The organism is Bacteroides sp. AM37-9 (assembly GCF_003603455.1).
Lineage (GTDB): Bacteria > Bacteroidota > Bacteroidia > Bacteroidales > Bacteroidaceae > Bacteroides > Bacteroides xylanisolvens.
On record NZ_QTNF01000038.1, the window covers coordinates 1 to 56,473 of the forward strand.

The window sequence follows — 56,473 nt, forward strand, 5'->3', positions numbered from 1 at the left end:
CATAATCTTTGGATAACATGATTATATTGCCACGGACTTATGCAACTGTGCCACTTTCCAGTCATATATGGAATTGGCCGGGCAGCATTCCGGTTTGGGAAAGCTTTTTGTAGACCATCAAAAACTTATTCTGGAAATCTTCAAAAAACATATCCGCCTTTATGACAAAGGAGCCGGACTGCTTTTCCCGGAGGACGTGAAACGGTATTTTTCAAATTATATCGCGGCCGGTTCCGTTACTTGCCGCACGTTGAGGGAAACCTTGCTGAAAGAGCTTGAGAATACGGTCGACAAGGATGTGAACCGCTTTGAAAGCGTCGTCGACGGGCGGCGAACGTATCTGGGACATCTTATTCCGGTTGATGCGCCGCCACGTCCCGATGCATCAGCTGTGTGGGATGATGTGAAGAAAAGATGGGCGCATTAATCCGGCAGATGACTGGCTTCGTCCGGCAGGTTGCCGATGTTCGTCCGGTAGGTAACGGAAGTTCGTCCGGTAGGTGGCAGACACTCGTCCGGCAGGTAAGTCCTCTGCGTGTGAATGATTATTTTAAACTATTTTTTAATTAGAAAAAAGGAAAAAAATATGAGAAATTTTGCCAACTATGATGTCGACATCCACGGTAAATCGAGTGGAGTCCTCAAGACGATTTGTAAAAAATGTCTTCCTACCCGCAAGAATAAGCGCGACCGTTCGCTACGTGTCAACGTCGACACGGGCCACTGTCACTGTTATCATTGTGGCGCTGATTTCTACGTCCCCGATGATGTGGAAGAGCGCAAGAATGCCGAACATGTGGCAGCCCGCAAGCGTCGTGCGGCAGCCATTCCGCAGCATTTTCAGCGTCCTGTGTTTGATGCCTCGAAAACCACACTTTCCGAAGACACGGAGCGTTGGCTGGTGGAGACGCGTTGCATCCCGCAGTCCGTCATAGCCGCCCTACGCATCACCGAACAGGAAGAATTTATGCCGCAATCCGGCAAAAAGGAACGTTGCATCTGCTTCAACTATTTTGAAGGGGAACAACTGATAAACACCAAATTTCGCGCTCTCCCGAAACTTTTCAAAATGGTGCAGGGTGCCGAACTGATTCCCTACAACATCGACTCCATCCTGGGGCAAACCTCCTGCATCATCCACGAGGGGGAACTGGATGCTGCTTCTTCCATCGCCGCCGGATTCAAAAGCGCCATCTCCGTGCCGGCCGGAGCCAATTCGAACCTCTCCTGGCTCGACCGTTTTATGGAGACGCACTTCGAGGACCTGGAAGAAATCATCATTGCCGTTGATGCTGATTCTGCCGGAATCCGGTTGCGCAATGAACTCATCAACCGGCTGGGAGCTGAACGCTGCCGGGTGGTGACTTACGGTCCGGAGTGTAAAGATGCCAACGAGCATCTCTGCAAATATGGTATCGCCAGTCTCCGTATCGCCATCGAACAGGCAGCAGAAGTTCCGCTCGAAGGTATCTTCACCGCTGCCGACTTGCATGACGATCTGCGGGCTCTTTTCGACAACGGCTTCGGTCCCGGAGCGGAAACGGGATGGGAGGAGATGGATAAGATCTGCACGTATGAACGTGGGCGAAGTGTCTACGTCACCGGAGTTCCCGGTGCAGGAAAATCCGAGTGGGTGGACGAATTGGTGTTGCGTCTCTGCCTGCGGCATCAATGGAAAATAGGTTTTTTTAGCCCGGAAAATACCCCTATCGTCTATCATCTCCGCAAACTGATTGAGAAACTCACCGGACACCGTTTTCAAAACGGCTGTGGCATGACGGAGGGACTCCTTGCGAACTCGGAAGATTTTCTGACTGAAAACGTCTCTCATATCTCTCTGAAAGGTAATGTTTCTCCGGATCGTGTACTGGCCAAGGCTCATGAACTCGTTGTCTGCCGTGGCTGCCGCATCATTGTCTTCGACCCGCTCAACCGTTTCGACCATAACCCGCAGCCTGGACAGACGGAAACGCAATATATTTCGAACCTGTTGAATAAATTTACAGAATTTGCCGTGCAACATAATTGCCTGCTCGTGGTCGTAGTCCATCCTCGTAAAATGAACCGTAATCCTGTCACGGGCATTACCCCTCGTGTGGAAATGTACGACATCAACGGCTCTGCCGATTTCTATAACAAAGCGGATTACGGTATCATTGTGGAACGTGACAAGGAGGTTGGTGTCACACGCGTATACGTGGACAAGGTGAAATTCAAGCATCTTGGTGTCGGTGGAATGGCATCCTTTGTCTACGATCCCGTAAGCGGACGATACCTGCCCTGTGAAGAATCTCACGACCCTTCTCTCTCCGCTGACCAGCGTGTCCGAAATACAATGTTCGACAATTCCTGCTGGCTACCTGAAAAAGAGCTGTTTTAAAGTATTAGGTATTAAGTATCAAGTATTATGATGTTATCCATTGTTGCGATGCGTTTACCATACTTAATACCTAATACTTAATACTTCAATTAGGGTTCTTGGAGTACTTCGACGATGAGCCTTACTTGTGCGGGAGTGTAGTATCTGCTGCGTGGATTCATGCCGGTGGCCAGGAGCCGTTCTTTTAGTCCGGGTGCAGCTTCAATCCATTCGTTGAATCGGTCTACTGCGCTTTGTTGCAGGATATTGGGGAGGTACAACAAGGCAAGTTCGCCTTTCCCATAGGTGCGGTATTGGAATGTTTTTTCCTCTTCTTTTTCGGGGAGAATCTTGTTTTTTGTTTTCATTTATAGTTGTGCTTTTAGGTTGCTGTATTTGAAGTAAAGTTACTCATTTTTAGTGGAATAGGCAAGTTTTGAGAACGGATGTTCGGGTGTATTCATAAAAGAATTGATACTAATAGAATACCGATTCTTGAAATTTATCGTATCTTTGTTTACGTTTCACGTTAAAAGCATAGAAAAAGGATGGAAGGAATATTCAGGCGTTATCCGATAGGGATACAGAGTTTCGAAGATTTACGCAATAATAATTGTGTGTATATTGATAAGACAGAGTTGATTTATCGTTTGACTAATTCGGCTAAGACTTGTTTTCTTAGTCGCCCTCGACGCTTTGGAAAGAGTCTGTTAGTTTCCACTCTTGAAGCCTATTTCTCTGGTAAAAAAGACCTGTTCAAGGGGCTGATGATGGAACAGTTGGAGAAAGACTGGACGGTTTATCCCGTGTTGCATATTGATTTCAGCATCAGTAAGTATATGGATGCGGGAATGTTGCGCTCTGCTATCAACAATCGCTTGGTGGAATGGGAACGAATTTACGGATGTGATACGAGCGAAGACACTTTCAGTCTCCGTCTGAAAGGTATTATCAAACGTGCTTACGAGCAGAGCGGACGTCAGGTTGTGTTACTTGTAGACGAATATGATTCTCCTATGTTGGATAGCAACAACAATGAGGAGTTGCAAGCTGAAATACGTGGCATCATGCGCGATTTTTTCAGTCCGTTGAAAGCGCAGGGAGAATATCTTCGTTTTCTTTTTCTGACCGGTATCAGTAAATTTAGTCAGATGAGCATCTTTAGTGAATTGAACAATCTTCAGAACATAAGTATGCAAGATGCTTATAGTGGCATTTGCGGTATAACGGAAAATGAATTGCGTACACAGTTGGAAGAAGATATAAGAAGGATGGCCGAGGCGAATGGTGAAACGTATGATGAAGCGTGTATGCATCTGAAGCAACAGTATGATGGGTATCATTTCAGTAAGAAATGTGAGGATGTGTACAATCCGTTTAGCTTATTTAATGCATTTGCGCAGAAAAGTTATGAGAATTTCTGGTTTTCTACCGGCACTCCTACTTTCTTGATAGACATCTTGCAGCAAAGCGATTTCGATATTCGTCAACTGGATGGCGTTTCGGCTACTGCCGAGCAGTTTGATGCACCTACCAATGTCATTACAGACCCGCTTCCGGTACTTTACCAAAGCGGTTATCTCACTATCAAAGAGTATGACCGGGATTTTCAGATCTATACGTTGGCTTATCCTAACAAAGAAGTTCGGAAAGGCTTTATCGAATCATTAATGCCGGCTTATGTGCATTTGCCTGCTCGCGAGAATACATTTTATGTAGTATCGTTTATCAAAGACTTACGGGTCGGCAATCTGGATCAATGTATGGAGCGGATCAAATCATTTTTCGCCTCTATCCCCAATGATATGAATAATAAGGAGGAGAAACACTATCAGACCATCTTCTACCTCCTGTTCCGGTTGATGGGGCAATATGTGGATGCAGAAGTAAAGAGCGCTGTTGGCAGGGCTGATGTTGTGATAAAGATGCAGGAGGCTATCTATGTATTCGAATTCAAAGTAGACGGTACTCCTGAAGAAGCGTTGGCACAGATCAATAGTAAGCAGTATGCGATTCCTTATCAGGCAGATCATCGGAAAGTTATCAAAGTGGGAGTTAATTTCGACAGTAGTACGCGAACTATTGGAGAATGGATCATTGAAAACTAGGGAATAATCTTACATATTCCTACATATTTCCACATATTTCGGTATAATTCGGTGTAATCCGTTTTAATCCGGCATAATCCGGTGTAGTCCGGTGTAGTCCGGTGCAATCCGGTAAGTCGTCAATGTGTTGTCGTATCTTTGTTTCATCAACAGAAAGGGAGAATGTACTTCTTTTCGTAGAAACAATTTTTAAATATGGCAACAGTTACAGTTGTGCGCTACAAGCGCAGAAAACGGCTCGGTGATGATAAATCACCGATGATGTATCTTCTCAAGCCCAAGGCTGGGGAGTCGAAAATCTATTCAATTGATTCACTGGCACAGGAAATCGAGTCTATCGGGTCGCTTTCGGTGGAAGACGTGTCGCATGTGATGAAATCCTTTGTCCGTGCGATGAAAAAAGTGCTTGTGGCAGGGAATAAGGTGAAAGTGGATGGACTGGGTATTTTTTATACCACGCTGACCTGTCCGGGTGTGGAACAGGAAAAGGATTGTACGGTGAAAAATATCACTCGCATCAATCTCCGTTTCAAAGTCGACAACTCATTGCGTCTTGCCAATGACAGCACGGCAACTACTCGTGGCGGGGATAATAACATGATGTTTGAATTGTATGCGGAGAAGAAGTCCGCTGCCGGAGGAAACGGCGGTGACGGCTCCGATGATGATGGTAAAGGCGATGGGGGAGAACCCGGTGGTGGTAGCGGTGGAGGAGAAGCTCCGGATCCGGCAGCATAAACCGCTTTGATTGACTCTGTTCTCAATTTATTAATTTATCATCTCAATCTATTAAAATGTTAGATAAAATTATCGAAATCATCATGACGATTCTGCCTTTTCTTGGCAATAGTCGTAAGAAGCGCCAGATGATGGCGCAAGAAGTGAAAGAGTTCAGCGAACTAGTGAAAGATCAATATACTTTTCTGATGCAGCAGTTGGAGAAAGTGTTGAAGGATTATTTCGACCTTAGCTCGAAAGTGAAAGAGATGCACGCGGAGATTTTCTCGTTGAGAGGACAGTTGACGCAGGCTGCGGCTCTGCAGTGTAGCAGCAAGGAATGTGTGCAACGAGTACAGATGGTCGCTGAAACGGAGGGATGAATTTATGCGAACCATCAATTTGATTGTGATCCACTGTTCCGCCTCAAGGGTAGATAGGAATTTTACGGAAGATGATTTGGAAGTGTGCCACCGTCGGCGTGGTTTCAACGGGACGGGGTATCATTTTTATATCCGCAAAAATGGAGATATAAAGACCACCCGTGAGATTGAACGAATCGGTGCGCACGCAAAAGGACACAACCAGAACAGTATTGGCATTTGTTATGAGGGCGGACTTGACTGCCACGGTCATCCCGCCGATACCCGTACCGAATGGCAAGTTCATTCAATGCACGTACTGATTCTTACGCTCTTACGCGATTATCCCGGCTGCCGGGTGTGCGGACATCGGGATTTGAGCCCCGATCTGAATGGAAACGGAGAGATTGAACCCGAAGAGTGGATTAAAGCGTGTCCGTGCTTCGAAGTGAAAAAAGAATGGAACTGATCACTGAAGAATGTCATAATAGACTTCTGTGACTTGCTGTGATACGCGTCGGCTGTCGAAACGTTCCTGAATGACAGCCATAGCTGCGTTTCCATAACTTTCTATCCATTCCGGATAATGGAGATATGTCAAATAACATTCCGCCAACTCCTCCGGTTGACCGAAATCTGCAATCAATCCGCTTTCCTGATGTGTGATTACTTCTCTGGTACCGTCTGTAGGGGTCACTACCAATGCTTTTTTCATAGCCATCGCTTCGAGCAACGCAATGGAAAGCCCTTCCCATAAACTTGGTAGACAGAAAACATTGATAGCGTGCAATACATCCGGCACATCATTACGAAATGGTGAGGTCCGGATGTATTCTTCTATTCCGTTTTGCCGGATTGCTTCCTTGGTCTCTTCTTCCATATCGCCTTCTCCTACCAGCAGTGCTTTGATTCTGGCATCTTTCTGGTGAGCGATAGCAATACTTTTTACGAAATCCAACGGAGCTTTCTGGAGAGTGATCCTGCTGACGAAGCCTATCACGAAATCATCTTCTGTAAATCCGAATTCCTTACGCAGGTCTTTGCGGTTTCCATCCGGATTGAATCGTTTCAGGTTGATACCATTTTCTATCACGAGTGCATTCTTCAGTCCGAAAGTTTCTTGGCCGGTAATCCAGTTGCTTTCGGATACACAGATGACTTTTCGGCTTAATTTACAGATAATTTTCTCACTCCATGCCCGGAGACTTTTGATTAGAAACGACTGGTCTTGATGAAAGCTCCATCCATGCACGGTGTATACCATCGGAATATGTAGCTTCCGGGCAATGAACGCTACATTGGAGGCCGCACGACTTCCGTGGGCGTGAATGAGTTGTATGTTTTCATCAAGTATCAACTTCTTGATTTGTTTTGTGATACGTATGTCAAAAGGATGCGCAGTGTTAATGACGTAACATCTGACACCTCTTCGGGTGAGCTCGTCAATCATTTGTCCGCCTGTGAACGCTAGTACGATGGGATTGACGCGTTCGTCAAACCCTGCTATGAGGTCGAGCAGATGAGATTCTCCGCCACCCACTTGGCCTTGTCTGATTACTTCCAATACATTAATGGTCATGTTCGGTATGTATAAATTGTTTGTTGACTCCTTTCAGTTTAAACAGATTACTCACAATGCCTGCCAGCAATGAGGGCAATTGAAGGATGCCTTGTAGCAGTCGCTTATTGAGCATACGCTTTGGAATTGCCGTAAATAATGCCAGAAAGAGGGAAAAGGACAATATCCACCATTTGATACTCATGTGCGGATGGACAATTGTGAATATGATTGTGAAGAAAAATGTGCAGAAAATCAGTACGATACGTGGTAGGAGTGTCCATTGGAATACCTTGTCACAGTAGTTGATATTACCGCGAAGCAGTTCTCCGGGAAAAGAGGGGAGTGCCCGGCTCAACGAATCGAACTGGGCAGCGATCCAACGTTTGCGCTGGTTTTTGATCACTTCTTTCTTTTGCGTTTTTTCATCTTTCACGTGGACGTGTTCCAGATATTCGATATGGATGCGCTGTTTAAGTAGCAGCGATTCCAGTTCTTTGTCTTCTCCTGCTGTCTCTAGTTGGGGAACATGCTGACGGAACCACTGTGCTTCCAATGCCATGCCGGAGCCAATAAGGGCGGAAGAAAATCCGAGAGCAATATGCCCGCTACGAAATATTGAGTTGTTGATTTCTTCGCTGGCGGCATCAAGAACGGCGACATCTGTATTCATATTTTTGGCGGTGCGATGTGCCTGAATAGCTTTTTCGCCTGCTTGAAAGGCACGATTGATTTCAGACAAAAAATCTGGGTCTGTTGTGTTGTCGGCATCCATGATGACGATCATGTCATAAGGAGTGTCAGCTGTAGCTTTCATGGCGAGATTCATGGCTTTTGCCTTGGAGCTGTCAGTATAGTCGGCTGTCAGCAGGCGGATCGGAAGTTGGCGTAAGGCTTCATTGGTGCTTTCTTGCATCTGGTCTGAAATCACGATGATGTCGTAGAATTCTGCCGGATAATCTTGCTGTAAAAAAGATTGGATAGTCGGCAGAATGACTTTATCTTCTTTATAAGCTGGGAATAGTACGGCGAATTTATTGTGTTTGGGAGTATTGGGATAGTTATGACGACGGTAGAATTTGGATGCCAAGGCAAACAAAAGCAAATAACCTATATTGATAGCCAATATTGTGTATAGTATAATTTCTGCGATGTACAGTATAGTTGTCATATTTGTTCTTTTTTATGGGGAATACGAATAAATGCTGATATGCCTTTCAGTGTGGCGGTTAGAAGTTCAGGATGACCTTTTAACAGAAAGCTTATTCCATTTTTTCCGGCTGCCACAGTCATTTGATAGGCTATAGAGAGAAAGCGTCTGCTTCCGTCAAGGTTTCGCCATGCATAGAGCAAACGGTTGCGTGTCAGGTAGTAGGTGCGGAGCGCACTCAATTGCCCTGTGCTCTGGCTTTCTTTGTGAAAAACCGTGCAACGGGGTTCATACCATAACTCGTAGCCGACACGTGTTATGTGAGTGCACCAGTCGAGCTCTTCATAATATAGAAAGAATATCTCCGGCATCATTCCGGCTTTCTCTATCACTTCACGCTTCACCATCATAGCTGCTCCATGCAAATAGGGAGTAGTATGCGGGGTGTCGAATCTTCCGTCGTCCGGACATCCGAATCCAATTCCTTCATTACGAAGAGTAATAGAGCTAAGCGGAGTATATCCTGCGAATTGTATGTTTTGGGGTGGAAAGGCAAAGCGTATTTTCGGCGATACGCCTCCGATTTCCGGACGGCTTTCCAGTCGCTCTATCAGGCAAGTGATGTTGTCTGATTCAATATAGGTGTCATTGTTTATCAAGAAAAAATATTTGCCTTTTGCTACACGGAGTCCGATATTGTTTCCGCCCGAAAAACCTTTGTTTACATCGCTGCGAATGGTGATTACCGTAGGGTATAACGCACGTATCTTCTCTGCTTCGTTTTCGCGTGAAGCATTGTCTACCACTATGATTTCATAACTTATGGAATGAATCTTGTCCAGAAGTGACTCGATTAGCTTACAGGTGTCTTTAAAACCGTTGTAGCAAATGGTGATGAATGAAATTGTAGGGCTTTCCATATCTTTTACTGTCCTAATAAAGTTGCTATTGTTTTTCCATAACGTTTGTTGTTCTTTATGTATATGATACCTTTATATATATAGAAAGGTATATATATTTGAAAAACAGTACTGATAATAGCCCATAATTTCCAGTCCAATGCATATTTTTTCATCAGAAATGATTGGATAATAACTAACGGATACCATGAAAATAAGTAAATAGCGTATGAACTGTTGGAAAGATGGTCAAGAAACTTCAGATTGTATTTTATGTATAGTGAACTTAGTGAGAAACTGAACGCTATTCCGATAAAAGCATATACTATTCCTATGAATGGTGTATCCCAGACTATGAAATAGATTAATGCAGAGTAGATTATTAAAAGTCCGCTTGCTGTGTATATATTTGCGAGTTTTGCTTTGTCGCTAATCATTGAATTATATTGGGCATATATACATCCGGTGATGAAAAATATCAAATAGCTAGCCACTCCACCTAGATTTAAAAATTCAATATGTTTGAGAGGGTTGAATTCGTATAATAAAATGAGCAGAGGAAGGCAGACTAAAAAGGTATATTTAAACTTTAGTTTCTTGTTTGCTTTGTATAGTATTATTGTGATGATACTAACAATAAATAAAGTAGGGAGAAACCAGAAGAATTTGATAACGTTGTCCATAGGATACAATAGCATGTGAATGTATGAATGGATGGAGAAATCTATAGGGCGTAGAGCGTGTGCACTTAATAGTACTTTGGGGATATAAGTAATGGAACTAATAATGAAATAGGGAACAAGGAGCCGGATCGCTCTTTTGACTATGTATCCTTGTTTGCCCAATAAACTTATATCTGATATTTCTTGCTGTTTATGCATAGTTGCATAATTTAATAAATAGCCTGATATGAACATGAATAATGGCATGTGAAAACTATATATCCATTTATGACCATAATAGGACTCTACGGCTGTAAAAGAATGTCCTATACATACCATGATGATAGCAAAAGTATTTAAGACTAATATCTGTTGGTTCTTTTTCATAACTTCTTGTTTTCTAGTACCATTCTTTTTTCTATATGCGGAGCTGCAAGACAGAGTGCAAATCCTATATAAATGGGGAGTTGGTTAGGGTATTGCATGACATCACTTACGTAAGCGGCAATGAAGAACCCGGCATTCATACACACCCAGGCTGCTACTAATCCCCGCAGACTCTTGTCGCGTATTTTAAACATCAATATCCACGAACACCAGACAAAAAGAATTCCATGAATGGCAAGGTAAAGAAGCAGCCCGACAATTCCTGTCTCTACCCACACGCTGACCAACCATGAGTCGGGAGGGTAGGGCATCTGTTCTTTTGAATTGAAATTACCCGCTTTTGACAGTCCGATTCCATAACCAAACGGCTTTTTCGACATCAGTTCTTTTATTAATATCCGGTTTTCCACACGCACCATATAGGATGCATCTTCAGTGGGATGGAAAGAGGAACGCATTTTACGGATATACTGATTCCCATTTCCGGCATTTGTATAATAAAAGAAACAGAAAATGGCTATTGATGCAATAACACCTGCCAGTAATGCTTTCCAGTTTTTAGCGATGATAGTTACCATCAACAAACCGCCCATGATGACTCCCATTGCTGTTCTTGTTCCGGATATTCCCATCCCATAAAGCGCGCAGATAGCGATGAAGAAAAAATAAACGCGTTTCCATTTCGATCCTGCATAAAAAGAGGAGATGGCAAATACGACTGCCGACAGCGCAGCATGCACCCCGTAATTAGCGGCATCGGAGAAACATGAGAAATAACGTATGCCGGACCAGATGAGATGCGTACGCCATCCTCCCAATGCATACAGAAAGTGAAGGTCTTTTTCGCTGAAACCGTGGTTTTTTTGCCAATAACCTTTTATGGTAAATATGAGAACAAATATGGACCATACTATTAATAATAACTCAATATCTTTTTTCGTACGGATGACAATAGGAACAATAAAAGCACATATCAAAGGAATCAGCGCATAAGGAGTGAGGCCAATGTTCCATGCTTCCATTACATTATTAGGATTCAAGATTTCGAAGAAATAATAGACTAGCCAGACTGTGCACATATAGGTCATTATGTTTTGTCCGGGTTTCCAGTTTGTTTGCTTGTCATTGGCCAATTGTATCAAACAGATGGTTGTAAACATCAATATGAGTGCCATAGAGGCTAAACCAGTCTTGGTGTTTACAAACATTCCTGATATAATCACCACAAATTGAGCGGCAAATAACAAGTGGAAAGTTATTATTCTATTCGTCATCATCCTCCTCTTCTGCTGATCCTTCTTTGGTTTTCTTTGTTAGGTTGAACCTTATTTTTTCTGTGAGCGACAGTTGGCTAAGACGATAACCGATATTCCGCAGTATGGTGTATGGTGGAAGTTGCCCGGTGAAATCTTCAATTGCTGCCCGGGAAGCATTTGTCAGGCATATACGGAATGGAACGTTTGTTTTATCCAATTGCAGCATGAGCTGTTCGCAAAGTTGCTTGTCAATCGTTTTCCACCCACGGTTTGCGGGAGCTACCAAGATGTTTGCGTTTGCATCATGTAACAAAGCACTGGGGATGTTGCTTTGCGCTAAAGGTGGATAGGCGACGATCAGCACATCTTCTCCCTGCAGGGTATAAAAGTCTGTGATGTTTTTGGCAAGTAAATATTGAGTGGAATCTGTGTTGAAATCCACCCCATAGGTGATAAACCTTGCATTTAACATACGGCTTTGCATATATCCGCAAATCAGATTTCCGACTTCTACTTCTCCGGAATCTTCACAAGTGCTAAATAGGTTGATTATATATACTCCGGGAGATTTTCGCTCGGTGAGGAAACGGAGCAATGAGTTAGTCAACTCTTTCACGGATGACTGGACGTAGGTTTTCGTCATTCCGCCATAGCGGGAGGAAAACATACTGGGAATAGCACCTATCACGTTGAAATCTGTCACACGTTTAGTACGAGCTGCGTCACGCAATGTTTTGTCGAACATTTCTACTAACAGCAAAAAAACAATAATAAGTATGAAACTACCTGCACAGGCAGCCATTATGATTTGCTTTCTGTTTGTTGCTCCCGGAGAAATAGGATAGGTTGGCTCATTCAGAACTTTCAGTGTGGCGGAAGTCATCTCCAGATTTTTCCTTCGTAATAATGCTTCATTATAACTTTGCAGAACGGTCAGGTAGTTACGTTCCGTGAAATTGATGGTTCGCTCTTTTTGTTTGATGGTGGTACCCACGGGGGCATAAAACATATAGCGTTCACTGAGTTCACGGCGTGCATTTTGTACGACCAGCAGTTCGGCTTTCGCTTTTTCATTGGCCAATGTCTGTTCCAGCCATTGTTCTATGATATTCGTTCGCGAAGTTCCTTCTTTCGTATATTTATGTCCTACGTATGAATCCGTTAAATGATTCAAATCTTTTTGTAGCTCGTGCAGTTGCTTCTTTTGACTTTCCAGATTGTCGGTATCTTGTTTCTTGGAGTCGGACATGGCTTCTATTTCAGCAATCTTTCCGGTGACATTGGATACTTGACGTAACTTGTCAATAAATTCCAGATTCTTTAATACTTGTTTGGCATTGCTGTCCATGTGTTTTTCTAATTCCGCAAGCATGGCACTGCTGCTATTGAATGCAAAAAGGGCATCTTGTTCTCTTAATTCAAACTCTTTATTAATAGCTGCTATTTCTTTGGTTTCGTCAAGATAGTTGATTACGCGTTTCTGAACATTGTATTTGGTAAGGTCTTCTTCTTCGTTGCGAAGTTTACCACCGATTCTTCTCAATTCTTCTTCAAAGTATTTGATTACTTTGTCTGTCTCTCCATAACGGATACGGCGATATTCATCAACGAACTCATCCATCAAAATGCTTACGGTATTGTATGCGATACCCGGATCGCTGGAAGCATAGCTAATATCCAGCAAGTCACTTGTCAGACGGCGTTGTACTTTGATGTTTTTCAAAGTGTTGTAACTGTAAAAATGGGGATTGTAGTAAAATAGCCCGTAGACGTAATTGTCTTTGTGAGGGCGCATATACTTTTCCAGATTAGACACTGTCTTATCTTCACTTGTTTTGTCGATCAGTGCCAGTATTTCTTTTCCATGCGGACTGTTCTTTAAGTGATTGTAAGTGTAATTGTAACTGGAAGGGGTGATTCCGTCAACTTCTTTGTTCGGATCTCCTTTGATAAGAACTCTGGCATATAATCTCATGGATACTCTCTTGAGGGTACTCTCGGCCTGCATTATGCTTATCAGGTTATCCATAGAATTTTGTACCATAGCCCAATCTGTGCGCTTGTCACTCTCCAAATTGTATCCCGATGCTACTCCTGTATATAAAGTGGCTTTTACTTCGTATCCTCCAACCATGTGGCGGGTGTAATAAATAACAAATAGTGTGAAAAGTGCGGTACCTACTAGTATCATCCAGAGGTGGCGGAGTAAGGTCCGTATGGTAGAAATGATAAAATCCATATTTTGTGCGTTATTATTTTTGTATAAGGGGGGTACGTGAAATCACTTCGAGTATCATCAGACTCTTTGTCAATTCGAATTTACTTTTTTCGTATGCTTCGCGAGCTTGAGATTGACGTTCCTTGTCTACTGATAGTTCTGACGAATCAATGGTGCCATTGGCAAAATTCTTTTCAGATATTTCATATTGTACGTTGGCAAGTACCCAACCCTCACTTCTCATCTGGAGAACTTTAATTTGTGAAGTAGCCATTGCATACAACTCAATAATATTCTTTTTGATTTCGTCATACTTCACTTCCCGTTCCAGTTCTGCACTTCGCAGCGTGAGTCTTTGCCGACTGACGCGTCCTTTGAGATCGAACAGATCATCTAAGGGGATGCTTAAACCCGCGCCTATCGTGTAACCGTTCTGTGCCTGGGTGGAGTAGGTAAGGTATGGGGCGACTGCCACGTCCGTATAGGTGGACTCATTGCCGAACATTCCGTATTGATAGCTCCCTCGTAAACTGAAGAAACCTAGAAATGCCCATTTTTCTTTTTTGAGTAATTTGCGTTCTATTATCGCCTTCACGTCCGCTACCTCATAGGCGGGACTGTTCTTGGCGTTCTCGAATAAAGCGGATAGTGGGGGGAGAACTATTTTACTATAATCTTCATCACTTAGTTGAGAATAGTCAGACACTTCTTGTGCAACTACACGGGTTGTAGAGACGAATAGAAGTAATAACCCCGAAAAAAAACATATAAATTGCTTCATAAAAAAATCCTATTATTTGCTCTTGCTGTGTTATAGCTTGCGCAAATATAAGGATTAATTTCATTTATGTGCAGTCTTTTATTATCTATTTTACAATCTTTCTTGTAAATTGTGCACAATTTGTCGCGTAAATGGCGTCAAAAGGCTTCTGTCATGTTGAAGTAGAACAAATTCTGCTTGTTCACCATGTCTCTGCCGAAATCAAGGCGTACATTCATACGGGGTTGCACTTCGATACGTAATCCCAATCCGAGGTTGGGAAGCACACCTTCTATTTTGCCCGGAGTGGGTCCCATGAATCCGCATCCTCCCCAGGCTACATATCCTATATGACTTAACATCTTTTTTACCCAAGTGCTTTTGTCCGTATTTATCATCTGGCGGTATTCGGCCATCATGACATGCGAGGACTTGTCGCGAAACTGTCCCATGTAGTAACCGCGAAGATCGAAGGGGGTTCCACTAAGTACATATTTTGTTAGGGGTACATCTCCGAATGCGTTTTTGCTTTGCACTGTCCAGGCTATCACTTTGCGGCGTCCTACTGTTTTGTATTGGCGGTAATCGATTTCCAAACGGTAAAAGTTATTATCACTGCCGAACGTTTTATTGTACATCATTCCCCGGAAGTCAAGGTAAGTTCCGCTATAAGCATTGGCGGGAATATCGCGTGTGTCATACGTCAACAGGAAGCCGAGTCCCGAACTGAAATTTTTGTATCCGTGCTCCGTACCTCCTGCCGCTATGTACGAGGGCTCATTAACCATCCCGGCAGCCGGTTTAGTTATCTTGTCATAGTTCAAATCGACTTGAGGGCCTGCAAAGAAATTACTTTCTCCCAGACGGAACAAGAACCAGGGGTTTACTTGAATGCCGCTATAACGGTACTCGCTGGTATCTTCTCCACGTTCATAATCTTTATTAGTGGAATATCCGATGCCATAAAAATTCTCGATTGTATTTTTATAAGAGAAGGTTCCGAAGATACGGAAACGGTCGCCTTTAAAGAAGAGTTGTGGTTTCGTCATCAGATTCAAGCCGCCCTTGAACATCAAGGCGATGGCCATTGGCACTACTGAACGCCGTTGAGTGGTATCACTCGGATTCATCCGAAACGTCATCAGTGCGCTACCGCCTACTAATAAACCGAAGTCCGGCGTATAACTGGGACCACCTAATATGTTATAGTGCAAATTCCGGTTTGCCACGCGCTGGCGACGCAACTCGCGCTTGGAAAGGGCAGGAATGGTGTCTGACGGGGTGCCTTCAATATCTGTAGGAGTAGTATCACTGATAGAAGTTGTAGACATTTGCAGTTCATCGCTTTTTACTGCCGTACTATCAGCCGTAGCTGACATCATATTGATGGATGGAAGCATCACCAATATTCCTATTATATATTTCTTCATATTTCTCTTTGAGGAATTCGACTGCAAAGAAAACTATTTTATTCCGATTAGTTTTGATGTTCTTAGATAATAAATCTAAAAAAGAATCGTATTTTTGCAGAATAAGATGTTTTTCGATATGCTGGTAAATAAAATTGCATGATTTAATCCCATACACTAAAACAATATTTGTTAGCATATCATGATTCGTCAGCCTATTAATTAATTATTTATATCAAATGAATAAACAGATTTTATCAATTTTTGTTTTCTGTGCTTTTTCTTATTCTACACAAGCGCAAGAAGTGAAAGGAGGCATCAGCGACTCCATGATGCAACAAATCAAGCAGAGTTATGCAAACACTCCCACCGACAAGGCTATTCGCAACGCCATCGGCAACAACGACATCCGTAAACTGGCTCTCAACCAGGATAACCTGAAAGGCATGGATACGCATTTTTCTATCAAAGTGTCTTCTAAAGGTATCACCGACCAAAAATCTTCTGGTCGTTGCTGGCTTTTTACAGGTTTGAATGTGATGCGTGCCAAAGCGATCGCCAAGCATAACCTCGGTTCCTTCGAATTCTCGCAAACTTATCCTTTCTTCTTCGACCAACTGGAGAAAGCCAACCTCTTTCTGCAAGGTATTATCGATACCAGCAGTAAGCCGATGGATGATAAAATGGTGGAATGGCTCTTCCGTAATCCTTTGAGTGACGGTGGAACATTCACCGGTGTAGCCGATATTGTCAGTAAATACGGGCTTGTTCCCAAAGATGTGATGCCGGAAACCAACAGTAGTGAAAATACCTCCCGTATGGCAGGTCTGATTGCCCTGAAACTTCGTGAACAGGGGCTTCAACTCCGTGATCTCGCTGCGCAAGGTGTCAAGCCTGCTGCCCTTGAGAAAACAAAAACAGAGATGTTGAGCACCATCTACCGCATGTTAGTGTTGAATCTCGGTGTTCCTCCTACTGAATTTACCTGGACTGAATATAACGCTAAGGGTGAGCCTGTGTCTACCGAAACTTACACTCCGCTTTCTTTCCTGAAAAAGTATGGTGACGAAAAACTGATTGATAATTATGTCATGTTAATGAACGATCCGAGCCGTGAATATTATAAGTGTTATGAGATAGACTACGACCGCCACCGTTACGATGGCAAAAACTGGACGTATGTCAATCTTCCCATCGAGGATATCAAAGAAATGGCTATTTCTTCTCTCAAGGATAGCACGATGATGTATTTTTCTTGCGATGTAGGTAAGTTCCTAAACTCTGACCGTGGTCTGCTGGATGTCAAAAACTACGACTACGAATCTCTTATGGGTACTTCTTTTGGCATGAACAAGAAGCAACGTATCCAAAGTTTTGCCAGTGGCTCCAGTCACGCCATGACTCTTATGGCCGTCGATCTTGACAAAAATGGAAAACCGACGAAATGGATGGTTGAAAATAGTTGGGGACCCTCCGCCGGTTATCAGGGTTATCTCATTATGACAGATGATTGGTTTAACGAATATATGTTCCGTCTAGTAGTAGAAACGAAATATGCATCGAAAAAAGTGCTGGATGTATTGAAGCAGAAACCAATCCGTCTTCCTGCTTGGGATCCTATGTTTGCTGAATAGTTCTTTTTCTTTCGTATCAAGACGAAAGAAAAAGAACCAAAAAGAAAGAATCAAGGCTGCGTTTTTCCGGCTACTCCGGTGCTTCCTCCGGCTAAAGGGCAGAAACTCGCTACGCTCAAACAGTCTGCCCTTCTTAACGCCGAAGGAAACACCTGCGCTTGACGCCGGAAAAACGAGGCCGGGGAACCCATGCGGCGTGGCGGCCTTTGGTATACGGAAGATTGCATTGTTTTAAAGGACGTATAGCATAGAAAACGTTGCTAAATAAAAGTTTTTGGGTTTTCAGTGTGAAAGGATTTATAGCGTAGAATACTTTTCTAAATAAGAGATTTTGTAGCATGAAGAACTTCCAGCATAAAAAGCACATTATCTAAAGAACTTTGCATATTACAAATGCTACTAATAAAAATGCTTTGCTATAAAAAGCCGCAGACGTTATACGACTGAATATAGCAAAGCTGAACAATATATAATAGAGATATAGAATACGATATAATAGAGATAGTAGAGATAGAAAAATAGAAAGATACAGAGAGTTCCTTTCCTAATACCCCTCACGAACATTATACAGCGGACCAGCCGGCGGCTTTCCCCGGCCTACTTTTTTCTCCGTCAAGCGAGCGCCCGTAACGTAGCGTTAAGAAGGGCAGACTGTTTGAGCGTAGCGAGTTTCTGCCCTTTAGCGAAGTGAAGGAAGCGAGTAGGAGAAAAAAGTCAGCCTTGAATTTTTCTTTGCTTCTTTCTTTTGTTTCAAGACAAAAGAAAGATGATTACGAGAAAGATGATTTACGTGTACGAACACGAAAGGAATTACGGAAATATATCCGTAATTCCTTTCTTTTTTCCTACCGAATCCCAATCTTATTTATTACTTTTGCGGCAAATTTATGAAACCATTATTTTATATAGCATGGCAAATGTAATAAAGTTACGTAAAGGCCTTGACATAAACCTGAAAGGAAAAGCTGCTGAAACGTACGCAACAGTAAAAGAACCGGGATTCTACGCACTTGTACCCGATGACTTTCCTGGAGTGACGCCTAAGGTAGTTGTGAAAGAGCAGGAATATGTAATGGCTGGTGGACCCTTGTTTATCGACAAGTATCATCCTGAAGTGAAATTTGTTTCGCCGGTGAGCGGCGTGGTGACGAGTGTAGAACGTGGTGCTCGTCGTAAGGTATTGAACATCGTAGTAGAAGCTGCTGCAGAGCAGGACTATGAAGATTTTGGGAAAAAGAATGTTGCTTCGATGGATGCTGAAGCTGTGAAATCCGCTCTGTTAGAAGCCGGACTTTTCGCGTTTATCAAACAGCGTCCTTATGACATCATTGCAGATCCGACGGTAACCCCGAAAGGAATCTTCATCTCCGCATTCGATACCAATCCATTGGCTCCGGATTTCGAGTTCGCCCTCAAAGGCGAAGAAGCAAACTTCCAGACAGGGCTTGATGCTCTTGCCAAACTGGCAAAAACCTACCTGAACATCAGTGTGAAACAGAACGCTGCTGCACTGACACAGGCTAAGAACGTTACAATCACCGCATTCGACGGACCGAACCCTGCAGGTAATGTAGGCGTTCAGATCAACCACCTCGACCCCGTATCCAAGGGCGAAACGGTATGGACTATTGATCCGCAAGCCGTAATCTTCATCGGTCGCCTCTTCAATACAGGCCATGTAGATTTCACCCGTACAGTAGCTGTGACAGGTTCCGAAGTGTTGAAACCTGCATACTGCAAACTACAGGTAGGCGCATTGCTCACCAACGTGTTTGCCGGCAATGTAACAAAAGACAAAGATTTACGCTACATCAGCGGTAACGTGCTGACAGGAAAGCAAGTATCCCCGAACGGATTCTTGGGCGCATTCCATAGCCAACTGACTGTTATCCCCGAAGGTGACGACATTCACGAAATGCTTGGATGGATCATGCCGCGTTTCAACCAGTTCAGTGCCAATCGTTCTTATTTCAGCTGGTTGATGGGTAAGAAGGAATATACGTTGGATGCCCGTATCAAAGGTGGCGAACGTCACATGATTATGTCGGGTGAATACGATAGAGTATTCCCAATGGACATTCTACCCGAATATCTGATTAAAGCAATTATCGCCGGTGACATCGACCGTATGGAAGCACTCGGCATCTATGAAGTAGCTCCCGAAGACTTCGCCCTTTGCGAATTCGTCTGCTCTTCAAAGATGGAACTGCAACGCATCGTTCGTGTCGGACTCGATATGCTCCGTTCAGAAATGGCGTAATCGAATAAGAGATTAAATAATAAAAATTAAAATAAGCGATAGTTGAAATCTTGCGAAACGGCTCTCTGTGGATACAGCATAAACCCAGCACAGCCAATTTTCAACTCTCAACTTTCAATTTTCAATTAAATAAATGAAAGCGTTAAGAAATTATCTCGATAAGATAAAGCCGAACTTTGAGGAGGGCGGCAAATTCCACGCATTCCAGTCGGTATTTGACGGCTTCGAAACATTCCTGTTCGTGCCTAGCAAGACTGCGAAAACGGGAACGCACATACATGACGCAATCGATAGCAAGCGCATCATGTCGATTGTGGTTATTTCGTTAATACCAGCTTTGCTGTTCGGTATGTACAACGTAGGTTACCAGCATTTCACTCATACAGGTGCTACTGGCAGCTTCATCGAAATGTTTATCTACGGATTCCTGGCAGTACTGCCTAAAATAATCGTATCATACGTAGTAGGTCTTGGCATTGAGTTCGTCGTAGCTCAATGGAAGAAAGAAGAAATCCAGGAAGGATTCCTTGTTTCCGGTATCCTGATCCCGATGATCGTTCCGGTAGACTGTCCGCTGTGGATTCTTGCCGTAGCTACTGCATTCTCTGTTATCTTCGCAAAAGAAGTATTCGGTGGTACAGGTATGAACGTATTCAACGTTGCGTTGATTACTCGTGCATTCCTGTTCTTCGCATACCCGACCAAGATGTCCGGTGATGCTGTTTGGGTGTCAGGAGACAGCATCTTCGGTTTAGGACAAAGCGTAGACGGACTCACCGTTGCCACTCCACTGGGACAGGCTGCTACAACAGGTAGTGTTCCTGCGTTCAACATGGATATGATTACAGGTCTGATTCCGGGTTCTATTGGTGAAACCAGCGTAATCGCTATCCTGATTGGTGCCGTTATCCTGCTTTGGACAGGTGTTGCAAGCTGGAAGACAATGATTTCCGTATTCGTCGGTGGCGCATTCATGGCATGGGTATTCAACTCAATCGGCATGGAAAACAACACAATGGCTCAAATGCCTTGGTACGAACACCTCGTTCTCGGTGGTTTCTGTTTCGGTGCCGTATTTATGGCTACTGACCCTGTGACTTCCGCACGTACAGAAAGAGGTAAATATATCTTTGGATTCCTGATCGGTGTGATGGCTATCGTTATCCGCGTACTGAATCCGGGTTATCCGGAAGGTATGATGCTTGCCATCCTGCTGATGAACATCTTCGCTCCGCTGATTGACTACTGTGTAGTACAAAGCAATATCAGCCGTCGCGAGAAACGCACTATCAAGTCTAACCAATAAATACCGAAAGAAAATGAATACGAATAGTAATAGTTATACTATCATTTATGCTTCGGTAATGGTTATTATCGTAGCATTCCTGCTGGCATTCGTTAGTTCTTCACTGAAATCTACACAAGACAAGAATGTGCAGTTGGACACTAAGAAACAAATCCTCGCTGCATTGAACATTAAGAATGTGGAAGATGCGGATGCTGAATATCAGAAATATGTGAAAGGGGATATGCTGATGAACGTAGACGGTACGCTGACCGAAAATACGGGCGAATTTGCTACCAACTACGAGAAAGAAGCAAAAGAACAACAACGTCTGCACGTGTTTGTATGCGAAGTGGACGGTCAGACTAAATATGTAGTTCCTGTTTACGGTGCCGGTCTTTGGGGCGCTATCTGGGGATATGTTGCACTGAACGAAGATAAAGATACCGTTTACGGTACTTACTTCTCACACGCTAGTGAAACTCCGGGGCTGGGTGCTGAAATTGCAACCGACCATTTCCAAAATGAATTTGTAGGTAAGAAGACTTTGGAAAATGGAGCTATCACTTTGGGAGTCGTAAAAAATGGCAAGGTAGAGAAACCTGATTACCAAGTGGATGGTATCTCCGGTGGTACAATCACTTCAGTAGGTGTAGATGCCATGTTGAAGTCTTGCCTGAATAGTTACTTGAGTTTTTTAACTAAATAATAAGGAGGAGAAAGATAGAATATGGGACAACTGTTTTCAAAGAAAAATAAAGAAGTATTCTCTGCTCCGCTGGGAATTGATAATCCGGTAACCGTACAGGTGCTCGGTATCTGTTCTGCACTTGCTGTTACTGCAAAGCTGGAGCCTGCCATCGTGATGGGACTTTCAGTAACGGTGATTACTGCATTTGCCAACGTTGTTATTTCACTGTTGCGTAAGACGATTCCTAACCGCATCCGCATCATCGTTCAGTTGGTTGTGGTAGCTGCTTTGGTAACTATCGTAAGTGAAATCCTGAAAGCGTTTGCTTACGACGTAAGCGTACAGCTCTCTGTTTATGTAGGTTTGATTATCACCAACTGTATCTTGATGGGACGTCTGGAAGCATTTGCCATGCAGAACGGTCCTTGGGAGTCTTTCTTGGATGGTGTAGGTAATGGTTTAGGCTATGCCAAGATTCTGATTATCGTTGCTTTCTTCCGCGAACTGTTTGGCTCGGGAACATTGCTTGGTTTCAATATCCTGAATTATGAACCGATTCAAAATATCGGATACGTAAACAACGGCTTGATGTTGATGCCGCCGATGGCATTGATTATCGTAGCATGCATTATCTGGTATCAACGTGCACGTCATAAAGAATTGCAAGAACAAAGTAATTAATTATTTCTGATTTCTGAATTATGATTTATGTCTAGCTTTATAGTCATAGTCGCATGATAAGTCTGCTGAATCATAAATTATAAATCATAAATCATAAATCAAAAAGAATTATGGAACATTTATTAAGTTTATTCGTCCGCTCTATCTTTGTGGACAACATGATATTCGCATTCTTCTTGGGTATGTGTTCATACTTGGCTGTTTCGAAGAATGTGAAGACTGCCGTAGGACTGGGTATCGCCGTGACTTTCGTGTTGCTGGTGACGCTTCCGGTCAACTACCTGTTGCAAACTAAGGTGCTGGCTGCCAATGCTATCATTGAAGGTGTCGACCTTAGCTTCTTGAGTTTTATTCTTTTCATTGCCGTAATTGCCGGTATCGTGCAATTGGTGGAGATGGTGGTAGAACGCTTCACTCCGTCACTGTACGCTTCGCTGGGTATCTTCCTGCCGTTGATTGCTGTTAACTGTGCGATCATGGGTGCCTCTCTGTTTATGCAACAACGTATCAATCTGGGTCCGAGTGATCCGAAATACATTGGTGATATTTGGGATGCCCTTTCTTATGCATTAGGCTCTGGTATCGGTTGGTTGCTGGCTATCGTAGGTCTGGCTGCTATCCGCGAGAAAATGGCTTACTCTGACGTACCTGCTCCATTGAAGGGCTTGGGTATCACATTTATCACAGTAGGTCTGATGGCAATCGCATTTATGTGTTTCTCTGGTTTGAACATCTAAAAAGAAAGGAATAAGACAATGGATATGAATTTAATATTAGCGAGCATTGGGGTATTCCTTGTGGTTATTCTGTTGCTTGTTGTAATCTTGTTGGTTGCTAAGAATTTCCTGGTACCATCAGGAAACGTAAAACTGACAATCAACGGCGAAAAGGAATTGGAAGTGGCTTCCGGTTCTACTTTGTTGAATACGCTGTCTGTAAATGGGATATTCCTGTCATCTGCTTGTGGTGGTAAGGGATCTTGCGGACAGTGCAAATGCCAAGTACTCGAAGGAGGCGGCGAAATCCTACCTTCTGAGGTTCCTCACTTCAGTCGCAAACAGCAGCAAGACCACTGGCGTCTGGGCTGTCAGGTGAAAGTGAAAGGCGATATGTCAATCAAGATTGACGAATCTGTACTTGGCGTGAAAGAGTGGGAGTGCGAAGTAATCTCCAACAAGAACGTGGCTACATTTATCAAAGAGTTCATCGTTGCTCTGCCTAAAGGCGAACACATGGACTTTATCCCGGGTTCTTACGCACAGATTAAGATTCCTAAATTCTCAATGGACTATGACAAGGACATTGACAAGAGCTTGATTGGTGATGAATATCTTCCTGCATGGGAGAAATTCGGTTTGCTGGGTTTGAAGTGTAAGAACGACGAGGAGACAATCCGTGCTTACTCTATGGCCAACTATCCTGCCGAAGGTGACCGTATCATGTTGACAGTACGTATCGCTACTCCGCCGTTCAAACCGAAAGAACAAGGTCCTGGATTTATGGACGTAATGCCGGGTATCGCTTCTTCTTATATCTTTACTCTTAAACCGGGTGACAAGGTAATAATGAGCGGTCCTTACGGAGACTTCCACCCAATCTTCGATTCTAAGAAGGAAATGATGTGGATTGGTGGTGGTGCCGGTATGGCTCCATTACGTGCGCAAATCATGCACTTGACCAAGACATTGCATACTACTGACCGTAAGATGTCTTACTTCTACGGTGCCCGTGCGCTGAACGAAGTGTTCTATCTGGAAGATTTCCTGCAAATTGAAAAGGACTTCCCGAATTTCACTTTCCATTTGGCTCTCGACCGTCCGGACCCTGCTGCTGATGCTGCAGGCGTGAAGTACACTCCGGGATTTGTTCACAACGTAATTTACGAAACTTACCTGAAGAATCACGAAGCTCCTGAAGATATTGAATACTACATGTGTGGTCCTGGTCCGATGTCGAAAGCTGTTGAGAAGATGCTCGACGATCTTGGCGTTCCGGCACAGAACCTGATGTTCGACAACTTCGGAGGATAATTCGCAGAAGAGAACAAACCGGTCGGAACAATGACCGGAAAGGTTACATAAACACAGAGCGGGAAATCTGAAAAGCAGTAATGCTTCTTCGATTTCCCGCTTTTTTTTACTATTATCTCATAATGTCTTTCCGTTATGGTTTGTATCTATTTTATGTCTGTTTTAAAGATAGTTCTCCTTTTTTATCCGTACTTATCTATTATATTCGTATATTTGGCTACACAATAGAATTATTAAAGTACAATAGGTTATGGAATATCATCGTATATCTTTTATTCACAATGATACAGAGTATTCATTTGTCAAAGCTATGAGTTCAAGTTTAACGGGATATGCCTTGGTGACAGCTTGTAGGGCAGAAGTAACCATTTACATGAAAGAGAATAATCTGAAAGGTTATTATATATTGACCGGCATGGCTAAAGTTTGATTGCATTTTTATCTCCGTACTCTTTCCTTTTTGTATCTTTGCCCCCATGTTAGAGAAAAATGAAATTATACAGTCGGCTCTCCGCAATTTGAAGATTGAGGAGCTGAATCCGATGCAGGAAGCATCACTTGAACAAGCTACCGGAAGAAAAGACGTTATACTGTTGTCACCGACAGGATCGGGCAAGACGCTGGCCTATCTGTTACCTTTACTCCTTACTCTAAAACCGAACGATGACAGCGTGCAGGTTTTGATTCTCGTTCCTTCGCGTGAGCTGGCCTTACAGATAGATTCTGTATTCAAAGCAATGGGGACTTCCTGGAAAACCTGCTGTTGTTACGGTGGGCATCCTATCGCCGAAGAAAAGAAAAGTATATTGGGCAATCATCCTGCTATCATCATTGGTACTCCGGGACGTATCACCGACCATCTGTCTAAAGGAAATTTCAATCCCGAAACCATTGAAACTTTAATTATCGACGAGTTCGACAAATCGTTGGAGTTTGGTTTCCACGATGAAATGGCAGAGATTATCACCCAGCTTCCGGGATTAAAAAAACGTATGTTGCTTTCAGCTACCGATGCCGAAGAGATTCCCGAATTTACAGGATTGAACCGCACAGTTAAGTTGAACTTCCTTTCGGACGATTCTGAAGAACAAGAGTCGCGCTTGAAATTGATGAAGGTGCTTTCGCCTTCCAAAGATAAGATTGATACTTTATATAACCTGCTTTGTACATTGGGGAGCAGTTCGAGCATCGTGTTTTGTAATCATCGGGATGCGGTGGACCGTGTACATCAGTTATTGGCAGATAAAAAACTACTCGCAGAACGTTTTCATGGTGGTATGGAACAGCCGGACCGTGAACGTGCGCTTTACAAGTTCCGTAATGGCAGTTGTCATGTCTTGATTTCTACCGATCTGGCAGCCCGTGGACTGGATATTCCGGAAGTCGGACATATCATCCATTATCATTTGCCGGTCAATGAAGAAGCCTTTACGCACCGCAACGGACGTACAGCGCGTTGGGATGCGACCGGAACGTCTTATCTGATTCTTCATGCCGAAGAGAAACTTCCTTCTTATATCCCGGAAGAAATGGAAACAGTGGCGTTGCCTGAAAACCCTCCCCGGCCTCCGAAATCGCTCTGGGCTACTATATATATAGGTAAAGGAAAGAAGGAGAAACTTAGTCGGATCGATATTGCCGGATTCTTATATAAAAAAGGAAATCTGACTCGCGAAGATGTCGGAGCGATTGATGTCAAAGAACATTATGCTTTCGTTGCCGTTCGCCGGGCTAAGGTGAAGCAACTCCTGAATCTGATTCAAGGAGAGAAAATAAAAGGAATGAAGACTATTATTGAGGAAGCGAAGTAAAACTCTTTTTTTTTGTAATATAGAACTCTTAAAGTCCTCTTTTATTATGTACAATCGTCCCTATGTTCACTAGTCATTGAGCATAGGGATGATTACTTTATTTCCAAAGATATTTTACTTTCCACTTTATTTCCCTGTTAATCTAAGCTGAATTCACTGTTGCAGTTTATAAATATTCATTTTTATTGCATTAATCTTTTGTTTTATCATCAATATCTCCGGTTCTATTTCAATCTCGACTTTTATCCCATACTTGACATCTATAGATAACAATATGGTGTATATATCCTGTATAAACCAATAAAAAGAAAGGAAAATCTGCTTTAAAACAGTATTTTTATAAGGAAAGATTTGTGCGATGGGAATAAATTCGTAAATTCGCAAGGTCAAAAGACAAAAGTAACGAAATTGTTAAACCAAAAACAAACTTCAAATGAAAAAGCATAATTTCAATGCAGGACCTTCCATTCTTCCGCGTGAGGTGATAGAGGATACAGCGAAGGCTATTTTAGATTTCAACGGCTCTGGTCTCTCTTTGATGGAAATCAGCCACCGTGCCAAAGACTTCCAACCTGTGGTTGACGAAGCAGAGGCATTATTCAAGGAATTACTCAATATCCCCGAAGGCTATTCGGTACTGTTCCTGGGTGGAGGTGCTAGTATGGAGTTCTGCATGGTTCCTTATAACTTCCTGGAAAAAAAAGCTGCTTACCTGAACACTGGTGTGTGGGCTAAGAAAGCAATGAAAGAAGCTAAAGGGTTTGGTGAAGTTGTAGAAGTTGCTTCCTCTGCTGAAGCTACATATACTTATATCCCAAAAGATTACACAATCCCGACAGACGCAGATTATTTCCACATCACTACTAACAACACGATTTACGGTACAGAATTGAAGAAAGACCTCGATTCTCCGGTTCCGATGGTTGCCGATATGTCTTCTGATATTTTCTCACGTCCGATTGACGTTTCTAAATATATCTGTATTTATGGTGGTGCACAAAAGAATCTGGCTCCTGCAGGTGTTACATTCGTTATTGTTAAGAATGATGCTGTAGGTAAGGTTTCTCGTTACATTCCGTCAATGCTGAATTATCAGACACACATTGATAATGGTTCTATGTTCAATACTCCTCCGGTAGTGCCCATCTATGCTGCATTGCTGAACCTTCGTTGGATCAAAGCACAAGGTGGTGTGAAAGAAATGGAACGTCGTGCCATTGAAAAAGCGGATATGTTGTATGCTGAAATCGACCGCAACAAAATGTTCGTGGGTACTGCTGCCAAAGAAGACCGTTCACGCATGAACATCTGTTTCGTGATGGCTCCCGAATACAAAGACCTTGAAGCTGACTTCTTGAAGTTTGCCACTGAAAGAGGTATGGTAGGTATCAAAGGACATCGTTCTGTGGGTGGTTTCCGTGCATCTTGCTACAATGCTTTACCGAAAGAAAGCGTACAAGCTTTGATTGACTGCATGCAGGAATTTGAAAAACTTCATTAATATATTATTTTCACCACAGATTACACGAATTAGCACAGATTCCTAAATTCTATAATCTGTGAGAATCTGCGTAATCTGTGGTGAGTCTTTATAAATAGAATTAAATTATGAAAGTACTTGTAGCTACAGAAAAACCGTTTGCTAAAGTTGCAGTAGACGGCATCCGTAAAGAAATAGAAGCGGCCGGATTCGAGCTTGCTTTACTTGAGAAATATACAGATAAGGCTCAATTGCTGGATGCAGTGAAAGATGCTAATGCTATCATTATCCGTAGTGATATTATTGATGCAGAGGTGCTTGATGCTGCCAAAGAATTGAAAATCGTAGTACGTGCCGGTGCGGGATATGACAACGTTGACTTGGCTGCTGCCACTGCTCACAACGTATGTGTGATGAACACTCCGGGACAAAACTCTAATGCTGTTGCCGAACTTGCTTTGGGTATGATGGTATATGCTGTCCGTAACTTCTATAACGGAACTTCCGGTACAGAATTGATGGGCAAGAAACTGGGTATTCATGCTTATGGAAACGTAGGTCGTAATGTAGCCCGTGTTGCCAAAGGTTTCGGAATGGAAGTGTATGCTTACGACGCATTCTGCCCGAAAGAAGTAATCGAAAAAGATGGTGTGAAAGCACTTGATTCGGCAGAAGAACTGTATAAGACTTGTCAGGTGGTATCTCTTCATATTCCGGCAACTGCCGAAACGAAAAATTCTATCAATTATGCTCTGTTGAAAGATATGCCGAAAGGTGCTATGTTGGTAAACACTGCCCGTAAGGAAGTTATCAACGAAGCAGAACTGATTAAATTGATGGAAGATCGTGCAGATTTCAAATATATCACAGATATTATGCCTGCTGCTAACGCAGAGTTTGCAGAGAAATTTGCCGGACGTTATTTCTCAACTCCAAAGAAGATGGGGGCTCAAACTGCTGAAGCAAATATCAATGCCGGTATTGCTGCCGCTCAACAAATTGTAGGCTTCCTGAAAGATGGTTGCGAGAAATTTAGAGTAAACAAATAAGATTCTTTTAGAAATAAGTAGTATATTTGAGCCACAGATTTTCAATAAGTCTGTGGCTTTAATTTTTTACATATAAAATACTAATATCATGGCAATAATTAAACCTTTCAAGGGCATTCGTCCTCCGCAAGACCTCGTAGAACAGGTCGCTTCACGTCCTTATGATGTATTGAATTCAGAAGAAGCCCGCGCAGAAGCGGAAGGTAACGAAAAGTCTCTTTATCATATTATTAAACCGGAAATAGATTTCCCTGTCGGTACGGACGAACACGACGAACAAGTGTATGCTAAAGCTGCCGAGAATTTCCAACTGTTCCAGGATAAAGGCTGGTTGGTGCAGGATAATAAGGAAAATTATTATATCTATGCCCAAACGATGAACGGGAAAACGCAATACGGATTGGTAGTTGGCGCATACGTTCCCGATTATATGAATGGGATTATCAAAAAACATGAGCTTACCCGTCGTGACAAGGAAGAAGACCGTATGAAGCATGTCCGTGTGAACAACGCTAACATCGAACCTGTTTTCTTTGCTTATCCGGATAATGAGAAGTTGGATGTTATTATCAAGAAGTATACGGCAAACAAGCCTGTTTATGACTTCATCGCTCCGGGGGATGGTTTTGGACATACTTTCTGGATTGTCGATCAAGATGAGGATATTGCTGCTATTACTGCCGAATTTGCTAAGATGCCGGCTCTTTATATTGCCGACGGACATCACCGTTCTGCCGCTGCTGCACTAGTGGGAGCAGAGAAAGCAAAGCAAAATCCGAATCATCGGGGTGATGAAGAATATAATTACTTCATGGCTGTTTGCTTCCCTGCAAACCAGCTAACCATCATCGACTATAATCGTGTAGTGAAAGATCTCAATGGTTTGACTCCCGAGCAATTCCTGGCTGCACTTGATAAAAACTTTATAGTAGAAGAGAAGGGTGCGGATATCTATAAACCATCCGGCTTACATAACTTCTCACTCTATCTGGGTGGTAAATGGTACAGTCTGACAGCCAAAACAGGTACATACAATGATAACGACCCTATTGGCGTGCTTGATGTTACCATCTCTTCCAACCTGATTTTGGATGAAATTTTGGGTATAAAGGATTTGCGTTCGGACAAGCGTATTGATTTTGTGGGCGGCATCCGTGGATTGGGAGAACTCAAGAAGCGTGTGGATAGCGGTGAAATGAAAGTGGCTCTGGCTCTTTATCCTGTATCTATGAAACAATTGATGGATATTGCAGATACAGGTAATATCATGCCACCGAAGACAACTTGGTTTGAACCTAAACTTCGTTCGGGGTTGGTAATTCATAAATTGGATTAGGAAATTCTATCGGATGATGCAAAAAAGACGTTGCTGATGTAAGCTATATCAATAAATGTAACACCCGATTAAGATAAAAAAAATAGTGACGGTATATGCCCGGGATAGTGACGGTATCCTTGTGGTATACCGTCACTATTTTTATTGGATAGCGTCACTATCTTGTAGATGAAAATCTGCCAACAAAGATTTTTATATTCCCAGCTACATCTCATCGATAAGTGGAACATTAATATTTCCAAACGATAGATTGACTTTTCTTATTAAAGCCGTATCTTTGCAGCATGACTGCTGAAGATACTTATAAAACCATCATTGAACCTTCCGAAGGTATTTATACGGAAAAACGAAGCAAGTTCATTGCTATAGCCCTTCCTGTGCGTACTCTCGATGAGATAAAAATACATCTTGAAACGTATCAGAAAAAGTATTATGACGCACGACACGTATGTTATGCCTATATGTTGGGAGCTGCACGAAAGGATTTCCGTGCCAATGACAATGGAGAACCTTCCGGAACAGCGGGAAAACCCATTCTCGGACAGATAAATTCAAATGAACTGACGGATATCCTGATTATAGTAGTTCGTTATTTTGGAGGAATCAAGTTAGGGACAAGCGGATTGATCGTGGCTTACAAGGCTGCCGCTGCTGAAGCTATTGCTGCCGCTACAATTATAGAAAAGACAGTAGATGAAGACGTGACGGTAATGTTTGAATATCCTTTCATGAATGACGTGATGCGCATTGTGAAAGAGGAGGAACCGGAAATTCTCAATCAGTCGTATGACATGGATTGTAGTATGACGTTACGTATTCGTCGTTCGATGATGCCTAAATTGCGTGCTCGTTTGGAAAAGGTGGAGACAGCTCGTATTCTTGATGATGAGAATGTATTGTAAGTAAGATATTTAAAATATTGCATGAGAAATAAATATCATATAATTTTCAATTTGTTTTTAAGCTTCTTTGCTTTGATAAGCGTTCAGACGCAAGTACAAGCACAGGAGACTCAAAAGCTCGCTCCTAATAATATCCCTGTTCCGTGGTATTCGCAGAAAATCACGGGATGTCCTTACTCGCATTGTTCTCTGGCTTCTTCGTTAATGGTCTTTGACTACTTTAAAGGCATGACGACCGATACACAACGTACAGCCCAGGATGCAGAAAAGAAACTGATAGAATATCAACGTAACTACTTTCTGAAAAAGCGTGCTCCCTTCCGTCGTCGTACATCGATAGGGCAGGGAGGATACTATTCTTTTGAAATTGATTCTTTGACACGTTATTATGAAAACATGATAAGTGCCGAACATTTTCAGCAGAAAGATTACCGAGTATTGAAAGATTATATTGATCGTGGTATACCTGTGCTTGTGAATGTGAGATATACAGGAGCAGTTCGTGGTTTGCGTCCCGGTCCGAGAGGGCACTGGATGGTACTTCGTGGCATTGACGATAAACATGTGTGGGTAAATGACCCCGGACGTTCGCCGGAGATGCGGAGTAAAGGAGAAAATATCTGCTATCCAATAAAGAAACAGCCGGGCAATCCTTCCTATTTTGATGGTTGCTGGACGGGACGATTTATCATAGTCACTCCTAAAGAATGGATTCGAAACTCCCTGTTTGCACAAGTAGGCAAGCTTCCTCCTTTGGAGGAAGTAACTCATATAGTACCTCCTGTTGCGTTGCCTGTAACCTTACCGCAGGTTATTAATCAGTAAGCAATTCATTGTGAAGATAGAAATTTCTTAGTGAAATTAGGATAAAAAGAACATTAGTAAAATAAAGAAGAACAAAGATATATGGCATTCGAAGCAACCAAAAAAGAATGGTGCGAACTCTATTCTTTCTTTCGTCTCCTGGCAGACGGAAAAGTAGTGCTAGGCACAGCAGACGCAAAGGCGGGAGAAACATCTTGGCCTATTGCAATGATTCAACGGGAAGAACATGATGGAACACGTCAATATTATATTGAGGAAGATGCGATTCGTATAGAAGCAGAGAGCGGAACTAAATTCATGCCTCGCGAAGACTTTGGTATTGTAGCTGATTTGATATTGCGGGCTGTGAAATCTTCTTCGGAAGATGACGTAACCTCTCCGGAAGGAGTAGAAGAGTTTTTAGATGAAGCTGCCATTTTCGATTTGGAAGCAAAAACAGAAGATCGTACTGATTTCTCCATTGCATTTTGGCATCCGGAAGCTCCGTTGAGAGGTTTTAATGTTCGTTCACGGTTGGGTGTAATGAATCCGTTACTGGACGGAGGACGTGCTGCAAATCTAAAACTGGAACAGAGTGGAGTCAAATTTGCCACTCCCACAGTGAATAAAATCAATGCTTTGCCTGAATCTCCCAATGAGGTTGCCGAGCGAATGATGATGATCGAACGATTGGGCGGTGTACTTAAATATTCTGATGTAGCCGACCGGGTATTCCGTAGCAATCTTCTAATGATTGACCTGCATTTTCCACGTGTCTTGACAGAAATGGTTCGTATTATGCATTTGGATGGTATCTCTCGTATTAGCGAGCTGACGGAAGTTATCAAACAAATGAATCCGTTAAAGATTAAAGATGAACTGATAAACAAGCACAAGTTTTATGAGTTTAAGATGAAGCAGTTCTTGATGGCATTAGCTTTAGGTATGCGTCCCGCAAAGATTTATAATGGATTGGATTCGGCTGTGGAAGGTATTCTGTTGGTGGGCGGAAGTGGAGAGGTGCTCTGTTATCATAAATCAGAAAAGCAAGTAATGGAAGACTTTTTGTTTCAAAATACTCGTTTGGAAAAAGGATCTTTGGAGAAGGATAAATACGGATTTTTGGAGAGAGAGAATGGAGTCTATTATTTCAAACTGAATGCAAAGATTGGGCTAGTTAAAAGGTAAATGATAAATTAGAATTCTGTGGTGAAATTTTGATTCGATATATATAAAAAACTTTTTATCCATGAAAACGAATGAAGTTTTAGAGAACATTAAAGCACGTCGTAGTGTACGGGCTTATACTAGTCAGCAAGTTTCAGAAGAAGATTTGCAGGCTATTCTGGAAGCTGCAACTTATGCACCCAGTGGAATGCATTTGGAAACATGGCACTTTACTGCTATTCAAAATGTAGATAAATTGACAGAACTGAATGAGCGCATTAAAGGAGCTTTTGCAAAAAGCGATGATTCCCGTTTGCAAGAGCGTGGGCATAGCAAGACCTATTGTTGTTATTATCATGCTCCGACTTTGGTGATTGTATCCAATGAACCTACACAATGGTGGGCTGGTATGGATTGTGCTTGTGCAATAGAAAATATGTTTCTGGCTGCCCATTCTTTAGGAATCGGCTCTTGCTGGATCAACCAGTTGGGCACAACGTGTGATGATCCTGAAGTTCGTGAATATATTACCTCTTTAGGTGTTCCTGCCAATCATAAAGTCTATGGTTGCGTAGCTTTGGGGTATGCTGATTCGAAGATTCCGATGAAAGAGAAAAAGGTGAAGGCTGATACGGTAACGATTGTCAAGTAGAAAAAATATTCAGAATTGTAGTTGGATTTACATTCCATATCACAAAATATGAGCCTTGGGGATAATTGATGCATCCCCAGGGCTTTTGTTTATTCAGTCTTGGGCTGATAAAAATAATCCCAGGGCTTACATTCATTGAGCCCCGGGATTATTTCTTATTGAGACGCTTCTAAAAATCTTTTCTAATGAATTGATTTCTATAATAAATCACCTTTATTCAAAAGTGCCATAACGAGTTGGTAGTAACTTACGGTCTCCCAATGTGTTATCTACACGAGCTACATTGACCCAGAATTTGTTATCACGTACACTTTCTATCGGATAAGCCGCTTTTTCGCGTGTGTACGAATGTTCCCAACGATCACTAACAATCTCGTATTCCGGATGCGGAGCATTAATCAACACATTATCATCCTTATCAGCTTCGCTGTTCTTCACTTCCTGAATCTCCTTCCAGATATTCAGCATGACATCTACGAAATTGTCCAGTTCTGCCAAACTCTCGCTTTCTGTCGGTTCAATCATCAATGTACCGTGAACAGGGAAGGAGAGGGTAGGAGCATGATAACCATAGTCCATCAAACGTTTGGCAATATCATTTTCCGAGATGCCTGCTTCTTCATGTACTTTCCTACACTCCAGAATCATTTCGTGTCCTACGAAACCATTGGCTCCCCGATAGACAACTCCATACGTATCTTTCAGGCAAGCAGCCAGATAATTAGCATTCAGGATGGCGATCTTAGTTGCCTGCGTCAATCCCTCTGCACCCATCATGCGGATATATCCATACGTGATAGGCAAAATACCTGCACTACCAAATGGGGCAGCTGATACTTGATTCTGCGAATTGCCGAAGATTCCATGTCCGGGAAGGAAAGGAACCAGATGTTCGGCCACACAGATAGGACCTACTCCCGGACCTCCGCCACCATGAGGGGAAGCGAATGTTTTATGAAGATTCAAGTGGCAGACATCCGCACCGATGAATCCCGGATTGGTCAATCCCACTTGGGCATTCATATTGGCTCCATCCATATATACTTGTGCGCCACAGGCATGAATGATGTCGCAAATTTCCTTTATTTCTGTTTCGAAGATACCATGTGTAGAAGGATAAGTAATCATCAGCGCTGCCAATTCATCCTTATTTTCTTCAGCCTTGGCACGCAGGTCATCCATTTCTACATTTCCTTGTTCGTCACAGGCACAGGTGACGGTCACAAATCCGGCCTGTATAGCTGACGCAGGATTTGTTCCGTGAGCCGAAGCCGGAATCAGGACTTTGTTCCGATGTCCCTGACCGATACTTTCGAGATAAGCACGGATTACACGAAGTCCTGCATATTCTCCCGCAGCACCTGAATTGGGTTGCAGGCTCACCCCTGCAAATCCGGTGATAACTTTCAGATCTTCACTTAAATTCTTAATTAATTCCCGATATCCCTCTGCCTGATCTTCCGGAACCAGCGGGTGCATACCCATAAATTCGGGACGACTTAAAGGCAACATTTCCGCAGCTGCATTCAGCTTCATGGTGCATGAACCGAGAGAAATCATCGATTGTGCAAGCGAAATATCTTTGCGATCCAAACGTTTGATATAACGCATCATCTCTGTTTCCGTGTGATATTTGCTGAATACTTCGTGCGTCAGGAAAGGAGTTGTCCGTTTCAAAGCCTTGTCGATACTGCTTTTTTCCGGAATATCGTCTACTTTCTGATAATCTTTTCCGGCAGCGATGGCAAAGATAGAGAGCAATACATTGGCGGCTGCCACATCTGTTGTTTCATCAATACTGAAACCGACATCACCATTTTCATAATAACGCAGATTTACTTCTTTACTAAGCGCTATGGTACGGATTTGTTGTGCCGAAACGTGTTCGGGCAACTCAAAACGTAAGGTGTCAAAATATTGAGCGTTGACTTGTGTGTATCCACATTTCTTCAGTTGTTTTTCAAGAAATACAGTGATACTGTGGATGCGAGACGCAATTGTGGTGATACCCTCCTGACCGTGATAAACAGCGTAAAAGCCTGCCATGGTAGCTAATAATGCTTGTGCGGTACAAATGTTTGAAGTTGCTTTTTCCCGCTTGATATGCTGTTCACGTGTCTGCAAAGCCATCCGATAGCAAAGTTTGCCATATTTATCTTTAGACCATCCGATGATTCGTCCCGGCATATTCCGTTTGTATTCATCTCTGGTAGCAAAAAAAGCAGCCGACGGACCACCATAGAACATTGGAGTACCCAAACGTTGTGTAGTTCCGAATACAATATCTGCTCCCCATTCTCCCGGAGGAGTCAGCAGGGCAAGGCTTAAAATATCTGCGGCGACAGCTACCTTGCAATCTGCGGCATGAGCTTTTTCTGTAAATTCGGAATAATCCTCTGCGTTTCCATTCGAGTTTGGATATTGTAGAACGCAGGCAAACACTTCCGGTGAAGGTTCAAAATCCTTATATTTACCTACACGCAGTTCGATGCCTTGCGGCACAGCGCGTGTAGTCATAACAGCCAATGTTTGTGGGAAAATATTCTCGTCTACAAAGACTACGTTCGCATTGGCTTTCTGTTGCGCACGGGAACGGATGGCATACATCATGCTCACGGCTTCGGCAGCGGCAGTTGCTTCGTCCAGAAGTGAACAGTTGGCAAGTGGCATGGCAGTAAGGTCGCACACGGCTGTCTGAAAATTCATCAACGCTTCCAGGCGTCCTTGCGACACTTCTGTCTGATAAGGAGTGTAAGAAGTGTACCATACCGGGTTTTCGAATACATTCCGCTGGATAACAGCCGGGGTAATCGTGTTGTACCATCCCAAACCGATATACGTAGTATATAGTTTATTTTTATTTGCCAGTTCGGCGATATGTTTTCCAAATTCGTATTCCGTCAGCGGACTAGTCAATGCCAGCGGCTCTTTCAGCCGTATATTGGCGGGAATTGTTTTATCAATCAGTTCGTCCAGTGAGTTCACGCCAATTTTGCGGAGCATCAGGGCTGTGTCTTGTTCATTGATGCCGATGTGACGGCTAGCTAACAAATCGGTTTTCATGTCTTAATGATTTATGATTAATGATTTCTGAATTATGAATTCTGATTTATGATTTCTTATGTTTTCCCGATTTATAAACCTCAATCAGCCGCAACACCTACTTCATCCGCACGGCAAATCATAAATCATAAATCAGAATTCATAACTCATTAAATCTTCTCTTATCTAAAAAATGGGTTTTCAGCTTTCTCCATTCCGATCGTCGTAGGAGCACCGTGTCCGGGGTAAACGACAGTTTCGTTGGGGAGGACAAACAGACGGCTGCAAATGTGCTCTATCAGTTCATCGAAGTTGCCTCCTGTGAGATCGGCACGGCCGATGCTGCCCTGAAATAGGACGTCGCCGGAGAACATGCAGTTGTCTTCCTTGCAATAGTACACCAAGCTACCGGGTGAATGTCCGGGCACATGTATCGCTTCTAGTTTGGTATGTCCGAAAGTGATAATATCTCCGTCATGCAGGTATTTGCCCAGTGGTACAGGTTCTTCCTGCAACTGAAAACCAAACATTCTGCTTTGTTTCGGTGCTTCGTCAATCCAGTACTCGTCCGCTTTGTTTGCTTCTGCCGATAATCCGAATTCTTTCAGCATGAACGGATTTCCGAAGATATGATCCAGGTGCAAATGAGTATTCAGCAGATGCTTTACATTCAGCTCATTGGTAAGAATGAACTTTTTCAGAGCCTGCTTTTCCTCTTCATAAAAACAGCCGGGATCGATTACGACTGCTTCTTTAGTGTCGTCCCATAATACGTAACAGTTTACGGGAAACATATTAAATTCAAATCTCTTTATTTTCATGGTTTCTTTATGATTTATCATCTATCAGAACATATAGTCTTGTTTAAATCGGAACATATACCACTTTCTTAGTTTGAAAGAACTCTTCTTCGAAATTATCGCTCAAGTTATAAATGACCGTTTTATGCTTGAACGGCATCGTTTCATGTTCCAGCTCGCCACCTTTGAGGCAGATCAGTCCGTTGGGTAATGCATTCTGTTGTTTTGAAGAGATATTCTTTTTGATAATCTTAATCAAATCCGCCAAAGGCATTACGGCACGGCTGACAACAAAGTCGAACGTTCGTTTCTCCTCTTCTGCGCGGGCATGACGGAATGTTACATTTTTCAGTCCGATAGCGTTTGCCACTTCGGTTGCTACCCGTACTTTTTTGCCGATACTGTCCACGAGGTGAAATGTTACTTCGGGAAATAAGATGGCTAAAGGAATACCGGGGAAACCTCCTCCTGTACCCAGGTCCATAATGCTGGTTCCGGGGCGAAATTGGATTGTTTTGGCAATGCCTAACGAATGGAGCACGTGATGCTCATATAAATTCTCGATGTCCTTGCGGGAGATTACGTTGATTTTAGAATTCCAGTCAATGTAGAGGTCGTATAGAGCTGCAAACTGTTTGCGCTGCTCTTCCGTCAGATCAGGAAAATATTTCAGTATGATTTCCACTGTTTGAGTTTTGAGTTATAAGTTTTGAATGATAGATGTGGATGAATATCCTATTCTGTCACACGGGAGTGATAACAATAGGATATTCATTGGTGTTCAGCTTTTTATGAAATTTAATTTTTCAGTTCTCCCAGAATTGGGTTACTGCCTAGTAAATGCTCCATCATAGAAAATGGGATTGTTACCTTTACAGGTCCCATAGAATAAGGAGTGATATCGTATACATTATAATAGAAGGTGATTCCTTCTTTGCTTAGATAGAAATTTTCTGTCGGAGCGATGTCCCCGGTGGAAGCATATCCCATGTCTTCCAATGCTTCGTGAGTGTTCACTTTATTGTCCGCCATGAGCTGGTTCCAGATCAGGTCGGTCAATGCGTCTTTGTAGTCTCCGACAAAAATATCATCAAGACGGAGCGGGCGCATCAGGGTGAGGTCCATGTTCAGGAAAGTAGCCATGTAAATGCCATGTGCACCTCCGGTATATTCGTTGTAGTCGATACGATATACAAGCAGGTCTTTATCATACAGTTGTACGTGGCTCTCTATACCTTTATAATAAGAATACCAAGCTCCGATGGAAGATTCGTCTTCCTTGTCTTTCTCGTCCTCGGCATACATCGGTTCGAGGTCGCGGCGGTATTCGCTGATATAGTTCTCGGTATATTGCTTTACAACTTCTTCCGGCTTTTCGCCGATGTATTTATCACCGAAGCAGGCCGAAATGAAATAAGAATTCAAACTATCTTTCAGCATATCATCCGATGATTTTACCGGATAGGCAAAATTAATAATAATATTGCAGGCCGGTTTGGCTGTATCACTGAAGAGGTGTGCTGTCTCATTCACTTGAATGCTATCAAACTGTAACGCACCTGTGTTTTTGTTCATCTTGTCATGACAAGAAAACAAAAAGCCGCTTACCGAAAGTATAATTGCAAGCAGACTGACATATTGTTTTTTCATACCCGTTTTTTCTATAAATTCAACATTTGTTTTATCATTCACTATTGACAAATATAGATGAAATTCGTGAATCGGGCTAATAAAAACAGAAAAATTTGCAGCTATTTATCCTCTAAAACAGGATTGCCGGATACCATCCACACGTCAATGCTTGCAAACTTTAGTGATATCCACGGTGAATCCATCTTCAGCAGGCATAAATTTCCCTTTCATTTTCAGAAATTCGATAAGGGTATCTACGTCCATTTAGAAACTGTAACATATGTGACAAAACTGCATATTATTCATTGGAAGTTGAAAACAACCATTTCGCTATGCGTTCCTATTCTGAAAGGCGGCCCCCAAAGAGACAATCCGGAAGACACGTACACGTGGCTGTTTCCCCATTGACGGTAGCCGTGACTTTGCTCGAATATATAATCAGTCACCCAATTAATAGGCCATACTTGTCCGTGATGTGTATGTCCGCTGAATTGTAAGTCGACGCCGGCAGCTTCTGTTTCTTTCAGGTTGAAGGGTTGATGATCCAGCAAAATGATAGGTTTGCTTTTGTCGACGTTTGTCATCAACTCTTGCAGAGAACGACGTTTGCGGTTGTGATGGTCATCGCGTCCTATCAGTTGTATGCCGTTGGGGAGTGTCACTACTGAATCACGCAAAAGTTGTATTTGAGTATTCTTTATATACCGGATACTTTCATCGATTCCACTAATGTATTCGTGATTACCAAGAACCATGTAGATGCCCATAGGAGCTTTCAACTCGGCCAGTTCTTCCGCCATATTCTCTGTATAAAGAGGTACAACACTGTTATCAATTAAGTCGCCACTAATCAGTATCAAGTCGGGATGCTGTGCATTTATCATTTCCACATACTTCTTCAGTGAGGCTTTTCCTGTGCCGTTTCCCAGATGAACATCGCTTATCGCGACGATTTTAATTGCTTGGGGAGCATTTACATATTGTTTGTTTGTTAAAATGTTGACTATATTGGTTTCCGGATGGTGATAGTTGTACACCCCATATCCCAGCAATCCCAATGTGAACACAAAAGATAGATAAAACCGATATTTGCAGACCACCTTGAATAATCTCAATATATCAAACAATAGCAGGAACAATGCCATGTATAGGGTAAATATCAGCCAACTTGTTCCAATGATGTACATTGAATGGGAGATAAAAACAGGCATTTCCAGGTTACGGGCTAGCATCGTGCCGAAGAAAGATAAGGCACATGTCCAAAATAAAACGGTTAAGAGTATTTTTACTCCAAGCGGTTTTACTTTCAGAGCCTGCGTTGCTCTGATAAATATGTAGGTATTCCCTGCCAGATAAAGAGTGATAATGAGGAGTAGATATGTAAGCATAGCGTTTACTTAAAAAAACAATGAATTTATTCGTGGCAAAGATAGGTTTTATTGTTGAGTAAAAAGAGTTAATAGTGCTGATATGACCCTAAAATAGCCAAATAATGAACGGGAAATATGTCTGCAATGAATTGGTATTCAATATACTGATGATGGAATACGAGGTTATTGGGAGAATAACTGGTAAGAAATGCATGTATATCTATAGTTTTGAATGAGGATTGAATCTTAATTACGAAAATAGATAGGAAAATTTGTTTTTATTCTTATCTTTGTCCTTTGAAATGAAAAGACTGGCCTACATAACAGCACTAATCCTTTCTCTCCTGATTATCTATTCAGGAGGCGGAGTCTCTATTGTGCGTTATTGCTGTGCCCGTTGTGAGACATTGCAGAGTTGCTGTGATACAGGCTGTCCGAAGTGTAAAAAGTCTCATACTTGCGATTCAAAGAAAAACTGCAAAGAAAAAGGTTGTACGGCTACGATTTATAAGCTCGACCTGATGAAGCACTCTACGGAACTGACCGTATCAGTTTTGGCAGTCGATCTTTTATGTGAGCATTTCTGCTATCTGCTGACTCCGACCTATGCGGATAAACCGGTAGAATTTGATAGTCTGACCTCTCCGCCACCTCTCTGCTCGAGGCAGAAGCTGGCGTTATATTCCACCTACATTATTTAGCCACTATTTCTTTCTTATTTAATCCTTTGCTTTCAATAGAACATGAAAGTAAAGCAGCACTGAATGCAACTAAGTTGCATGAGAAATGAATTAATTTTGTATCTCGAAAGTAACTTTAGAAAGAATGAAATATATGATAATAGGACTGTTCCTGTTATTTGCCGGCAATATATATGCGCAAGTACGGGGAACAGTGAAAGATAGTACCGGGGAGGCTATTCCGGGTGCCAATGTGTTCTGGATGAATACAGGACAAGGAGTGACAACGAAAGAGGATGGTAGTTTTTCTATCACTAAACCTTCCAAAAGCCACATGCTGATTGTCAGTTTTATCGGTTTTCAGAACGACACGATTCATGTGAGCAGTAAAAATCAACAACTGGATATTGTGCTTCGTGATGGAGTGGAACTGAATGAAGTAAATATTGTCACTCGTAAACTGGGAACGATGAAATTGCGCAGTAGCGTGATGAACGAAGACATGATAAGCAGTGCCGAATTGAGTAGAGCCGCTTGTTGTAATCTGGGTGAAAGTTTTGTGACGAACCCTTCAGTAGATGTGAGTTATTCCGATGCGGCAACAGGAGCCAAACAAATTAAATTGTTGGGGCTGTCCGGCACTTATGTGCAGATGTTGACGGAAAACATTCCGAATTATCGGGGAGCCGCCGCTCCTTATGGATTGGGATATGTCCCCGGTCCGTGGATGCAGAGTATACAGGTTTCCAAAGGAACATCTTCGGTAAAGAATGGCTATGAAGCCATCACAGGACAGATAAACGTAGAATTTAAGAAACCGCAGTTGCCGGAAGCCGATTGGGTGTCTGCCAATCTTTTTGCAAGCACTACCAACCGGTATGAAGCCAATGCGGACGCTACATTGAAACTTTCCAAACGATGGAGCACTTCTCTGCTGGCACATTACGAAAATGAGACCAAGGCGCATGATGGCAACGATGACGGATTTGTGGATATTCCGCAGGTAGAACAATATAATGTGTGGAACCGGTGGGCATATATGGGCGACCATTATGTTTTCCAGGCAGGTATCAAAGCCCTTTCTGAAACACGTACCAGCGGACAGGCCAATCACGGAGGGACAATGCACTCCGGTGACCTGTATAAAGTAGGGATCGATACAGAACGCTATGAATTCTTCACCAAAAATGCCTATATCTTTAATAAGGAGAAGAATACGAACCTGGCTTTGATTCTTTCCACCACTTTACACAATCAGGATGCTACGTATGGACGCAAACTGTATAATGTGGATCAAACCAACGTCTATGCTTCGCTGATGTTTGAAACGGAATTTAATCCGCAAAATAGCTTCTCCGCTGGATTGAGCTTCAATTATGACGCTTATGACCAACATTACCGTTTGGAAAATACAACGGACAATCCTCTCAAAACCTTTGAAAAGGAAGCTGTTCCCGGTGCTTACGTGCAATATACGTTGAACCTGAATGATAAATGGATGGTAATGGCCGGTCTGCGTGGTGATTACAGTAACGAACATGGTTTCTTCGTGACTCCGCGTGCGCATCTTAAGTACAATCCGAATGATTATGTGAATTTCCGTCTTTCTGCCGGAAAAGGGTATCGTACCAATCATGTGTTGGCGGAAAACAACTACCTGCTTTCCAGCAGTCGTAAGGTGGAAATAGCAAAGAACCTGGATATGGAAGAAGCGTGGAACTACGGTGCCAGCGTCTCTACTTATATCCCTATATTCGGCAAAACGCTGAATGTGAATGCAGAATACTATTATACGGATTTCCTGAAACAAGTGATAGTGGATATGGATAGCAACCCCCATGAAGTAGCTTTCTACAATTTGGATGGACGCTCTTATTCGCATGTGTTCCAAGTGGAAGCAAGTTATCCTTTCTTCAAAGGATTCACCCTGACAGGTGCTTACCGGCTCACAGATGCAAAAACGACCTACAAAGGTGAACGAATGGAGAAACCGCTGACCAGCAAATATAAAGGACTACTCACGGCTTCTTACCAAACTCCGCTGGGAATATGGCAGTTTGACGCCACACTGCAACTGAATGGCGGCGGCAGGATGCCTACTCCTTATGAACTGGGAGACGGACAGTTATCCTGGGAACGTCGTTATGGCAGTTTTGAACAGTTGAGCTTGCAGGTGACCCGTTACTTCCGTCGTTGGTCTATCTACGTAGGAGGCGAGAACCTGACAAACTTCAAACAAAAGAATCCGATTATCGATGCGGCAAATCCCTGGGGGAACAACTTTGATTCTACCATGATTTGGGGACCGGTGCACGGAGCAAAAGGATATATCGGAATACGTTTTAACTTAGCTAGAAATAGTGAGTAAAAGCAGGAAATAGCGAATGAAAGAAACGATCGCATAATAAAGAATATTAATTTTAAACTGATAAGAAAAATGAGAACAAAAAGATGGATGGCCACTTGCGTGGTGGCTCTTTTGAGTGTAACAGCTGTATTGGCAAAAGATATTCGTGTTGTTGTATTTAAAGTGTCGCAGATGCACTGTGAGAAATGCGAAAAGAAAGTAAAGGACAATATGCGTTTTGAGAAAGGGTTGAAGGATATTTCGACCGAAGTAAAAACGAAAATGGTAACTATTACGTATGACGCTGAAAAAACGAATGTAAAGAAGTTGCAGGCAGGGTTTAATAAGTTCAGTTATGAAGCCGAATTTGTAAAAGAAACAAAGAAAGACGATCAGAAGGCTGATAAGAAGTAATTGAACAAATACCTGTATTAGCTTGTTTCTATAAACAAACAAGGGTTCTTCCCCAACTTCTTTTTCGAGAGGAGGGGAAGGCCGTAAACAATAATTATATGGGTAACACAACAAAAAAGGCATTTCCTGTGCTTAATATGCATTGTGCAGGATGTGCCAATAATGTAGAAAGAACAGTAAAAAAATTGCCGGGAGTCATTGAGGCTTCCGTTAATTTTGCTACCAATACATTGACCGTTTCTTATGAGAAAGAGCAGCTGACTCCCGGAGAGATTCGTGCGGCTGTGCTTGCGGCAGGTTATGATTTGATTGTGGAAGAAGCCCACAAAGAAGAACGTCGGGAAGAGGAACAGCATAAGCGTTACACTCGTTTGAAGTGGAAGGTGATTGGTGCGTGGATTTTGGTAGTACCGTTATTGGTATATTCCATGATACTGATGCATGTGCCACATTCTAATGAGATTCAAATGGTGCTTGCTATCCCTGTTATGGTCTTTTTCGGAGGTGGTTTCTTCACCGGAGCCTGGAAACAGGCTAAATTAGGACGGAGCAATATGGATACTTTGGTTGCGCTTAGTACTTCCATTGCTTTTCTGTTCAGTCTGTTCAACACTTTCTTCCCCGAATTCTGGTATGACCGCGGATTGGAACCGCATGTCTATTATGAGGCTTCTGCGGTGATTATCGCTTTCGTTCTTACCGGAAAGTTGATGGAAGAACGTGCCAAAGGAAATACCTCAACAGCCATCCGTAAGTTGATGGGAATGCAGCCTAAAGCGGCTCGTGTTCTGCGCAATGGAGTGGAGGAGGAGATCCTGATTGAAAAACTTCAGGTAGGTGATTTGGTGGTTGTACGCCCGGGAGAGCAAATACCTGTGGACGGTCAGCTTTCCGAAGGCGACTCGTATGTCGATGAAAGTATGATTAGCGGTGAACCGGTTCCGGTAGAAAAGAAGAAAGGTGATAAAGTATTGGCGGGAACGATCAACCAGCGTGGCTCATTTATCATTCGTGCCGCACAGGTAGGCAGTGAAACCGTGCTTGCCCGTATTATCGCTATGGTGCAGGAAGCACAGGGCAGCAAAGCTCCCGTGCAACGCATTGTCGATCGTATTACGGGGATTTTTGTACCTGTCGTATTGGGCATTGCCATTCTGACATTTGTATTGTGGGTCACCATTGGTGGTAGTGAATATATCTCTTATGGTATTTTGTCGGCTGTTTCTGTTCTTGTCATTGCTTGTCCATGTGCTTTGGGGCTTGCTACACCTACTGCATTGATGGTGGGTATAGGCAAAGCTGCCAGCCAGCATATTCTGATTAAAGATGCAGTGGCTTTGGAACAAATGCGCAAAGTAGATGTCGTTGTACTGGATAAAACGGGAACACTGACTGAAGGGCATCCTACAGCTACCGGATGGTTATGGGCGCAGTCGCAGGAACCACATTTCAAAGATGTACTTTTAGCTGCGGAAATGAAATCGGAGCATCCGCTTGCCGGCGCTATTGTTTCTGCGCTTCAGGACGAAGAAAAAATAAAACCTGCCGCGTTGGATAGCTTTGAAAGCATTACAGGAAAAGGAATCAAAGCCTCGTATGAGGGACATACTTACTGGGTAGGCAGTCATAAACTCCTGAAAGATTTCAGTGCGACAGTTAGCGATGTGATGGCTGAAATGCTGGTTCACTATGAATCGGACGGTAACGGCATCATTTACTTTGGACGTGAAAACGAGTTGTTGGCTATCATTGCTGTTTCCGACCCGATAAAGGCTACTTCTGCCGAAGCGGTGAAAGAACTGAAACGTCAAGGGATTGACATCTGTATGCTGACGGGTGACGGGCAACGGACTGCACTAGCTGTTTCTTCCCGTTTAGGAATCGAACGTTTTGTTGCCGACGCTCTACCGGACGATAAGGCCGAATTTGTGCGTGAGCTTCAAATGCAGGGAAAGAAGGTTGCGATGGTGGGCGATGGTATCAATGATTCGCAGGCATTGGCATTGGCTGACGTCAGCATTGCCATGGGAAAAGGAACGGATATTGCTATGGACGTGGCTATGGTGACTTTGATGACATCGGACTTGTTGCTGCTTCCTAAAGCCTTCCAGTTGTCAAAGCAGACGGTCAAACTGATTCATCAGAATCTTTTCTGGGCGTTTATTTACAACCTGATCGGTATTCCTATTGCTGCCGGTATCTTGTTCCCGCTGAATGGTTTGTTATTGAATCCGATGCTGGCAAGTGCCGCAATGGCGTTCTCCAGCGTGAGTGTAGTGCTCAATTCGTTGAGCTTGGGAAGAAAATAAGAAACGAACCATAAAAAGACAGGAACCTGTAAGCAGTAAATGCTGAATGGTAAGCTGTAATATTTATGAACAGTGAACAACAAATAATAGACGGTGAATACTTTGCGGATAATGCGCAATTTATTCACCGTTCATTGTTTTACAACTCACCATTTATGTTTTCATCGTTCTTCGTGAAAATTATCTGTTTCTAAATTCCAATGGCGTCATTCCTACATATCGTCTGAAATACTTGCCAAAGAAAGAGGCACTGGGGAAGTTTAGAGAATATGCTATTTCTTGGATAGTCATATTGGTTCCTTTCAGTTTGGCTTTAGCATCCATAATGACAATATATGCAATAGTGTCCAATACACTTTTACCTGTCACTTGTCTTACTGTCGTACTTAAATGTTGAAGAGATATTCCTAGTTTATCTGCGTAGAATTGTGCACGACGTTCGTTTTTATAATTCTCGGTGATAACATGAATCAGTTCCCGGCAGATTTCTTTTTTTCGATTCGAACTACCGTTTTCACCCGGAAATTTATGATATATCAATCGTATGCTTGTCAGGATGGTCTGAAGAGACAATTCAACCAATTCAGAATCCATTTCGAAGTTCTCATTGCAACTGGCCCGTGATAATAGAGCAAAATAGTCTTTCAGATAACTGGCTACCTCTTCATTAAGAGGAACCACCGGCTGTTCTATCAGTTTGGGATATGCGTTACCAATATTCTTCATCAGGTTGATTCGTCCGGCGCAATGTGCGGAAAAGCCGGCAAAGCAAAGGCATACCTTTTCTGTTCTCTCCCGAAACTGAATGATTGTTCCCGGTAACAGAGTTATCAGGTCATTAGGACGAATCTCATAATCAAGCAGATTGATGGAGGCTTTCATCGAACCTTCGGTACAGATGGCAACAATACATGCTTGCAACCGGCAAGATTGCTTGTAAATATTGAGAATGTCTTCTGTTACATTCGTCCATGCTAATACTTCGGTAGGCAAGTCTACCTGTGGAAAGTCCATTTTCATAGTTGTGTTTGTTATATTGGGCCAACAAATGTACGCATTTTCTTTTTATTTCTTACCTTTGTTTTTATGAAAACATTTTTTATTGATTGGAATTTGATACCATACGCCGAAGCATGGCAACGGCAGACAGAATGGTTTGATAACATTGTCCGGGCAAAAGTTCAGGGCGAGAGTTATGAAAACCGTATTGTGATGTGCGAACATCCCCATGTTTATACATTAGGACGTAGCGGGAAAGAAAATAATATGTTGTTGAGTGATGAACAACTGAAAGCAATTGATGCCACCCTTTATCATATTGATCGGGGAGGGGACATTACTTATCATGGTCCGGGACAATTGGTATGTTATCCGATATTAAACCTGGAAGAATTTCAGTTAGGATTGAAAGAGTACGTGCATTTGCTGGAAGAAGCGGTGATTCGGGTATGTGCTTTTTATGGCATTGAGGCCGGACGTTTGGAGAAAGCGACAGGAGTCTGGTTGGAAGGTGATACGCCTCGTGCGCGTAAGATTTGTGCTATCGGAGTGAGAAGCAGTCATTATGTCACGATGCATGGACTGGCTCTGAATGTGAATACCGATTTACGTTATTTCAGTTATATCCACCCTTGCGGATTTATAGATAAAGGCGTCACTTCTCTTCGTCAGGAATTAAAGCATGATGTGCCGATGGACGAAGTGAAGCAACGCCTCGAAGAGGAGCTTAGAAAACTATTCCAACTCCCAGTTGCCAGGTGCGGCGCATAAAGCAATCTTTATCAGCCAAGGCGTATGAGAAGTCTGCACGTATCGGCCAGAAGTTTATTCCGCAGCCTAGAGTGCCGTAGTTGCCTACTCCTTTGTCTTTGTCTCCGAAATGATATCCCGCACGGACAACACCATATTTCAGGAAATTATATTCGGCTCCTATGCCAGCCTGGAGATGACGGATTTCAGAGGGGAGCAGATAGTTGAAGTCGAGAGCCACCTGCAAACGGTTTTCTATGCTGAATGGCAGGTCGATTGTACCTCCCAATCCTAATCTGGCGGGTAACTTTTGTCCGTCCAGCTTTTTGCCTAAGTTGGCAGCTTGGAAACCAATGCTCCAGGAAGCCATTTCGTCCAATAGAGCCATATTGCGATAGTAGGTCGCGCCGAAGTCCAGACAAACGCTATTCTTGCTGTCTGCGCTTTCCGCGGCTTTGGCTTGCAGGTATCTGAACGTTAATGAAAGAGACAGATTTTTGGCTACATTTCTGAAATAAGCAGCTTCTAAGTCCCATGCGTGAGGACGGTAATCGAGCACCTTAGGATCTTTGAAATGCCGGAAACCTACAGCAAATCCATGTATGCCTTCCCTTCCGATCCGGTAGAAAAGGGAGGCGCTATGTAGCGCATAATCTTGGTTGATCTTAGCGTATGAATAACTCGCACCCATCACTTCTTGTGAGAAAGCGATGGTAGAAGCATTATGAAAAATAGCTGTACTACCGTTATCGGTGGTAGCTAATCCTGTACCTGCCATACCTGCCGATTGGGCGTCCGGAGTAAGTTCCAGAAAATAGGCGCTTGCCATTTCTTGTGCTCCCAGCAAAGTGGGGAATAAGCACGAGGCGAGAAGGAAATGTTTTACTCGTTTCATAATCAGTTATTTTTAGAGTGAGACATCCGGACAACACGTATGCCTGTCCACGATTTATTGTTGTTTAGCATGTGATTGAGAGGTTCGTCGCTGACAACTACTTTTCCCAATGTAGAAGAAGCGTGCAGCAGGTGCAGTTTTCCCTCTTTATATTCTGCTATTCCTACATGAGCAATGTCCAGTCCGGGCATCTTCGTTGTAATAGCAATAATGTCTCCATTCATGATCCAGGGCAATCCGGCTTCCGGCAGTTCGCTTTTCGGCAACCAATGTACGACTTTTCCGGAAATTGCTTTTTCATATTCAGCCATTTGTCGTACATTTTCCGGCGAATCAGCCAATTTTTTATATTGCTTGGAATGGGTAGACATATACGAAAGAGAGATTTTCTGGGTATGTGCACTGTTTTTGGTAGTAATGTCGGTGAGGAATCCGTGGCGGATTCCGTTCTCAATCCATTCGGAAGTATAATGCAACCGGGAAGGATAACCGTTGATGATGCCGTCCCGATAACGTATTTTTTGCAGATTGTCGGCAAAGGAAGAACCGAGTGCCTGTGCCAACGTGTATTCTACGAAAGTGAGGCAATCTACGGCATCAGTCCGAATCACTAATGATTCTTCTCCGTCTTGATCTAATGTGTTAGCCACGTATTTAGTTCCCAGGTAAGATTTTCCGATTCGTAACATGGGTTCGGGGTTTTCCGGGAATACAACGCCGTCGCGCAACCATTTCTCCAACTCCTGTGTCCATTGTTGCTTATATTTAAAATGATCCTGAAATCCCCAGCCATGTCCTCCGGTAGGATAAACATGGAGAGTTGCTGGAACCTTATTTTTTTGTAAAGCGAGGTAATAGTTCACTCCGTGATAAGGTGCTACGGAAGGATCGTCGGAGGTAAGAGCGATAAATGCTTGTGGAGTATCGGGCGTTACTTGCAATTCGGCAGAAAACTTCTGTATTTGTTCCATTGTTGGATTTTTGCCTAGCAATGCAGCTCTTGTATTTCCACGGGTGACTTGTATCATTGTAACCACCGGATAAAGTAATATCTGAAAGTCCGGACGTGTTTCCGAATTATAATGAGTGGCGAGTGTAGCAGTTAAATGCCCTCCCGCAGAGGCTCCCATTAATCCTACCTTGTAAGGATTGACATTCCATTCTTTGGCATGTTGACGTACCATGCGAATGGCTTGTTCGGCGTCTGATACGGGGACTTCCCAATGTCCGTTCGGCATCCGGTATTTTAATACCATATAGGTAATACCTTGTCCGCAGAACCAAGGGGCCATATCATACCCCTCTCCATCCATACCCAATCCACGATACCCGCCTCCGGGACACATGATAATAGCCATTCCATTCGGCTTTTCCGGATGATAGACCGTCAGGGTGGGATGCGTGACATTCGTGACAAAATGAGGGCGCGTTTCCTGCTCTTCTCCGGTTAGTCCACTGGAGTTGGGAGCACCGTCGGGCCACAAAGGTAGCTCGACGGGCTGCTGCGCAAATGATATGGCAGTTACAAGCGATACTATAATGGATAATAGTCTCCTCATAATTATTTATTTAACTTTCATTGAAGCCTTTATAAAGTAAAGAATCAATAAGGCATACGCTCCTAATGCCAACACTTCTGACCAAGTATTGTTCAACCATGTTTCATTAACCAGATTGATTCCACCAAAGCGCATCGCGGCACTGATTACTCCCATCAATGCACCTCCGGCAATGAAACCGGATGCCAGTAAAGTTCCTTTTTCACCTCTTTCCGTATTCAGAGATGCATCTTTGCTACGTGTTGTAACAAACCAATTCACTGCTCCACCCACTACCAACGGTACATTCAGTTCCAATGGAATAAACATACCCAATGCGAAAGCTAATGCAGGAATTTTACAAAGAGTCAGAATAATAGCTAAGACAGCCCCAATGCCATATAACAACCAGGGTGCACCTACACCGCTCATTAGTGGTTCGATCACGGCCGCCATCGCATTTGCTTGCGGAGCAGCCAGTGCGCCACTTGTAAATCCGTATGTCTTATTCAGGATAATCATTACACCGCCTACTGTTGCAGCCGATACGATTGTTCCCAAGAACTTCCATGTTTCCTGTTTGGCAGGCGTACTTCCGAGCCAGTAACCAATCTTCAAGTCGGTGATAAAACCTCCTGCCATCGACAATGCGGTACATACTACACCACCCATTACCAATGCGGCAACCATGCCCGAAGGACCTTTCAGTCCGACAGCTACCATCACTACGGAAGCCAAAATCAGTGTCATCAATGTCATTCCCGAAACCGGATTAGTACCAACAATCGCAATGGCATTAGCTGCTACTGTGGTGAACAGGAAAGAGATGCCGGCAACCAGAACAATGGCTACCAATGTATGCAACAGATTCCCTTGCATGACATCGAGATAGAAAAATAATACGATTAAGATCAGTGTGATGATAGAACCGATAGCGATAATCTTCATGGAAAGATCCCGTTGGGTACGGATAATGCTTTTCTCTACATTCCCTTTACCGCCCATCTCTTTGGCTGCCAGTCCGACAGCGCTCTTGATGATGCTCCAGGAACGGATAATACCGATCACACCTGCCATAGCGATACCGCCGATACCGATGCTCTTGGCATAATATTTGAATATTTCTTCCGGACTCATCATACCTACGGTAGAGGTAATTTCCGGATTCCATGCATTCAGTACACTGTCACCCCAGATAGCAGACATTCCCGGAATGATAATCCACCACACAGCCAGTGAACCGGCACAAATGATGGAAGCATACTTCAGTCCGACGATATATCCCAAACCAAGCACAGCGGCACCGGTGTTTACCTTGAATACCAATTTTGCCTTTTCTGCCAGCATTTCTCCGGCACTGCAAACACGGGTGGTAAAATTCTCGTTCCACCATCCGAATGTCGCTACGATGAAGTCATATAATCCACCGATCATACCTGCCATCAATAACGGTTTGGCCTGGCTGCCGCCTTTTTCTCCGGAAATCAACACTTGTGTAGTGGCTGTTGCTTCCGGGAAAGGATATTTTCCATGCATGTCACTGACGAAGTATTTACGGAAAGGAATCAGGAATAGAATACCCAATACGCCACCCAATAAAGAGCTGATGAATACCTGCATGAAGGTAACCGTCATCTCGGGATATTTAGCTTGGAGAATATAAAGAGCGGGGAGGGTGAAGATCGCTCCGGCAACGATTACTCCGGAACAAGCTCCGATAGACTGGATAATCACATTTTCGCCCAACGCATTTTTTCTTTTGGCAGCTCCGGAAACTCCTACGGCAATGATCGCAATTGGAATAGCTGCTTCAAATACCTGTCCGACCTTCAACCCCAGATAGGCAGCGGCGGCCGAAAAAAGGATTGCCATGGCAATACCCCATGCTACTGACCAGATATTAACTTCCGGATAATTTTTAGAGGGACCCATCAACGGGTTGTACACTTCCCCGGGTTTCAACTCTCTGAACGCATTCTCGGGTAACCCGGTGAATTTGTCTTCTTCTTGTTTCATAGTTTTTATAATTTGCTAATGTGTTAATTTACATTTCCGTCCTCAAAGTAAACAAAAAAAAGGAGAACCGAAAGATTCTCCTTTATGTAATAGTCTATTTTTTCCTACTTTGCATCTTTTGCTGTCATATCGCCTTCGATATACAATCTTACCATCTCTGTTTTGGCGTTGGTACGCAAGGTGATTGATTTTTTGAAATGTCCCGGATATTTGCCTGTTCCGTTATAAGTCACCTTGATTGTTCCTTTTTTACCCGGCATGATGGGTTCCTTTGTATATTCGGGTACTGTACATCCGCAAGAGGCTACAGCCTGATGGATCACCAGCGGGGCATCGCCGATATTAGTAAAGGTAAATGTGCAACTGACAACCGGGCTGTTTTCAGAAAACTTACCGAAATCGTGAGTTGTTTTGTCAAACTTGATATCTGCATTTGTTTGTGCAAATGCAAAGCTTACGCCCATTACTAACAGGGTCATTAAAAAAAGTATCTTTTTCATTTTTCCTTCTCTTTTTGATTACAAACGACAAAGATAATGCTTTTCCCCTAAAATATACTTTATGGAGTGCGAAATAGTATTAAACGATTCTCTTTTGCTATTTTGAGAGCTGGAATCCGAGCATCATTCCATCGTAATTTTCGGCCAGTGAACTAACTGTTTTCAGTGCGGTACTGCTACTTTTGCTACCGATGAAAGCCATTAATTTCAACAGTTTGTCCGAGTTGAACAGTAACTCCAGTGAGCTGGAACTGCAATTTACTTTAGCGTGCAGATTCAGAAGTTTCAAATACTTCAAATCAACTTGTTTGGTTGAAGCATTGTAGGAGTAAGTGCCTTTCAATGTTTTCTTGCCCACCGTGCTGGTGAAAGTACTGTCGGCATTGAAAGTGAAACTCATCTGGCCGTCTTTAATACCTATTTTGCTTAATTGTTCGTTCAGCTTATTTTCAGCCATAGTAGCTGCGGCAGCTCCGCCTGCTTTCATTAGTAAGTTATCCGATTCGAACTCTACCGCCGAACCTTTGTAGCTCCATGTTCCGGTCATGTCGATAGATTCGGTGGTTCCGGTGATGGCATTTACTACTTTTGAAATGTTGTCCTTATTTAATAAGTCGGACCATGATTGCGCCTGGCTGTTAGTTGCCGTTAGCATAAATACTGCCAAAAAGGCAATAGGTAAAAAACTCTTTTTCATTTTCATTCTTCTTTCATTTAACATTGAGATCCTTGTTTATGTTTTCTATGTAATTGAGTATATCAACACGTCCTGTGCGGTCTTCCGAGGAAGATACGAAGTGAGGAGGGAGCTCTTCCCATTGTTTGCCCAACTCACGTAAATAGGCATTGATATTCATTTTTAAACGTCCACCTTTTAGCTTGTCGGCTTTGGTAAAGATGATAGAGAAGGGGATACCGTTCTCGCCCAGCCATTCCATAAACTCGAGGTCTATTTTTTGAGGTTCCAGCCGGCTGTCTATCAGGACAAAGAGGTTGGTCATTTGCTCCCGTTCCAGGATATAATCTTCGATTATGGTGCGTATCTGGTCTTTCCCTTTTTGTCCACGTCGGGCATAGCCATATCCCGGAAGGTCGACGAGATACCAATTCTTATTGATAAGGAAGTGGTTGATTAACATCGTTTTTCCCGGAGTAGAAGAGGTCATGGCCAGACCTTTACGGCTGGTCAACATATTGATAAGACTCGATTTTCCCACATTCGAACGGCCTATAAAGGCATATTCCGGGAAAATGCCGGCCGGGCATTTCTTCACGTCCGTATTGCTAATCACAAATTCAGCACTTGTTATTTCCATTTTCTTGTCATTTATTTCTTTGTAACATCGTTTTTCCCTTTTTTAGACATGCAGATTAACCCCGCAAAGGTAAGCGTTCCATTTAACATTAGCAATTCATAACCGAATTTATATCCGGTTTCTTTTCCAATCCACCAGTCGGCAAGATAGCAGAGCAGGGGTGAAAGGATGGCTATGAGAGGAACCCACCGGTCGTTCGTTTGCCTGCGTGTAAAAAGTCCGAAAGCAAACATTCCGAGCAGGGGGCCGTATGTGTAGGAGGCGATGATATATATGGCGTCAATAACGCTCTTATTATTGAGTATCTCTACCAGGCAGATGAAGAATGCCAATAAGACTGATAACGATAAATGCACTTTATCTCTTTTGCGACGTGCCGTTTCTTCTGTGTCTTTTTCCGTATTCAGCAGGTCTACGCATACACTGGTTGTCATGGCTGTCAGGGCGGAATCCGAGTTGCTGAAAGCTGCTGCGATAATGCCGATTGTAAAAAGTACCAATACAGATTGTCCCAGATAACCTTGGGCTGCAAACATGGGTAGTATATCATCATTCATGGCTGGCAGTTCGAGTTGCATCTGTCCCGCTAGCGCTATCAATAGAATTCCCAGGCATAAAAAAAGGAAATTTAGCGGAATGAATGAGAAACCGTAGCAGTACATGTTTTTTTGAGCTTCCCGGAGGTTCCGGCAAGAAAGATTCTTTTGCATCATATCCTGATCCAGTCCGGTCATTACGATGACGATGAAGATACCGCTGAAGAACTGTTTGAAGAAGTTCTGTCGGGATATCCAGTCGTCAAATACAAAAATACGGCTGTGTTCGCTGTTTTGGATTGTTTGCACAATGCCGCTGAAATTAAGGTCTAATCTTTGGATTGTAAAATAGATGATAAAAATCAGAGCGGCAATCAGGCAAAATGTTTGTAAGGTATCTGTCCACACGATGGTCTTTATTCCGCTTTTATGGGTATATATCCATACCAATGCAACCGAACCGACAGCAATCAGCCAAAAGGGGACGTGCATTTCCTGAAATACATACGTATGGAGAATGAGGCATACCAGATAAAGTTTGGCTGCGGTTCCCAACATGCGTGACAGCAGAAAGAAAAAGGAACCGGTGCGATAGGCGTGCACTCCGATGCGGGTGCCGAGGTATCCGTAGATACTTGTCAGATTCAATTTATAATATAAAGGAAGTAAGATATGGGCTACGGCCATGTATCCGAAGAAAAATCCGAGTATCGTTTGCATATACGTCATATCCATTCCGCGCACCATTCCCGGTACAGAGACGAAAGTGACTCCGGAGATAGAGGCGCCAATCATTCCAAAAGAGACTATGTACCAAGGTGATTGGTTCTCTCCCTTGAAGAATGCTGCATTTGATCCTCCCTTACGTCCGGTGATACGGGCTATTAGTAATAATACCGCGAAGTAGCAAAGAATAGTGACAAGTATCATCATAACAGATGCAAAGGTAGCAATTTTTGTAGGTATTAAAAACAATAATCTGTATCTTTGCAAGGTTTTATCGATAGAACAGCAAATATTATCTATGAACCAACAATATCCTTCTATACTGCTTGAAAAGGCAGTCGGCGAATTTTCCAAACTTCCGGGTATCGGGCGTAAGACGGCTATGAGGCTAGTTCTGCATCTGCTCCGTCAGGATACGGCTACGGTGGAAGCATTCGGAAATTCTATCATAACATTGAAACGTGAGGTGAAATACTGCAAAGTGTGTCATAATATATCCGATACTGAAACTTGCCAGATTTGTGCTAATCCGCAACGGGATGCTTCCACTGTCTGTGTGGTGGAAAATATCCGTGATGTAATGGCGGTAGAGGCAACCCAGCAGTATCGCGGGCTTTATCACGTTTTGGGAGGAGTCATTTCTCCAATGGACGGAGTCGGACCGAGTGACCTTCAAATTGAAAGCCTGGTGCAGCGGGTGGCTGAAGGTGGAATCAAAGAAGTTATTCTGGCGTTGAGCACCACGATGGAGGGCGATACTACCAACTTCTACATCTATCGCAAGCTGGATAAACTAGGGGTTAAACTAAGTGTGATAGCCCGTGGCATATCGGTTGGTGATGAACTTGAATATGCCGATGAAGTGACTTTAGGACGCAGCATTGTGAACCGGACGCTTTTTACCGGAACTGTATAATCATTATTAATGCGAATCAGTAGTTGAACTCTGATTCCTTGTTTTAGAAAATTAGATAAA

Annotated in this window: 50 protein-coding genes and 2 pseudogenes; 29 read left to right on the forward strand and 23 right to left on the reverse strand. The window is 43.0% G+C overall.

What is annotated here, in order from left to right:
- Positions 1–49 precede the first annotated feature (49 nt).
- The 3 genes and pseudogenes from DW862_RS21095 to DW862_RS21100 all read left to right on the forward strand — a co-directional run.
- A pseudogene (locus DW862_RS21095) lies at positions 50–427 on the forward strand (hypothetical protein); the annotation flags it as partial.
- On the forward strand, positions 415–570 hold the full coding sequence (locus tag DW862_RS26065; RefSeq protein WP_164497289.1) for a hypothetical protein: 156 nt from the start codon (positions 415–417) through the stop codon (positions 568–570). The pseudogene DW862_RS21095 and the gene DW862_RS26065, both read left to right, overlap by 13 nt.
- A gap of 16 nt (positions 571–586) precedes the next feature.
- Complete coding sequence (locus DW862_RS21100) at positions 587–2,380, forward strand: bifunctional DNA primase/helicase (RefSeq protein WP_120070265.1); 1,794 nt, start codon at positions 587–589, stop codon at positions 2,378–2,380.
- 89 nt (positions 2,381–2,469) lie between these two features.
- On the opposite strand, the gene DW862_RS21105 is transcribed toward DW862_RS21100, so the two are convergent.
- On the reverse strand, positions 2,470–2,727 hold the full coding sequence (locus DW862_RS21105; protein WP_004318591.1) for a DUF4248 domain-containing protein: 258 nt from the start codon (positions 2,725–2,727) through the stop codon (positions 2,470–2,472).
- Between the two features lie 180 nt (positions 2,728–2,907).
- Between DW862_RS21105 and DW862_RS21110 the strand changes: the two genes are divergently transcribed.
- From DW862_RS21110 to DW862_RS21125, 4 genes are all read left to right on the forward strand, one after another.
- The gene (locus DW862_RS21110; protein ID WP_004318590.1) at positions 2,908–4,467 is read left to right on the forward strand and encodes an ATP-binding protein; all 1,560 of its coding nucleotides are present in this window, start codon (positions 2,908–2,910) and stop codon (positions 4,465–4,467) included.
- Positions 4,468–4,662: 195 nt separating this feature from the next.
- A complete protein-coding gene (locus DW862_RS21115) occupies positions 4,663–5,205 on the forward strand; it encodes an HU family DNA-binding protein (protein ID WP_004318588.1) in 543 nt (180 codons plus the stop codon).
- 56 nt (positions 5,206–5,261) lie between these two features.
- Positions 5,262–5,567 carry a hypothetical protein gene (locus tag DW862_RS21120; protein WP_032811743.1) on the forward strand — a complete coding sequence of 102 codons (306 nt, stop codon included), beginning with the start codon at positions 5,262–5,264 and terminating at the stop codon, positions 5,565–5,567.
- 4 nt (positions 5,568–5,571) lie between these two features.
- On the forward strand, positions 5,572–6,015 hold the full coding sequence (locus DW862_RS21125) for an N-acetylmuramoyl-L-alanine amidase (protein WP_120070268.1): 444 nt from the start codon (positions 5,572–5,574) through the stop codon (positions 6,013–6,015).
- Here the strand turns inward: DW862_RS21125 and DW862_RS21130 are convergent, their stop codons facing one another.
- The 8 genes from DW862_RS21130 to DW862_RS21165 all read right to left on the reverse strand — a co-directional run bounded on the left by DW862_RS21130 (position 6,016) and on the right by DW862_RS21165 (position 15,866).
- A complete protein-coding gene (locus DW862_RS21130) occupies positions 6,016–7,125 on the reverse strand; it encodes a glycosyltransferase (protein ID WP_004311610.1) in 1,110 nt (369 codons plus the stop codon).
- Positions 7,115–8,275 carry a glycosyltransferase family 2 protein gene (locus tag DW862_RS21135; protein ID WP_120070271.1) on the reverse strand — a complete coding sequence of 387 codons (1,161 nt, stop codon included), beginning with the start codon at positions 8,273–8,275 and terminating at the stop codon, positions 7,115–7,117. The genes DW862_RS21130 and DW862_RS21135 overlap by 11 nt, the downstream gene beginning before the upstream one ends.
- Entirely contained in the window at positions 8,272–9,174 is a 903-nt protein-coding gene (locus tag DW862_RS21140) for a glycosyltransferase family 2 protein (RefSeq protein WP_004311612.1), read from the reverse strand. The genes DW862_RS21135 and DW862_RS21140 overlap by 4 nt, the downstream gene beginning before the upstream one ends.
- Positions 9,175–9,179: 5 nt before the next feature.
- Complete coding sequence (locus DW862_RS21145; RefSeq protein ID WP_004311613.1) at positions 9,180–10,202, reverse strand: acyltransferase; 1,023 nt, start codon at positions 10,200–10,202, stop codon at positions 9,180–9,182.
- Complete coding sequence (locus DW862_RS21150) at positions 10,199–11,479, reverse strand: O-antigen ligase (protein WP_120070275.1); 1,281 nt, start codon at positions 11,477–11,479, stop codon at positions 10,199–10,201. Before DW862_RS21150 ends, DW862_RS21145 begins: the two co-directional genes overlap by 4 nt.
- Positions 11,466–13,697 (reverse strand): hypothetical protein, encoded by a 2,232-nt coding sequence (locus DW862_RS21155; protein ID WP_004311615.1) that lies wholly within the window; start codon positions 13,695–13,697, stop codon positions 11,466–11,468. The genes DW862_RS21150 and DW862_RS21155 overlap by 14 nt, the downstream gene beginning before the upstream one ends.
- 13 nt (positions 13,698–13,710) lie before the next feature.
- Positions 13,711–14,457: a TolC family protein gene (locus DW862_RS21160; RefSeq protein ID WP_004311616.1), complete on the reverse strand. Its 747-nt coding sequence runs from the start codon at positions 14,455–14,457 to the stop codon at positions 13,711–13,713.
- A 137-nt stretch (positions 14,458–14,594) separates the two neighbouring features.
- A complete protein-coding gene (locus DW862_RS21165) occupies positions 14,595–15,866 on the reverse strand; it encodes a BamA/TamA family outer membrane protein (RefSeq protein ID WP_032856184.1) in 1,272 nt (423 codons plus the stop codon).
- 218 nt (positions 15,867–16,084) lie between these two features.
- On the opposite strand from DW862_RS21165, the gene DW862_RS21175 reads away from it, so the two are divergent.
- The 16 genes from DW862_RS21175 (at position 16,085) to DW862_RS21260 (ending at position 33,627) form a co-directional block, all read left to right on the forward strand.
- Positions 16,085–17,479, forward strand: coding sequence for a C1 family peptidase (locus DW862_RS21175; RefSeq protein ID WP_120070279.1), 1,395 nt, complete (start codon positions 16,085–16,087; stop codon positions 17,477–17,479).
- A gap of 910 nt (positions 17,480–18,389) precedes the next feature.
- Complete coding sequence (locus tag DW862_RS21180) at positions 18,390–19,739, forward strand: Na(+)-translocating NADH-quinone reductase subunit A (protein ID WP_032811845.1); 1,350 nt, start codon at positions 18,390–18,392, stop codon at positions 19,737–19,739.
- A 133-nt stretch (positions 19,740–19,872) separates the two neighbouring features.
- Positions 19,873–21,045, forward strand: a complete 1,173-nt coding sequence (locus DW862_RS21185) for an NADH:ubiquinone reductase (Na(+)-transporting) subunit B (RefSeq protein WP_004311620.1) — start codon at positions 19,873–19,875, stop codon at positions 21,043–21,045.
- Between the two features lie 13 nt (positions 21,046–21,058).
- Entirely contained in the window at positions 21,059–21,733 is a 675-nt protein-coding gene (locus DW862_RS21190) for a Na(+)-translocating NADH-quinone reductase subunit C (protein WP_004315905.1), read from the forward strand.
- Positions 21,734–21,754: 21 nt separating this feature from the next.
- Positions 21,755–22,396 carry an NADH:ubiquinone reductase (Na(+)-transporting) subunit D gene (locus tag DW862_RS21195; protein WP_004300389.1) on the forward strand — a complete coding sequence of 214 codons (642 nt, stop codon included), beginning with the start codon at positions 21,755–21,757 and terminating at the stop codon, positions 22,394–22,396.
- A gap of 110 nt (positions 22,397–22,506) precedes the next feature.
- Positions 22,507–23,133: an NADH:ubiquinone reductase (Na(+)-transporting) subunit E gene (nqrE, locus tag DW862_RS21200; RefSeq protein ID WP_004315904.1), complete on the forward strand. Its 627-nt coding sequence runs from the start codon at positions 22,507–22,509 to the stop codon at positions 23,131–23,133.
- An 18-nt stretch (positions 23,134–23,151) separates the two neighbouring features.
- Positions 23,152–24,426: an NADH:ubiquinone reductase (Na(+)-transporting) subunit F gene (gene nqrF, locus DW862_RS21205; protein ID WP_008022130.1), complete on the forward strand. Its 1,275-nt coding sequence runs from the start codon at positions 23,152–23,154 to the stop codon at positions 24,424–24,426.
- A gap of 250 nt (positions 24,427–24,676) precedes the next feature.
- Positions 24,677–24,856 (forward strand): hypothetical protein, encoded by a 180-nt coding sequence (locus DW862_RS21215; RefSeq protein WP_004306317.1) that lies wholly within the window; start codon positions 24,677–24,679, stop codon positions 24,854–24,856.
- Between the two features lie 46 nt (positions 24,857–24,902).
- Positions 24,903–26,237, forward strand: coding sequence for a DEAD/DEAH box helicase (locus tag DW862_RS21220; protein ID WP_008643837.1), 1,335 nt, complete (start codon positions 24,903–24,905; stop codon positions 26,235–26,237).
- Between the two features lie 433 nt (positions 26,238–26,670).
- Positions 26,671–27,738 carry a 3-phosphoserine/phosphohydroxythreonine transaminase gene (serC, locus tag DW862_RS21230; RefSeq protein ID WP_008022134.1) on the forward strand — a complete coding sequence of 356 codons (1,068 nt, stop codon included), beginning with the start codon at positions 26,671–26,673 and terminating at the stop codon, positions 27,736–27,738.
- Between the two features lie 107 nt (positions 27,739–27,845).
- Positions 27,846–28,766: an NAD(P)-dependent oxidoreductase gene (locus DW862_RS21235; RefSeq protein ID WP_015531234.1), complete on the forward strand. Its 921-nt coding sequence runs from the start codon at positions 27,846–27,848 to the stop codon at positions 28,764–28,766.
- Between the two features lie 88 nt (positions 28,767–28,854).
- Positions 28,855–30,102, forward strand: a complete 1,248-nt coding sequence (locus tag DW862_RS21240) for a DUF1015 domain-containing protein (protein ID WP_008643834.1) — start codon at positions 28,855–28,857, stop codon at positions 30,100–30,102.
- 284 nt (positions 30,103–30,386) lie between these two features.
- Positions 30,387–31,004, forward strand: a complete 618-nt coding sequence (locus DW862_RS21245; RefSeq protein ID WP_008643833.1) for a YigZ family protein — start codon at positions 30,387–30,389, stop codon at positions 31,002–31,004.
- Between the two features lie 21 nt (positions 31,005–31,025).
- Positions 31,026–31,829, forward strand: a complete 804-nt coding sequence (locus DW862_RS21250) for a C39 family peptidase (protein ID WP_195651402.1) — start codon at positions 31,026–31,028, stop codon at positions 31,827–31,829.
- A gap of 81 nt (positions 31,830–31,910) precedes the next feature.
- A complete protein-coding gene (locus DW862_RS21255) occupies positions 31,911–32,996 on the forward strand; it encodes an HpaII family restriction endonuclease (RefSeq protein ID WP_055236211.1) in 1,086 nt (361 codons plus the stop codon).
- 61 nt (positions 32,997–33,057) lie between these two features.
- Positions 33,058–33,627, forward strand: coding sequence for a nitroreductase (locus tag DW862_RS21260; RefSeq protein WP_008643824.1), 570 nt, complete (start codon positions 33,058–33,060; stop codon positions 33,625–33,627).
- Positions 33,628–33,840: 213 nt separating this feature from the next.
- On the opposite strand, the gene gcvP is transcribed toward DW862_RS21260, so the two are convergent.
- The 6 genes and pseudogenes from gcvP to DW862_RS21290 all read right to left on the reverse strand — a co-directional run bounded on the left by gcvP (position 33,841) and on the right by DW862_RS21290 (position 40,489).
- Positions 33,841–36,690 (reverse strand): aminomethyl-transferring glycine dehydrogenase, encoded by a 2,850-nt coding sequence (gcvP, locus tag DW862_RS21265; protein ID WP_120070283.1) that lies wholly within the window; start codon positions 36,688–36,690, stop codon positions 33,841–33,843.
- 161 nt (positions 36,691–36,851) lie between these two features.
- A complete protein-coding gene (locus tag DW862_RS21270) occupies positions 36,852–37,490 on the reverse strand; it encodes an MBL fold metallo-hydrolase (protein ID WP_004311627.1) in 639 nt (212 codons plus the stop codon).
- 43 nt (positions 37,491–37,533) lie between these two features.
- Complete coding sequence (gene rsmG / locus DW862_RS21275) at positions 37,534–38,154, reverse strand: 16S rRNA (guanine(527)-N(7))-methyltransferase RsmG (protein ID WP_008022144.1); 621 nt, start codon at positions 38,152–38,154, stop codon at positions 37,534–37,536.
- 113 nt (positions 38,155–38,267) lie between these two features.
- On the reverse strand, positions 38,268–39,119 hold the full coding sequence (locus DW862_RS21280; RefSeq protein ID WP_008640601.1) for a DUF3298 and DUF4163 domain-containing protein: 852 nt from the start codon (positions 39,117–39,119) through the stop codon (positions 38,268–38,270).
- 144 nt (positions 39,120–39,263) lie between these two features.
- A pseudogene (locus DW862_RS21285) lies at positions 39,264–39,365 on the reverse strand (DUF2492 family protein); the annotation flags it as partial.
- 38 nt (positions 39,366–39,403) lie between these two features.
- Positions 39,404–40,489 (reverse strand): metallophosphoesterase, encoded by a 1,086-nt coding sequence (locus tag DW862_RS21290; RefSeq protein ID WP_008022148.1) that lies wholly within the window; start codon positions 40,487–40,489, stop codon positions 39,404–39,406.
- A gap of 284 nt (positions 40,490–40,773) precedes the next feature.
- Here DW862_RS21290 and DW862_RS21295 point away from each other — a divergent pair, with 284 nt between their 5' ends.
- The 4 genes from DW862_RS21295 to DW862_RS21310 all read left to right on the forward strand — a co-directional run bounded on the left by DW862_RS21295 (position 40,774) and on the right by DW862_RS21310 (position 46,221).
- A complete protein-coding gene (locus DW862_RS21295; protein ID WP_008022150.1) occupies positions 40,774–41,172 on the forward strand; it encodes a hypothetical protein in 399 nt (132 codons plus the stop codon).
- A 124-nt stretch (positions 41,173–41,296) separates the two neighbouring features.
- On the forward strand, positions 41,297–43,519 hold the full coding sequence (locus DW862_RS21300; protein WP_120070286.1) for a TonB-dependent receptor: 2,223 nt from the start codon (positions 41,297–41,299) through the stop codon (positions 43,517–43,519).
- 69 nt (positions 43,520–43,588) lie between these two features.
- Entirely contained in the window at positions 43,589–43,912 is a 324-nt protein-coding gene (locus tag DW862_RS21305; protein ID WP_004300412.1) for a heavy-metal-associated domain-containing protein, read from the forward strand.
- 98 nt (positions 43,913–44,010) lie between these two features.
- Complete coding sequence (locus tag DW862_RS21310) at positions 44,011–46,221, forward strand: heavy metal translocating P-type ATPase (RefSeq protein WP_120070291.1); 2,211 nt, start codon at positions 44,011–44,013, stop codon at positions 46,219–46,221.
- 180 nt (positions 46,222–46,401) lie between these two features.
- Here the strand turns inward: DW862_RS21310 and DW862_RS21315 are convergent, their stop codons facing one another.
- Positions 46,402–47,241, reverse strand: coding sequence for a helix-turn-helix domain-containing protein (locus DW862_RS21315; RefSeq protein ID WP_004311631.1), 840 nt, complete (start codon positions 47,239–47,241; stop codon positions 46,402–46,404).
- A gap of 66 nt (positions 47,242–47,307) precedes the next feature.
- On the opposite strand from DW862_RS21315, the gene lipB reads away from it, so the two are divergent.
- On the forward strand, positions 47,308–47,991 hold the full coding sequence (gene lipB, locus DW862_RS21320; RefSeq protein ID WP_004311632.1) for a lipoyl(octanoyl) transferase LipB: 684 nt from the start codon (positions 47,308–47,310) through the stop codon (positions 47,989–47,991).
- Here the strand turns inward: lipB and DW862_RS21325 are convergent.
- The 7 genes from DW862_RS21325 to DW862_RS21355 form a co-directional block, all read right to left on the reverse strand.
- On the reverse strand, positions 47,948–48,865 hold the full coding sequence (locus DW862_RS21325; protein ID WP_120070295.1) for a PorV/PorQ family protein: 918 nt from the start codon (positions 48,863–48,865) through the stop codon (positions 47,948–47,950). The genes lipB and DW862_RS21325 overlap by 44 nt on opposite strands.
- Positions 48,866–48,867: 2 nt before the next feature.
- Complete coding sequence (locus DW862_RS21330; protein WP_120070298.1) at positions 48,868–50,424, reverse strand: N-acetylmuramoyl-L-alanine amidase-like domain-containing protein; 1,557 nt, start codon at positions 50,422–50,424, stop codon at positions 48,868–48,870.
- A 6-nt stretch (positions 50,425–50,430) separates the two neighbouring features.
- Positions 50,431–52,419 carry an OPT family oligopeptide transporter gene (locus tag DW862_RS21335; RefSeq protein ID WP_120070302.1) on the reverse strand — a complete coding sequence of 663 codons (1,989 nt, stop codon included), beginning with the start codon at positions 52,417–52,419 and terminating at the stop codon, positions 50,431–50,433.
- 104 nt (positions 52,420–52,523) lie between these two features.
- Complete coding sequence (locus DW862_RS21340) at positions 52,524–52,919, reverse strand: DUF1573 domain-containing protein (protein WP_004300420.1); 396 nt, start codon at positions 52,917–52,919, stop codon at positions 52,524–52,526.
- Positions 52,920–53,016: 97 nt separating this feature from the next.
- Positions 53,017–53,640 (reverse strand): DUF4923 family protein, encoded by a 624-nt coding sequence (locus tag DW862_RS21345; RefSeq protein WP_008022156.1) that lies wholly within the window; start codon positions 53,638–53,640, stop codon positions 53,017–53,019.
- A complete protein-coding gene (yihA, locus tag DW862_RS21350; protein WP_004315890.1) occupies positions 53,630–54,235 on the reverse strand; it encodes a ribosome biogenesis GTP-binding protein YihA/YsxC in 606 nt (201 codons plus the stop codon). Before yihA ends, DW862_RS21345 begins: the two co-directional genes overlap by 11 nt.
- Positions 54,236–54,246: 11 nt before the next feature.
- The gene (locus tag DW862_RS21355; RefSeq protein WP_120070306.1) at positions 54,247–55,704 is read right to left on the reverse strand and encodes a sodium:solute symporter; all 1,458 of its coding nucleotides are present in this window, start codon (positions 55,702–55,704) and stop codon (positions 54,247–54,249) included.
- Positions 55,705–55,795: 91 nt separating this feature from the next.
- Between DW862_RS21355 and recR the strand changes: the two genes are divergently transcribed.
- Complete coding sequence (recR, locus tag DW862_RS21360) at positions 55,796–56,413, forward strand: recombination mediator RecR (protein ID WP_004306273.1); 618 nt, start codon at positions 55,796–55,798, stop codon at positions 56,411–56,413.
- Positions 56,414–56,473: the final 60 nt, after the last annotated feature.

Bases quoted from the DNA above. Each gene is read 5' to 3' on its own strand.
- DW862_RS26065 (WP_164497289.1), top strand. From the start codon at position 415: ATGGGCGCATTAATCCGGCAGATGACTGGCTTCGTCCGGCAGGTTGCC.
- DW862_RS21100 (WP_120070265.1), top strand. From the start codon at position 587: ATGAGAAATTTTGCCAACTATGATGTCGACATCCACGGTAAATCGAGT.
- DW862_RS21105 (WP_004318591.1), bottom strand. From the start codon at position 2,727: ATGAAAACAAAAAACAAGATTCTCCCCGAAAAAGAAGAGGAAAAAACA.
- DW862_RS21110 (WP_004318590.1), top strand. From the start codon at position 2,908: ATGGAAGGAATATTCAGGCGTTATCCGATAGGGATACAGAGTTTCGAA.
- DW862_RS21115 (WP_004318588.1), top strand. From the start codon at position 4,663: ATGGCAACAGTTACAGTTGTGCGCTACAAGCGCAGAAAACGGCTCGGT.
- DW862_RS21120 (WP_032811743.1), top strand. From the start codon at position 5,262: ATGTTAGATAAAATTATCGAAATCATCATGACGATTCTGCCTTTTCTT.
- DW862_RS21125 (WP_120070268.1), top strand. From the start codon at position 5,572: ATGCGAACCATCAATTTGATTGTGATCCACTGTTCCGCCTCAAGGGTA.
- DW862_RS21130 (WP_004311610.1), bottom strand. From the start codon at position 7,125: ATGACCATTAATGTATTGGAAGTAATCAGACAAGGCCAAGTGGGTGGC.
- DW862_RS21135 (WP_120070271.1), bottom strand. From the start codon at position 8,275: ATGACAACTATACTGTACATCGCAGAAATTATACTATACACAATATTG.
- DW862_RS21140 (WP_004311612.1), bottom strand. From the start codon at position 9,174: ATGGAAAGCCCTACAATTTCATTCATCACCATTTGCTACAACGGTTTT.
- DW862_RS21145 (WP_004311613.1), bottom strand. From the start codon at position 10,202: ATGAAAAAGAACCAACAGATATTAGTCTTAAATACTTTTGCTATCATC.
- DW862_RS21150 (WP_120070275.1), bottom strand. From the start codon at position 11,479: ATGATGACGAATAGAATAATAACTTTCCACTTGTTATTTGCCGCTCAA.
- DW862_RS21155 (WP_004311615.1), bottom strand. From the start codon at position 13,697: ATGGATTTTATCATTTCTACCATACGGACCTTACTCCGCCACCTCTGG.
- DW862_RS21160 (WP_004311616.1), bottom strand. From the start codon at position 14,457: ATGAAGCAATTTATATGTTTTTTTTCGGGGTTATTACTTCTATTCGTC.
- DW862_RS21165 (WP_032856184.1), bottom strand. From the start codon at position 15,866: ATGAAGAAATATATAATAGGAATATTGGTGATGCTTCCATCCATCAAT.
- DW862_RS21175 (WP_120070279.1), top strand. From the start codon at position 16,085: ATGAATAAACAGATTTTATCAATTTTTGTTTTCTGTGCTTTTTCTTAT.
- DW862_RS21180 (WP_032811845.1), top strand. From the start codon at position 18,390: ATGGCAAATGTAATAAAGTTACGTAAAGGCCTTGACATAAACCTGAAA.
- DW862_RS21185 (WP_004311620.1), top strand. From the start codon at position 19,873: ATGAAAGCGTTAAGAAATTATCTCGATAAGATAAAGCCGAACTTTGAG.
- DW862_RS21190 (WP_004315905.1), top strand. From the start codon at position 21,059: ATGAATACGAATAGTAATAGTTATACTATCATTTATGCTTCGGTAATG.
- DW862_RS21195 (WP_004300389.1), top strand. From the start codon at position 21,755: ATGGGACAACTGTTTTCAAAGAAAAATAAAGAAGTATTCTCTGCTCCG.
- nqrE (WP_004315904.1), top strand. From the start codon at position 22,507: ATGGAACATTTATTAAGTTTATTCGTCCGCTCTATCTTTGTGGACAAC.
- nqrF (WP_008022130.1), top strand. From the start codon at position 23,152: ATGGATATGAATTTAATATTAGCGAGCATTGGGGTATTCCTTGTGGTT.
- DW862_RS21215 (WP_004306317.1), top strand. From the start codon at position 24,677: ATGGAATATCATCGTATATCTTTTATTCACAATGATACAGAGTATTCA.
- DW862_RS21220 (WP_008643837.1), top strand. From the start codon at position 24,903: ATGTTAGAGAAAAATGAAATTATACAGTCGGCTCTCCGCAATTTGAAG.
- serC (WP_008022134.1), top strand. From the start codon at position 26,671: ATGAAAAAGCATAATTTCAATGCAGGACCTTCCATTCTTCCGCGTGAG.
- DW862_RS21235 (WP_015531234.1), top strand. From the start codon at position 27,846: ATGAAAGTACTTGTAGCTACAGAAAAACCGTTTGCTAAAGTTGCAGTA.
- DW862_RS21240 (WP_008643834.1), top strand. From the start codon at position 28,855: ATGGCAATAATTAAACCTTTCAAGGGCATTCGTCCTCCGCAAGACCTC.
- DW862_RS21245 (WP_008643833.1), top strand. From the start codon at position 30,387: ATGACTGCTGAAGATACTTATAAAACCATCATTGAACCTTCCGAAGGT.
- DW862_RS21250 (WP_195651402.1), top strand. From the start codon at position 31,026: ATGAGAAATAAATATCATATAATTTTCAATTTGTTTTTAAGCTTCTTT.
- DW862_RS21255 (WP_055236211.1), top strand. From the start codon at position 31,911: ATGGCATTCGAAGCAACCAAAAAAGAATGGTGCGAACTCTATTCTTTC.
- DW862_RS21260 (WP_008643824.1), top strand. From the start codon at position 33,058: ATGAAAACGAATGAAGTTTTAGAGAACATTAAAGCACGTCGTAGTGTA.
- gcvP (WP_120070283.1), bottom strand. From the start codon at position 36,690: ATGAAAACCGATTTGTTAGCTAGCCGTCACATCGGCATCAATGAACAA.
- DW862_RS21270 (WP_004311627.1), bottom strand. From the start codon at position 37,490: ATGAAAATAAAGAGATTTGAATTTAATATGTTTCCCGTAAACTGTTAC.
- DW862_RS21280 (WP_008640601.1), bottom strand. From the start codon at position 39,119: ATGAAAAAACAATATGTCAGTCTGCTTGCAATTATACTTTCGGTAAGC.
- DW862_RS21290 (WP_008022148.1), bottom strand. From the start codon at position 40,489: ATGCTTACATATCTACTCCTCATTATCACTCTTTATCTGGCAGGGAAT.
- DW862_RS21295 (WP_008022150.1), top strand. From the start codon at position 40,774: ATGAAAAGACTGGCCTACATAACAGCACTAATCCTTTCTCTCCTGATT.
- DW862_RS21300 (WP_120070286.1), top strand. From the start codon at position 41,297: ATGAAATATATGATAATAGGACTGTTCCTGTTATTTGCCGGCAATATA.
- DW862_RS21305 (WP_004300412.1), top strand. From the start codon at position 43,589: ATGAGAACAAAAAGATGGATGGCCACTTGCGTGGTGGCTCTTTTGAGT.
- DW862_RS21310 (WP_120070291.1), top strand. From the start codon at position 44,011: ATGGGTAACACAACAAAAAAGGCATTTCCTGTGCTTAATATGCATTGT.
- DW862_RS21315 (WP_004311631.1), bottom strand. From the start codon at position 47,241: ATGAAAATGGACTTTCCACAGGTAGACTTGCCTACCGAAGTATTAGCA.
- lipB (WP_004311632.1), top strand. From the start codon at position 47,308: ATGAAAACATTTTTTATTGATTGGAATTTGATACCATACGCCGAAGCA.
- DW862_RS21325 (WP_120070295.1), bottom strand. From the start codon at position 48,865: ATGAAACGAGTAAAACATTTCCTTCTCGCCTCGTGCTTATTCCCCACT.
- DW862_RS21330 (WP_120070298.1), bottom strand. From the start codon at position 50,424: ATGAGGAGACTATTATCCATTATAGTATCGCTTGTAACTGCCATATCA.
- DW862_RS21335 (WP_120070302.1), bottom strand. From the start codon at position 52,419: ATGAAACAAGAAGAAGACAAATTCACCGGGTTACCCGAGAATGCGTTC.
- DW862_RS21340 (WP_004300420.1), bottom strand. From the start codon at position 52,919: ATGAAAAAGATACTTTTTTTAATGACCCTGTTAGTAATGGGCGTAAGC.
- DW862_RS21345 (WP_008022156.1), bottom strand. From the start codon at position 53,640: ATGTTAAATGAAAGAAGAATGAAAATGAAAAAGAGTTTTTTACCTATT.
- yihA (WP_004315890.1), bottom strand. From the start codon at position 54,235: ATGGAAATAACAAGTGCTGAATTTGTGATTAGCAATACGGACGTGAAG.
- DW862_RS21355 (WP_120070306.1), bottom strand. From the start codon at position 55,704: ATGATGATACTTGTCACTATTCTTTGCTACTTCGCGGTATTATTACTA.
- recR (WP_004306273.1), top strand. From the start codon at position 55,796: ATGAACCAACAATATCCTTCTATACTGCTTGAAAAGGCAGTCGGCGAA.